Source organism: Natrialba aegyptia DSM 13077, assembly GCF_000337535.1.
GTDB classification, from domain to species: Archaea; Halobacteriota; Halobacteria; order Halobacteriales; family Natrialbaceae; genus Natrialba; species Natrialba aegyptia.
In genome coordinates, this window is the sequence record NZ_AOIP01000014.1 from 170,121 (window position 1) to 225,938 (window position 55,818).

The following is a 55,818-nucleotide window of genomic DNA, read 5'->3' on the forward strand; positions in this document are numbered from 1 at the left end:
GAGCGCAACATGCGGCAGATCGCTCGCTCGTCTCGACGATCCGTCGCATGCTCCGTCGCAACTAAGGATACGGATACCACACGACGGTCGCACGTCCTGTTAGGAAATCGAGAGACAATCAGGGGACCAGTAAACACTTATCAACTGATCGTTGATTGTGATACCATGAAACGTCGAACGCTTCTGAGCGGCCTCGGTGTCGCCGGCCTCACCAGCCTCTCGGGCTGTCTGGGGCTCGTCGGCCTGGCACGCCACGAAGCCTCGCCTGCCGGTGTCGATGCGTCCGTTCGCAACGATACCGGGTACGAGCAGACTGCAATCGACGAGTTCACCGTCGAGCGAGAGGTTGGCGTCAGCATCGCAACCGAAACGGTCGTGATTACGAATTACATGACCGAACACGAGAAGGCGGTCGACATGGGCCCGCTGGGCGAGCAACGCGGGGCCGTCTTCATCGTCCTGACGACGCCGCAGGTCAACGCGTTCGGCTCGCAGTTCAATCCCGTCGAGGACAGGTCTACCGACGAACTCGTCGAGTTGGTCGCGAGCAATTACGACGATATCGGATCCGTGTCCTTCGTCGAGGAAACGTCGGTGACGGTGTTCGACCAGTCGACGACCCAGTCCAGATACACCGCCGAGGCGTCGTTCCAGGGACAGCCGGTCGATGTCGCGTTGCACGTGAGCGAAGCCGTCGAGACCGACGACGATCTGCTCGTAACGGTCGGCGTCTATCCGAACGAATTCGATTGGAGCGAGGAAGAACAGATATTCTCGCTGATGGACGGTGTCGTTCCGGATATCGACGAGGAGGACGCCGGCGATACCGAGAACGGAACCAGCGAGTCGGACAGTGACGGCAACGATACGGATACCAAGACTGGTTCCGAGAGCAACGATACCGACACCGGTAGCGAGACGGACGAAAACGGTGACGAGGATAGCGGCATTCTTTCGGACATCAACTGACGAGTGTCGAACCCCCGCTAGCTGATTGTGGCCGCACCCCTGTTTTCGACGAGTTCAGCGAGGGACTGCCTTACCAGCCGCGGTCAGCGTCGTCGTCGCGGTCGTCGTAGTCGTCGCTGGGAGTAGCGTCGTCATTGCGGTCATCGGTGGCGTCGGTTCCGGTTCGATCATCATCATCACCGAACCCGGACTCGTCGAGCCACCCGTAGTCGTCGGTTTCGTCGCGGGGTTCGGTGTCGAACTCGTCGTGTGTGTCGTCGAAGCGATCGGTCCGCTCGTCGGCTCGAACCGTCTCGCCGGCACCGGTGTGATTGGCCCGGGCAGCACCTCGTTGCTTCGGAACGAGGTCGAGCTCGGAATTGGTGTCGCCGAGCAGGAGCAGTGCGTAGTACTGGAAGTAGGTTCGGACCGGCATCTGGACGAGAGCGACGAGTGCGATGAACGCGAGCAGACCGACGACGCCGATGGCACCGGCGAGGTAGACCCCGCCACCGCCGAGCGCATACGCCAGTACGCCGACGATCACGAACGGAATCGCGAGGACAACCGCGCCGAAGAGGATGACGAATCCGACGGCGATACTCGTCACGAGTTGTAGCACCCAGACCAAAAGCAAGTAGACGACATACTCGCCGACGTTCCCCCGAAGCGTCGCCCAGAATCGTCGCCACCCACCGAGCACGCCCCGGTCCTCGAGCAGCATGATCGGCGCGACGAACTCGGACGTAAAGCGCATCACGATGGCGTAGACGATATAGAGCGGAATCGCCACGAGCGCGATCAGCGCGAGTTCGCCGATGAACTCGTCCGTGGTAGCCGTGCTGGTGAGGAGGTAACCGATTGGAACGGCGACGATTGCAAGCAGGGCGAGCGAGACGAGCGCCCGAAACGCAAAGAGCCGGATGCCGCGACCGAGATTTGCCCTGCTGTATCGTCGGACGTGAATCTCCGTCGACCGGAGCGTTTCGATGAAGACGAATTCCATGACGGCACCGAGGAGCGCGAACAGGGCCCAGAGTAGGATGGCAACAACGGCGAGAACAACGGCTGCTGCGAGCACGTCGTCCGGGATCTCGCCGAGTCCGTCCTGCGGCATCGGCTCGTCGCCGACCATCTGCGGGTCGGTGGTTGCGAGGTTCCCCGGCGAACCCAGACCCCCACCGACGAAGAGCACGACGACGGATAGCTTGAGCCACAACCACGCGCGCACCGGGAGTAACAGCGCTCGCGTGGTTTCGATCGCATCCCCGAGATCGTCGACAGCATCCATAGTTACGGTAAACGTCTCAGAGCAACGATAAAAATGGTGCTGTCTCTCGTGTCGCGTCTGAACTCGAGTGCGTGCCGAGAGTGATGGCTCGCCCGTGACCGTCGATGCTAACAGCGTTCAGGTGACCGGACACATCTCGTTTGAAACACTTCGAGACGCATTTAACCGCGAGTCCACTCACGGTCTAGTAATGGATCTCCGCCAGCTCGCTCGCGGGACCGTCGAGTGGGGACGCATCGAGCGCGTCATTCGAACGCTGGCGGAACGCCACGACCGCGAGTTCGTCCGCGTCGAGTTCCTCGAAGCCGATAACTGGCTGTCGACGCCCTGCGTCATCGACGAGCGATGGTTCGTCAAAATCGTCAGCCGTCAGAACGCGCTCGTCCACGCGCTCTTGACGACGGGGCGAAACGTCGGCGCGGTATCCTCGGGTACCGAGGGCTTTTTCGGCCGCTTCGATACGCCCCGCGAGATGGTCGAACACGAGTACGAGGCAACACAACGGATGCGCGAAGTCGGTCTCAACGCCCCTCGGCCGATCGAAGCCTTCGAAGTCAACGGCCTGGGCGTGCTCGTCCTCGAGTACCTTCCCGAGTTCGAGTCGCTCGGAGCGGTCTCGGACGCCGTCGTCGCCGAGCGCGCGCCGGACCTCTTCGAAATGCTCTCGCTCCTGCACGACCACGGCCTGGCCCACGGCGACCTGCGCGACGAAAACATCCTGCTTTGCGACGGCGAACTCTACTTCATCGACGCGACCAGCGTCCACGAGAACCGCGTCGCGGAGACGACCGCCTACGACCTCGCCTGCGCGCTCGCCGTTCTGGAACCGCGTATCGGCGCTCGCGAGGCCGTCCTCGCCGCCTCCTCAGTCTACGACACCGACGAACTCCTCTCGGCGCGACGCTTCCTCGACTTCGTCCGCCTGCGCCCCGATCACGAGTTCGACTCGACGCTCCTCCGGAGTGAACTCGAGAAGGCGGCGGATCTGAGCCAGCACTGACGTTCGAAGCGGATTTCAAAATTCGAGTTCCACCGAGTCCCGAGTTCGATAGTACAGTACTACCGAAGAGCGATCAGGCGCGAGACGGCGACGGCGACGACAGCGAACTCGTGAGGTAACTGACGAGGACGATGAGCACGCCGGCGACCGGTGCCGCGATGATCACCGCATCCAGTCCGTAGGGACTCCCGAGAACCGTGTCCCAAGAGACCGCGAGCACGGCACCGACGATCATTCCGGCGAGGCCGCCGATCTTGGTCAGGCGCTCTCGCATCAGGAAGATCGCGAGCAGCGGCGGCGTGATCGCGGCCCCGTAGGCCGTATAGGAGTACATCTGAACCTCGAGAATCGTCGGGAAGTACTGCCCGAGGACGAACGCGAAAATACCGAGGACGACCACGAACGCCCGGGTCAGCCAGAACACCTGTTGGTCGGATGCATCGGGATTAATAAGCCCTTTGTAGAGGTCCTGGGAGAGGTTGGTACAGGCGGACAGCAGGTAGGAGCTCCCCGTCGTGACGATGAACGCCGTGGCGGCGGCCAGCAAAACACCGCCGATCCAGGTCGGAATCTCCGTCGTCGTCGCGATCAGGGCCATGCCCGGATCGAGTTCGGGGAACATCGCTCGCGAGGCGAACGCGATGAGGGGGACCAGCGTCATGGTTGCGATCGCGCCGCCGAACCAGGCGATGAGTCCGGTGTTCGTCCCTTCGTCGGTTTCGCCGGCGATGATGCGCTGGTACATGTTCTGGTCGGCGAGGATCAACAGCAGCGGCGGGGCCCACAGCGCGAAGAACTCGAAGAACGAGAGGTTTCCGAGCGTGTCGAAGTGGGTCGCGGGGACGTTCGCGGAGATTCCGCTCCAGCCGCCGGCTTCGATGAAGACGAACGGGACTGCGACGACGAGCCCGACGAGCATCAGGAAGGCGCTGATCGCGTCCGTGTACGCGACGGACATGAGGCCGCCCATCGCGGCGAGTGCGATGATGAGGGCGGTTCCGATGAGCGTCCCCTGGGCAACTGGGATGCCGGTCGTGACGTTCAACACGAACCCGAGCCCGGTGAACTGGTAGGAAACGATTCCGACGTATGCGAACGCGATGACGAGCAGGCTGATGATGCGCCCTTCCTTGCCCAGTTCTTCCTCGATCATTTCGGGGACCGTCAGTTTGTCGAAGGCCCTGATACGCGGTGCGAGCGCCTTCAGAATGCCGATACCGAGGAGCGATCCCGTACCGAGGATGATCGCGGGCCACAGCCCGTTGTCGTACGCGATCGAGTTCGCGCCGCCGGTCACCGTGCCGGAGCCCATCCACGTCGCCAGCAGCGTTCCGGCGATGATGACCGCGCCGAGGCTTCGGCCGGCGACCATGAAGTCCTCCGCGGTGTTCGTTTTTCCGTACGCCCAGACACCGACGCCGAGCATCACGACTAGATATGCGGCGACGATGTACAGTAACGTCATGTCGCTCTCGACTGCCATGGCGTGAGAATATGAGACACGGGTGTTAAATACCTCACCGACCAATCGTTCCTGATCGATACATACAGATATCAAATATAAACGCGGCAAGACCGACCTGGTCGGGTCCGGTTTTAATATCGCGAGCCGTCTGATGGCGTGTGATGGCAGACCTCACTATCCCCGAATCGGAACACCGCGAGCGAAAGCGAACGGTGCTGGAGCGCGCCGACGCGGACGGGTACGACGGGCTCGTTCTCTTCGGATCACTAAACATTCATTACGTCACCGGCATGTATCACCTGCCGACCGAGCGGCCGGTCGCGCTCGGGATCACCGACGAGCGCGTCGAGGCCGTCGTTCCGCGACTCGAACAGGAACACGCCTCCCGGGACGAGTTCATAATCGACGACGTCACGACGTACTTCGACTATCCCCAGGGCGAGCCGATGGAGGCGGTCGCCGATATGTGTGCCCGCCTCGGACTCGCCGACGGGAATATTGCGGTCGATGCTGACGGGAGCCCGGCCCGAAACGGATACACCGGCCCCGCGCTCTCGTCGCTCGTCGCCGCGGATGTCGGCGTCGAGGAGTACATCACCGAGATGCGCGAAACGAAAAGCGACCACGAAATCGAACTTATCCGCGAGGCGAGCGTCTGGGCCAACCTCGGCCACCGACTCCTGCAGGAGCGCATCGAGCCGGGCCGACGCCCCATCGAAGTCCGGGCGGAAGTCGAGGCCGAGGCGGTCAAGGCGATGCTCGATACGCTCGGCGAGCGCTACGAGATGCGCTCGTGGGCGAACCCGATGCAGTGTCTGTTCACGACCGGCGAGGTGACGGCGCGGCCCCACAGCATGGACCAGACGACGCGAATCGAGCGCGGCGACAACATCGTCACGATCGTCAAACCGAACGTCGGCGGCTACACGACCGAACTCGAGCGGACGATGTTCGTCGGGGAGGTCTCCGACGAGCAACAGACGTACTTCGAGATCATGAAGGAATCTCAGGAGATCGCGATCGACGCGATCGGCCCGGGCGTCGAGTACGCGGCGGTTGAGGAGGCCGTCGTCGATTACTACGAAGAGCAAGGCGTGGCCGAGTTCACCCAGCATCACGCCGGCCACAACATCGGTATGCAGGGCCACGAACGGCCGTTTCTCGATGTCGACAGTGACGGTGAAATCCGCCCGGGTGAACTGTTCACCGTCGAACCCGGATTCTACGTCCCCGGTCTGGGCGGCTTTCGCCACTCCGATACGGTGCTCGTGACCGACGAGGGAACGGAGACGCTGACGTACTATCCCCGCGATCTCGAGAGCCTGATCGTTTGAGAAAGCGCCGACACAGCTCCGGGGAGGCTCAAAAATCCGTTAGATAGCTGCCCATACTCTTCTCAATCGACACGATTAACGGACAAAGCGCAACATAGAAGCCCTCGCCACAGACACACAAAGACATGAGCCTGGAGCACGAGCTATCGAGCGTTCGATTAACCCTCGACCTCTGGCATCCGGACTGCTGGGCCATCGAAGCGACGGACCGAACGGGCGGCGGCGTCCTCGCACACGCGATCTATAACTCCCCGAAGATCAAGAGCGATGAGCCCAGTCCGAATACGGTCGAGGGCCTGTTCACCGCGTTCGGCGATACCGCCGCAGAGGTCCGCGACCTCCTCGATGCGATCCGCGCGTCGAACCATGCCGGAGAACTGTTCGAGCTTCAAAAGCGGTTCGGACGTGCACGCAACGCCCCCGGCAACGTCGTCCGCGAGTTCTTCCTCGAGTACGATCCCGACGAGATGGTCTGTCCGACGCTCCTGGAGAACGGCTTCGTTCACAGCGCGCCGGTCCGGATCCAGAACGGGAGCGAGGAGTGGAACCTCTGTTTCGCGGGTGATCGATCCCGGATCGAAGAGTCCCTAGACGACGTGCGCGATCAGGCTGGCGCGGAGGTAACGATCACGTCGATTACGACCGCCGATTCGCCCGAGCGTTCGACGCGCGACCAGCGTCTCGATACGCTCACGACGGCCCAGCGCGAAGTGTTCGAACACGCCCGCGAGGCCGGCTACTACGAGTGGCCCCGCGAAATAACGACCCGCGAACTGGCGGCTGAACTCGACATCGCAAAGTCGACACTGCTCGAACATCTGCGGACGGCTGAATCGAAGCTTCTGGATCCGTAGTCGCGCTCCCGTAATCTCGCTCCAAACGGCCGATCAACGCAGGAGCGCTTCTCGGATACAGACGACGAACACGGGCGAAATTCTCCGTCCGCTCTCGAACTCGTCGGTACGCCGGAGAGTCATTTGGTGCGGACGATACTGGTAGACGTCGAATCCGTCAGCGGCCAGTTCGTACTGCAATTCGCCCGGACGCCCATTACAGCTAGATCCTGACGACCATCCCTTCCTCGGCGCGCCGGCGAGTCGTTCGGGTTCCTTTCGAATTCGCTCGAGATTCGACCGGAGGCAGGCGTCATATCTCGTTCCTGGGAAATTTAATCGGTAGAACATAATGAAATAAGCTGCCGACACGTGACCATGATCGGTGGGGATTACATGGGATTAGCGCGTAATCACGAACTATGTCGCACCAATCCGGAACGCAACTGAACCAACATTACATCGACGGCGAGTGGACCGACGGCGACGGCTCGGACACGTTCGCAAGCGAGAGCCCCGCGACGGGAGAGACGCTGGCGGAGTTCACACGCGGCACCGAGGCCGATGTCGATGCTGCACTGGCCGCAGCGGACGAGGCCACCGAGGAGTGGCGTGAACTCTCGTATATCGACCGTGCGGAGTATCTCTGGGAGATCTACCACGAACTGCGCGACCGGCATCAGGAATTAGGCGAGGTCGTCTCCAAGGAGTGTGGCAAGGAGATTTCGGAAGGGAAAGCCGACGTGACCGAAGCCTGGCACATGGTCGAGTGGGCGGCGGGCAACGCCCGCCACCCCCACGGTGACGTGGTTCCGTCGGAAGTCGGTGACAAGGACGCCTACATGCGCCGGAAGCCACGGGGCGTCGTCGGCTGTATCACACCTTGGAACTTCCCGGTCGCGATCCCGTTCTGGCACATGGCTATCGCTCTCGTGGAAGGGAATACGGTCGTCTGGAAGCCGGCCGAACAGACGCCGTGGTGTGGCCAGATTATCGCCGAGATGTTCGACGACGCCGGCATTCCCGACGGCGTGTTCAACATGGTCCAGGGCTTCGGCGACGCCGGCGCGGCGATCACGGACGACGAACGCGTCGACACCGTTCTCTTTACGGGCTCGGCAGAGGTTGGCCAGGAAATCGCCAGCAAGGTCGGCGGCGAACCCGGCAAGCTCGCAGCCTGTGAGATGGGCGGCAAGAACGGCATCATCATCACCGAGGAAGCCGATCTGGACATCGCCGTTCACTCGGCGATCATGTCCTCGTTCAAGACCACGGGTCAGCGTTGCGTCTCTTCCGAGCGCCTGATCGTCCACACGGACGTTTACGACGAGTTCAAGGAGCGCTACGTCGAGATCGCCGAGGACGTCGCGGTGGGCGATCCGCTCGAAGAATCGACGTTCATGGGGCCGGCGATCGAGCCCGAACACGTCGAGAAGATCCGCAAGCACAACGAACTCGCCGAGCAGGAGGGAGCGAACGTCCTCGTCGACCGTTTCGAACTCGGCGAAGACGAGATTCCGGACGGCCACGAAGACGGCAACTGGGTCGGCCCGTTCGTCTACGAGATCGAGTACGACACGGACCTGCGCTGTCTCAAAGAGGAGTGCTTCGGGCCCCACGTCGCCCTGCTCGAATACGAGGGCGACATCGAGGATGCCGTCGAGATCCACAACGACACGCCCTACGGTCTTGCCGGCGCTGTGATCTCCGAGGATTACCGCCAGATCAACTACTTCCGCGATCACGCCGAGATCGGTCTCGCGTACGCGAATCTGCCGTGTATCGGTGCCGAAGTGCACCTGCCGTTCGGCGGAGTCAAAAAGTCCGGAAACGGCTACCCCTCGGCTCGCGAGGCCATCGAGGCCGTCACCGAGCGTACCGCCTGGACGATGAACAACTCCAAAGACATTCAGATGGCTCAGGGCCTCTCGGCGGATATTACCATGCAGGACGACTGACCGTCGCTGCCGACACTCTGTCCCGATTTTCTTTTTTCTCGTGAGTCAGTCTCAACCGGCCCGGCGGAACGACGAGTTCAGTTAGTAGGTACTGGTTGTGTCATTGACTATCGGTAACTGGTAACGAGAGGTAGTGGGGACTGAGCAGTGAGTAATGGCGGGTGACTAACAGTCGAAAGGAAGATGCGGACGAGGTGACGAGGAGACGGGAGTGCTCGTTCCCGGGAACGAGCAGTGCCGGGCCGGAGACGCGCTTGCCGGGTACGACGTGAAAAGCGTCTGTACCGGCATTCGTATTTCGATTCGCTGGACCAAAAAGTCAGCGGTCAGCGAACGTCAAATGTGGACTAGTGACATAGTTTCTCGTTGCCGGGTCCGCGTTTCCAGGTTGTCACGGTGTCGGATTCCCAGTTATGAGGGACCTATAACCGTCGGTCACGTAGTGCGGGGAACTCTCCGCGTACAGCGGACACCGCTTCTCGGTCGAGTTCGGCCATCACGAGGTCGGGATCGTCCCCGGTCGAGGCAAGCGTGACGCCCCAGGGATCGGTGACGGTCGAGCGGCCGAGCAGCGTCGTCGTGTCGCCGGTGTCCCCGTCGGTGAACTGACCGGAACCGTTGATCGTCGCCACGTAACACTGGTTTTCGATGGCTCGCGCCCGTGAGAGCGTCTGCCAGTGTTCGAGTCGCGGGTAGGGCCACGCGCTCGGGACGAGCACGAGTTCAGCGCCCACATCCACCAATCGGCGGTAGAGTGCGGGAAAGCGCAGGTCGTAGCAGGTCGTCACGCCGACGGTCAGTCCGTCGATGGTCGCGGTTTCGATCCGCTCGCCGGGAACGAGCAGGTCGGATTCGGCGGAGTCGTAGCCGAAGAGGTGGTGTTTGCGGTAGACCAGTTGCAGGTCGCCGTCGGCGTCGAACAGCGCGGCGGTGTTGGCGAGTCCGCCGTCGGCGGGCGTGTCGACGGCGGTGGTCGCGCCGAGATCCTCGACGATACTGCCGGCGAGAACGGCGATGTCGTGTTCGTCGGCCGCCGCTCGGAGGCGCGCGTTCGTCGTGCCGAGCAGGGGTTGTGCATCACGTTCGTACCGGTCGAACGCGAAATAGCCCACGTTGAACAGTTCGGGGAGGGCGACCAGATCGGCACCGCGGGCGGCCGCGCGGTCGATCGCGTCGAGCGCCCGGTCGACGTTTTCCTCGAGTGCACCGGCTTCGACGCGGAGTTGGGCCAGAGCCAGCGTGAGCGGTGGCGTTGCCTGGAATGTGGTTTCGGCAGTCATCGTGTCGCCTGAAGGTGGCGCTCGAGTTCGTCGCGGAGGTTCTCGAGTTCGTCGTCGAGGTTGCGTTTGAAGAACTGCTCGACGCCCGGGAGTTTGCCGTCGACGACGAAGTGGTTCTCGAGGCGCGCCCCGGTTTCGGTCGCGACGATTTCGTGTTCGCCGGTGACGTCCAGGACGCTCGAGTTGCCGACGAACTTGACGTATTCCGGCGGTCTTCGCGTCACGTCTTCGGTGTCGACGGTGACGGTCCGCCGAACGAACGGAATCGGCAGGGCGACCTGCCAGGTAACCTTGTGGCTCGCCGGGTCGGTGACGGTGAACTCGTCGACGACGCTAATCGCGCGGGCGCGATTCTCGGGATCGGCAATAAACGACCAGACGCGTTCGGGTGGTGCCGATAGCTCGAACGACCGGTCGACCCGTACAGTCATGCCACTAACTGTGCGCGTAGTGGATAAAAAGACCGTGGGACCGGCATGAATCGAACGGAGAGTCGAAGACCAGTCTGGTGGCGCAATTCGAACTGGAAGTCATCAGGCGGTTGAGGAGCTCAGGGTTACCTTCCACGTTGTCGAACGCGCACGGCCCCACTTTTCGATGTCCACGTCGTCGGATTTCTCCGCGAGGTGTGGGAGGCGCGCGCCAACCTGTTTCGACGAAAGTCCGATCGCATCGGCGATGTTTTTCGACCGGAAGTAACGTTCTCCACGGGTAGCGCTCTCGCGCAGATACGAGATAATCCGCTGTTCTTCGTCGGAGTAGTCGGTCATCGTCCGTACGAAACATAGGAGGCCGCCGCTCTTAACTCTTGACGGCCGTTATGGCATGTGTTGGCGCGTCAGTCCCAGTAGAGATGAATGCCAACAACTGCGAGTGAACTGAAGAGGACGGCACCGGCGAACCCGAAGGCAGCATCGATTTCCGGCGCGCCCGTCACCATCACGAGTGCGCCGATCGTGGCGAGCGCCCCGAGTGCAAGCGCCAGCCCGACGCCCTTGTCCGTCGTCGACTCCGATTGCGTAGCCATGCTCGTGAGTTTGTCGATGGGGTCTCTTAATTGCACTTATTCCGGCCAGCGAGAGGGTGTGTCACACCGGCCGGTCGTCGTCACCGCCCGGCACCGCAACCGTTTCAGTTAATCGTCGTGTGCTCCGATTCCTCGTTGAGCGCGAGGTTCGCCGCGATTTCCGCGTTTCGCATCGCGTACTGGGCGGTCTGCTGGAGGCTCACGAGGACTTCCCGAACGCGAAGGAGTTCTTCGTTCGACATCTCCGGCAACTCCACGAGGATTTCGTCCTCACGGTCGGCGATTTCGTGGAAGAGTTCACGAACCTTGTTCGATTTGTCGTAGTCGCGTTCGACGGCGGATTCGACCGCGAGCGAGGTGATCTCGTCGACCAGATCGTTCAGTTCGCGGATGTCGCGCATGACGGAGCCCTCGACGTCGAGCGTGTGGCCGTTCGTCTCGATGACGATCTCCGCGATGTCCTCGCCGTTGTCGGCCGTGAGTTCGAGGTTCTTCGCGATCGAGCGGTAGCCGATGAGCGGAAAGCCGCTGTTGAGGCCGACCGCACGCGCGAGGTTCGGGTTCTGGTAGGCCGTAAAGATGAGTCGCAAGAGGAGGACGAAGATCTTGTTCGCCTGTCGCTCGCGGTTGAGCGCCCGCTGTGCGAGGTCGGTATTCCCGTGAGCGAGCGCCTTGATCCCCTCGCCTCGCATCGTCTGCCCGGTTCGTTCGAGTCGCTCGAGCAGGTTATCGAGCGTAAAGTCCTCCGGGTCGACCGAACAGCGAATCGCGATACTCTCGGGCGTCTCCTCGATGACGCCCAGGCCCATCAGTTGCGTCTCGGCCTGGTAGACCGCGTTGATGTGCGCCGATTCGAGCGCCCCCTCTTCGCGCTCGATTCGGATGACACGCCGACCGAGGACGTACTGGGCGACGATCGCCCGTTCGACGGCCCCTGCGTCCAGGTCGTCCGCGTGGATAATCGCCTCCGTCTCTTCTGAACTCGCAGACTCGGGCATCACCGTTAGCGTCCCCTTGCCGCTCGTTCGGAGAGAGACCTCGTCTCCCTTCTCAACGTCCTGTTCGGACGCCCACTCGGCGGGCAGGGTCATCGCCAGCGTGGATGGCCCGAGTCGCTGGACTTTCCGCGTTTCCATGCTCTCCCCGTAGTAGCGACACGACCTTAATATTGACTATACACCCATTATGTGAAACGCCGAGGGTTATATGGTTCTGGTTCTCACCCGTTTATCTCCGCCCCCTTAAACAACGTTGACGAGCCGCGTCGTGAACCGTCCCGTCCGAACCTGCTGCCAGCCGCGGAGTTCGTCGTTGATCGTCTCATTGTCCGTGTCGACGCGCAGCGCCTCGATCCCGTCGAGTTTGTCCTCGTCGGCGACGACGACGAGTTCGTCGGCGAACTCGATGACGGGCGGGGAAATCTGGTGGTTGCCGCGGCCGAAGATGACGCCCTGGCCGCCGATGGGTGAGACGACGATCGTCGCGGGTTCGTCGAGCGCGGCCAGAATCTCGGATTCCGACGCATCGCGAGCGAGAAGCGTTCCGTTTCGTGTTTCGCTCGCCTCGTCTCTGTCGCGTGCCGACTCGGTGTTCGAACCGGGGTCGGCGCGCCAGACGTCCACCCCGAGCGGAGCGGAATCGATCCCGAGTTCGGATTCGATCGCGCCGACGGTGCCGCCGGGGCCGAAGACGTAGGTTCGGCCGGGCTCGATGTCGCGGGCGAAACCGGCCGCCAGCGCGTCGACGGTGCCGCTCGAGAGCTGTTTGCTCGACTGGACGTTCGGGGCGACCGGGACGGGAACGACGGATTTGAGTTCGGAGCGGACCTCGCCCTGGCGGTAGGCCGCCTCGTCGATGTCGTTGACCTCGCGGGATTCGACGCGGTCGAACTCGGCGGCGATCCGACCGGCATCGGTCGGGGTGACGGCGAAGACGGAGGAGTAGATTTTGACGCCGGCGGGGACGCCGAGCATCGGCGTCAGTGGCGACTGTTCATTGCCCGTGCCCGTGCTATGTCCGGCTCCGTCGGCGTTCTCGAGAGCCGCTGCCACATCAACAGCTGTTCCGTCGCCGCCGACGAACAGGACGAGGGAAACGTCGTGGTCGAGCAGCGCGCGAACGGTCCGGCGGGTGTCCGCGGCGGTCGTTTCGGCGGTGGAGGGGTCGACGGTCGAGTCGGCGGTCGGATCGTAGACGGTGACCGGTTCGTAGCCGGCATCGCGCGCGGCGAACTCGCCCATGATGCCGGTCGCGGTGTAGATGGTTACGTCCGGGGCGTGGCGGGAGAGTGCGGTCAGCGCCTCGCGCGCTCGCGTCGGGGCACGCGGTTCGGCACCGCGCTCGCGAGCCTCGGCGAGTGTCTCGTCGGTTCCTTTCAGTCCAACTCGGCCGCCCATGCCGGCGATCGGGTTGACGACGACGCCCAGCGCGTCCATAGCCGGGCTACGAGAGGCGATTCAAAAAGCCGTGCGATTGCAGCCCTGTCGCGGCGACCGGTTGCAGAGTCCGTCGTTATTGGGCCGTTTCTCAAAAACTAAGAGGGATCGGGCTAGAGCACCGTTCATGAACGAACTACTATACGTTCTCGCGGCGGAGTCGGAGCTTCCGATGCCGATGGAGTACGTCGGGTGGAGCGCCCTGGCCCTGAGTCTTCTCGTCACGATCGCCTGGATCGCCTACTTCTACCGGTAGCTCGACGCCTGTCCCGACCGGACGGTCCGACGGATTACGCCGTTTCGACCCGCTCGCGCAGCCACGCGGCGGCTTCCGCGACCGTCCGCTCGTCCCTTCCTTCGATCGAAATCCGAACGCCGTCGCCGGGATAGCTGCCAACCGACACGTCGAACTGCCGGCGAAGTTCGGCGATCCGATCGAGTAGCGCGCTCTCGGGTTCGTCCGCGACGACGACGAGCCGATGTGTCGGTTCGCCGTTGAACTCCGAGGCCACCGCCTCGAACATCGCTTTCATCTCCTCGGGGACCCCTGGAAGCACGTAGACGTCCTCGAGGACCGCACCCGGAGCCACCCCGACATCGTTGTGTAGCGCCCGCGCACCTGCCGGCAACTCCGCCGTTCCGTCTGCGAGTTCAGCGTGAGAGTAGCCGTTTTCTTCGAGCCAGGAGCGGGCGGCGTCGTGTTCCGTCAGCGACCGGCCGAGTGCGGCGGCGACGCCGTCCATCGTGACGTCGTCGTGCGTCGGTCCCAGGCCGCCCGTGACGATCACGGCGTCGTAGGCCGCTCGATACTCGTTGACCACGCGTGCGATGTCCGAAACGCGGTCCGGAATCGTCGTCACTCGCTCGATGTCGACGCCGCGCTCGGTGAGTCGCTCGCAAAGCCACGTGGCGTTCGTGTTTGCCGTCCGCCCGGCGAGGAGTTCATCACCGACCGTAACGACCGCAGCGTTCATACCCGCTCGTTCGCGGTCCCCCCTCAAATGTGTCTCGTCCGCATCATTCGATTCAAAATGATGTCTTACTGACCACTCAGAATCCCTGTTACTCACCATAACCACAAGATTCAATTCTGATAATTAGTAACGGTGTGACAATGCCTCGTCGGACGCAACGAACTGACACCAATTCGACTACGGTTCTTTCGGCACTCGGCAGCAAGTACAGTGCCGAAATCCTCTGTGCTGCGGGAACTCCGAAGTCGGCACAGACGCTGAGCGAAGACATCGAAATACCCATCGCAACCTGCTATCGACGCATCGAAGAACTCGTCAACGCGGGTTTACTTACCTGCGAAGGACGACAACTCTCCGAAGAGGGGCGACGAACGAACATTTATCGCCGCACGGTCGACGAACTCGAGATCGACTTCTCCGACGAGCAACCGACGTTCTCCCAGAAGCGCCGCACCGAGGCCAAAAACCGGCTGCAGGACCAACTCGAGAACTGATCGATCGACCGGTAGTGTCGTCGGCGCGATAGCAACCGAACTCGTAGTCGCAACTCCACTGTCGTCACCGTCACGGGTTCCGTCACCACCGCCATTGCCGTCACCACCACTCTCACCGTCGCGGTTACCCCTCGCTCGAGTTCATCCCGGAGCGGGGCGTTCGACCAGATTTAAGTATTCTCGAGAGAATACTCGCGTGTGACTGAATACGCCTCGGACGACGACCACGGCGAGGCCGACGGGTCGACGACGGCCGACGAGCGCCTGGTCGGTCGTTCTCGAACCCTCCACATCGGCCGCGACCGCCCGATCAGAATCAGCACTGGCCACCGAATCCTCCACCACGACGGTAAGTGCGCCAGACCGCACGGCCACAACTACGAAGTCGCGGTTACCATCGAGGGAACGCTCACCGAGGAGGGCTGGATCGCCGACAAGGGAGATATTACTGCAGTAATAGACGAGTGGGACCACCGGTTCCTCCTCCAGCGCGGGGATCCGCTCGTCGAGGCCTTCGAAGCGGCCGGCGACGCGGACGGAATCGTCGTCCTCGACCAGCCGCCAACGGCCGAGGTGATGAGCGTCCTTCTCGAAGACAAACTCCGCGCCGAACTCGGAGCGAACGTCACCGATGTCGCCGTCCAGGTCAACGAAACGAACGAACTCTGCGGCGGAAGCCAGTTCTGATCACAATGCCGGTCTCTCACTCGGTCGACCGGGAACCGTCCGAGGCGACGAACAGCACGGAGAACGAGCACCAAAACCAAACTGACAACGACGACCGACCCGACGACGGACTCCCGATCAACGAACTCTTCTACTCGCTGCAAGGCGAGGGTACCCTCGCCGGCGTCCCCTCCGTCTTCGTCCGCACGAGCGGCTGTAACCTCCGCTGTTGGTTCTGTGACTCCTATCACACCTCCTGGGAACCGACCCACGCCTGGATGAGCCTCGAGGAAATCCTCGCCGAGATCGAATCCTACGACGCGGACCACGTCGTCCTCACCGGCGGCGAACCGCTGTTGCACGACGCGAGCGCGGACCTGCTCTCCGAACTCGACGACCGCGGCTACCACACCACCGTCGAGACGAACGGGACGATCCACCGCGACGCCCCCATCGACCTCGCCTCGATCAGCCCGAAACTCGAAAGCAGCACCCCGACTCCCGAGCGCGACCCGAGAAGCGAGATTCCAGAAGAATCTCGAAACGGTGAGCGGCGATCACGAGGAGCCGCGAACCGAGGCGACGGCGAATGGGAACAGCGCCACGAGAGCGCCCGACTCGACCTCGACGCACTCACCGAACTCGTCGAGACCCACCCGTTCCAGTTGAAGTTCGTCGTCACCGACGCGGACGACATGCCGGAGATCCTCGACCTGCTCGCCGAACTTCGGGACGCAGCGACCGTTCCCATCCGCGACGAGAACGTCCTGCTGATGCCCGAGGGTGCGACCCGCGAGCGCCTCGCCGAAACGCGAACGCGCACCGCCGAACTCGCGATGGAGCACGGCTTCCGGTACACGCCGCGGCTGCACGTGGATCTGTGGAACGACGCACCCGAGACATAACCCAGTACCATCCCGATACGAAGAGATACGATGACATCCGATTCACCCACCACCGACACCGGTACCGACCCGACGACCGACTCGAAGCGCGCCGTCGTCCTCCTTTCGGGCGGCATGGACAGCGCCACCGCCGCCTACGAGGCCCGCGAACGCGGTTACGACCTCTACGCCCTCCACACCTCCTACGGCCAGCGCACCGAAACCCGTGAACTCGACTGTGCAAAACGCCTCGCCGACGACCTCGAGATGAACGACTTCCTGCAGGTCGAAACCGGACACCTCTCGGCGATCGGCGACTCGAGTCTCACCGACGACGAACTCGCCGTCGCGGACGCGGACATGGACGGCGACGAAATCCCCACCTCCTACGTCCCCTTCCGGAACGCGAACCTGCTCGCGATGGCCGTCTCCTACGCCGAAGCCAACGACTGCGAAGCCGTCTTCATCGGTGCCCACAGCGAGGACTTCTCGGGCTATCCGGACTGTCGCCCCGAGTTCTTCGAGGCGTTCGAAACCGTGGTTGACGTGGGGACCAAACCCGAGACTGACATCTCGATCGAAGCCCCCTTCGTCGAGTGGTCAAAGACCGACATCGCAGCCCGCGGTACTGAACTCGGGGTTCCCTACGAACACACGTGGAGCTGCTACCGCGACGACCAGCCGGCCTGTGGCACCTGCGACGCCTGTGCCTACCGCCTCCAGGCGTTCCAGCGCAACGATCGCCGCGATCCGATCGAGTACGCCGAGCGGCCGTCCTACATCGAGGAGTGAGCGACGACCGCGTGGTGCGTTCGAAAAGGCAAACGTTCTTTGGCCAACCCATCGTTCTCCCGCTATGTCCCTCCCGATCGTCTCGTGGGTTCGCGACGCGGACGGCGGTTGGACGCTCCCCGACGGCCGTCGCCGCGAGTTCATCGGCCTCGCGCTCGGTCTCCCGGTGTTCGCCTGGTTTGTCGCGGACGATGTGGGGCCGCTCGCGCCGAGCCAGCACTGGCCGGTCGTGGTACTCGGCGTCTGCTGTGGCGTTTACTATGCGGCATCCGTTCGACCCACGGTGTTCGAGTTGCTTCCCGACGGTCTCAGCGACATGACTGTGCTGTCACTGCTCAGTGGCGGAGCCGGTCTCTCGCTGCTCGAAATCGTTCACCTCGCAACACCGACCGTCGTGTTCCTGGTGACTGCCGGTGTGACGATTCTCGGAATCTACGTGATTCGACTCGTTTCTCCCCTCCACGACGGATTACAGCCCTCGCGTCGCGGGGCCGAGCCGCCGCCCGCGATAGAGTGAACGCCGCTCTGCTTACCACGCCGCTTCGAGCACGGCGACGAGTTCGTCGACCGACGGGTCGAGCCCCGGCGGCGCGTTCGCCATCATGCGATCCGCGAGCGTCGCCTCTGCGACGGCACTGAACTCGTCGGGTTCGGGGCCGTCCACGTCCCGAAGCCGGGTCGGGAGCGAGAGCGCGTCGCGGACCGCGGTCACGCGGTCGACGACCGCGGCGGCCGGCTCCGCGTTTGCGCCGACGCCGAGCGCGTCCGCGAGCAAGTCGACGCGGGCGTCCACGCCCTCGCGGGCGAAGACGAACTCGAGGACGTGCGGGGCGACGACCGCGTGAGCCGCCCCCTGTTGGACATCGTTCGTGCGCGTCAGCCCGTGGCCGAAGGCGTGGATGATCGACAGCGTCGTCTCGCCGGGGCGGGAGATGCCGTACTGGACGAGGACGATCCCTTCGAGAATCGTCTCGAACGTCTCGGGGTCGCGCTCGCCGCGGCCGTACGCGCGCAGTCCGGACTCCAGTGCGGCCAGTCCGCGCGACGCCGTCGCGTCGGTGATCGGCGTCGCGTTGGCGGCGTAGATCGTCTCGAGACCCTTGTCGAAGCCGTTCATCGCGGACCCCGCGAGGACGGATTCGGGCGTCGTCGCGACCAAATCGGGGTCGTAGAAAGCGGCCGCAGGCATCAGCTCCCGGCCACCGATACCACCCCCGAGTTCCTCGTCGATCCGACCCGATCCGTCCGACGCCGGTGCGGCCGTGACGCCGGCAGCCTGCGAGAGATCCGCCCCCGCGAGCGTCGTCGGCACCGCGAGGATCGGCACCAGCCCCGACTCGGGAACGGTGATCGTTCCCGTCTCGCTGAACTCGGCGACGATATCACCGCGCGAGCGATCGTCGGCCGCGAGCGCGCTGATCACCTTCGCCACGTCGAGGCTGCTGCCGCCGCCGACCGCGACGATCGCGTCAGCGTCGGTGTCTCGAAGGCGATCGAGTCCGTCGAACGCCGTCCCGAGCCGTTTCTTCGTCGTCGTCTCGTCGAAGACGCCCGCGAGTTCAGCGCCGAGTCCCGTCCGGACCGGGTCGATTACCGCCGGCGTGCTCCCGACGGTCGACCCGCAGACGACCAGCGCGCGCTCGCGGTCCAGCCGCTCGAGTTCGGCGTCGAGGTCGGCGACGCAGCCCCGGCCGAAGCGGATGGTCGGCGACGTGAACTCGAAGCGAAACGGGGTTCGATCTCGCGCCTTCTGAGCGAAGCCGTTCGAATCGGGTGCGGTCATGGGGTCGTCTACGGACGGGGGACTGTTAACAGTGGAGTCCCCGGCGGGCCACGTCCGAGGGTCCGTCTCGATCCGTCACTCCAAAACACTGTTGCCGTTTCCGGAACGATACTGCTACGTGGCGCTCACACCGAACTGGCGACTCCGGGTTCGAATCGCTGCCGCGCTCGCGCTGGTCGTGGGAGTGAACGGACTCCTGCTCGCGGCGTTCGCCTGGAGCGCTCTCCGTCTGCTTTCCGCGAGCGGCCGATCGGTGCCGGTCGAACTCGGCCTGCCGCTCACCGTCGGGACGCTCCTCCTCGCCGCCGTCGGCCTCGTCGCCGTGCAGGCGCGATACGGCTCGCGGACGATCGTCTCCGGCCTCGATCTCGACGAACTCCACGAACGTGACGACTCCGGCGAACTCGAGGGAACCAACCCGCAAACCCTCGACGGCCGGGTTCGGCGACTCGCAGCGCAGGCGGACGTCCCGCTTCCGTCGGTGGCCGTCGCCGACCGACCTGAGCCCGCCTGTCTGACCGTCGGGACGCAACGCTCGCCGACGATCGTGGTCACGACGGGACTGCTCGAGCGACTCGACGACGACGAACTCGATGCGGCTCTCGCACACGAGGTCGCCCACGTCGCCAACCGCGACCTGCCGGTCGTGACCGCAGTCGCCGCAACCGTCGCGATCGGCGATCGGTTACTCGAGCGCGAGCGGAAACTCCGCGGCGTTCTCGCCGGCATGGCGATGGTCGCTCTCTTCACCGGGATCGGCCTCCTCATCTTCGCAGTCCCGATTCTCGTGGTCGGCGCGCTCTACCTCGCCGTGAGTATCGTTGCGCGGGCGCTGCTCGGACTGAACTCGATCGCGCTCGGACTGTTTTCGAAGACCCGCGAGTTCGCCGCCGATCGCGGCGCGAGTCGACTGACCGGTGAGCCGGCGGCGGTGGCGAGCGCGCTCGAGACGCTCGAGGACGAGCGATCGAAACCGGATCAGGATGCGCGACTGCACGCGAGCGCGACGCTCGGGATCGTTCCGCAGCCGCTGGCGTTCGAGCGCACGGCTGAGAACGGTGAGGGTGAGGGTGAGGGTGAGGAACACTGGTTCGACCGGTGGTTCGTCGGTCAGTTCTCCATAGAGAGAGTCGACAAGCAAGAATCCGATGGTCCCCCGGGACCCATCGCCCGGCGCAAGGAGCGGGTCAAAACGTGGCTTCGTACGAGAACCATCGAGCCGGTGCGGACACGTATTCGACGAGTGCTCGCGTGGCGGCCCCCGACGCATCCGGCGACTGAGGAACGGATCGAACAGCTACGAACGCTCGAACGGCGTCGGCGCGGGTAAGTCGTCTCTTCCAGTATGCGACGGCGACGAACTACCGATCAGACGATGGCTCGGAATCGACCGCCGGGCCGTCGAACGGCGGCAACTGCGCCTCGATCCGTTCGCGCTCGTCCTCGAGCCACTCGGGCAGCGCCAGGCTGGACCCCAGTTCGTCGCGGTCCTCGTCGGCCGTGAACCCGGGCTCCGTCGTCGCCATTTCGAAGAGGACGCCGCCGGGCTCGCGGGTGTAGACCGACTGAAAGTACTTCCGATCGATGACCTCGCTCGGGGAGAGTCCCTGCTCGGCGTAGGCCTCCCGCCAGCGCTCTTGTTCCTCGAGATCGGCCGCCTCGAAGGCGACGTGGTGGACCGTCCCGACGCCCATCCGTCCGCGACCGGCATCGGTCTCGACCAGGTCGACGATCGAGCCGGGACCGCCGGCCGCGCTCCGGTACCGGCGGCGACCGTCGGCCTCGGCCTCGAGTTCGTAGCCGAGCACGTCGGTCAGGATCGCCTCCGTCGGCCCGAACTCGCTGACGGCGAGCGTGACGCTGTGAAAGCCGCGCAGTTGGTGGTCGGTCGGGACGGGTCCGTCTTCCCACGGCGTCGCGTCGCTCTCGGCGGCCGCGTCGTCGGCCGGCGCGACGAGTTCGAGTTCGATCCCGTCGGGGTCGGCAAATCGGAGGACGGTTTCGTCGAAGCGCTGCATCCGCTCGACGTCGATACCCTCGCTCTCGAGTCGGTCGAGCCAGTAGTCGATCGAGTCGGGGCGGATCAGGTAGGCGGTCGCCCGCGTCTGGCCGGCACCGAACTCGCCTCGGCGGCCGCGGTCGGTCCAGGGAAAGAACGTAATATTCGTGCCGGGCGTCCCGCCTTCGTCGCCGAAGTAGAAGTGGTAGGAACCGGGGTCGTCGTGGTTGACGGTCTGCTTGACGAACCGGAGGCCGAGCGCGCCGACGTAGAACTCGGCGTTTCGATCGGGATCGCCGGCGATCGCCGTGACGTGGTGTAATCCGGGCGTGGTCGGTGACATACAGCGTGTAGGCGCTCGGCCCTTGTGAGGGTTGTCCACGGTCGTGTCACCAGGGGACGCGGCCGTTACCGGGCGTCCGTCCCGCGGTTTCTTTATGTACTTCCACAATAGATTAGAAATATGAACCGACGACAGTGCGTGGTCGGTATCGCCGCCCTCTCCTCGAGCGCCGTCGCAGGGTGTTTCTCGCGGGAATCGGGTGGCGCACAGCAGTTGAACCTCACCCCGATCGACGACCGAGACGTCGAGGCGGTCTCCTCGACGACGTTCGACGAGGACGTGACGCCGATCTGTGCCGAGGGCGAGTCGCTGACAGCGACCGTCGACGGGCCGAACGCGGACGCCGTAGTCGCCCACGAGTTCGTCCGCGATCCCGAGAGCGGGCGGTACGGCGTTCGCGGTCGGATCGAGCCCGGAGAGTGGGGGAATATACCGAGTATTCGCGCGGCGTTCGACGACGGGTCGAGTGAGTCGACTCGGGTGTACGGACTCGACGCGGACGAAACGTATCTATTTACGATCACGACCGCAGATGGAGCGGCCGACGAAATCGGCGAGTACACGCTCACCGTTCGCGACGGGGAAACCGCGGATATCGGTCGCGTTTCGGAGCAGTACGCCACCGTCGACGGCGACTGGGGGCAGATCGGAACGTACGATGGGTCGCCGGTCTACGGCTACAGCGCGACGGTTGCGAACGACCACAGCGAAGCCGTCGAACTGTATCCGCGGCTGAAAGCGTACCTGGATGAGTCAACCGTGGCGTACAGCGGGACGGCTACCGAGTCGACCATCGACGTCGCACCCGGCGAGACGAGAGCGGTCTCTTTCCCGTATCCCCGGTGCGATCCGGGGAGCATCGTCACGGTTGAGGCGTGGCTCGACTGGTCGACGATGCTGTATCCCTGACCGAACGGTTTTTCGGTTCGTGATTCGCGGTTTTCCACAGTATCAACCGCTCGGCGTATGGCGGACGGCAAGCGGCGAGTAGCGAACGGCGACCTCAAAGGGCGGACGACGAACCCGGACGGCGAACAGCTAACACGATCGGCCCGGAACGATGCCTATGTCCTGTCCGTTCCTGGACTACCGACTCGAGGCGAACGAGCGGCAATTCGACGAACCGCGGGCATACTGCGAGGCGGCGGCGCGGTTCGTCCAGCCGATGCGCGCTGATATCTGCAACGACCGCTACGACCTGGCACACGACAGCGACTGCGAAATCTACCTCGAGCACGCCGGGGCTGCCGACGAGAACGAGGGTAAGAACGAGCGGGAGCCGAAAAACGGGACCGGGAACCGAAGCGGTGACGGCGACGAAAATCGGGCCGGGTCCGGTGAAGACGCGTGAGTTACGCCGAGTTCCTCGCCGGCGAGCCGGTCATCGTCACCGCCGCCCTGACCGGCGGCGTACACGGCAAGGAGACCACGCCGCACCTCCCTGAAACGCCCGAAGAGATCGGGAAAGCGGCGGCGGAAGCCGAAGCCGCCGGCGCGGCCGTCGTCCACGTTCACGCGCGCCAGCCGAACGGCGAGCGCACGTTCGCGACCGAGCGCTTTCAGGAGATCGACGACGCCATCCGCCGCCGCGCTGAGGACGTGATCATCCAGCACTCCACCGGCGGAACGGGTGCGCCGGATGCGGCGCGACATCTTCCCCTGCGGACTGACCCCGCCCCGGAGATGGCCTCGCTCGACATGGGGCCGCTGAACCGGTACGATCACCTCACCAGCGAGAACACCCGCGGCCTCGTCGACTCGCTCCACGCGGAGATGGTCGAACGCGGCGTGAAACCCGAACTCGAACTCTTCAACGACGGCCACCTGAACGAGGCGCTCGGGCTCCTCGATCGGCGCGACCTCGCCGACCCCGTCTACGGAACCCTGATCTTCGGCCCCGGCACGCTCACCCCGCCGACGCCGCGGAACTTCCTGACCGCGATCGACAACCTGCCCGCGGGCGCGCAGTTCAACACCCTCGGCTTCGGCCGCCATCAGCTTCCGTTCGCAACGATGGGCCTCCTCTTCGGCGGCCACGTCCGCGTCGGTCTGGAGGACAACGTCTACTACCGACAGGGTGAACTCGCAACGAGTAACGCGCAACTGGTCGAACGAGTTGTCCGCATCGCCGACGAACTCGGCCGCCCGGTCGCGACGCCGTCGCAGGCGCGCGAAATTCTGGGTCTCTGAGTCGCGTCTGCCCCCGACCTCTGACGAATCCGACGAATCCGACGAAATCGACGAAATCGACCCAAACCATTAGCCCCCTTCCATCGTACCGGGCCTATGGTCGCGGACGACTCGCCTCTCACAGTGGCACTCCAGATCGACTCCGGCGTCGTCGCCGTCGTCGGCGCCGGCGGCAAGAAAACGACGCTCTACACGCTGGCGGAACGCGCCACCCGACTGCCGCCGTCGAAAACCGTCCTCACCGCGACCGTCCGTATCCCTATCTTCGACCAACACGTTGGGGCCGTCTCCATCTCGGACGATCCGGTCGCAACTACAGCCAACGCGGATCGGTGGCCTCTCGGCGTCGTTCCGGAGCGAGAGGGCGACCGCTACGTCGGCTACGATCCCGCTACTATCGATGAACTCGCGGCCGCGGACACCGCCGACCTCGTTCTCGTCAAAGCCGACGGCGCGCGAACGCGCGAGTTCAAAGCGCCGGGCGATCACGAGCCGCAACTGCCGCGGGGCACGGACACCGTCGTCCCGATCGCGAGCGTGCAGGCCGTCGGCAAGCCGCTCTCGGCCGAGTTCGTCCACCAGCCCGAGAGAGTCGCGGCGATCACCGATCGTGAACTCGGCGAGGAGATCCGGCCCGACGACGTTGCGCGGGTGCTCGCGAGCGAGCGCGGCGGGTTGAAGGGCGTTCCGGACGGGGCGGCGGTCGTGCCGGTACTCAACAAGGTCGATGACGCGTCGCTGCGAGCGACCGGCGAGGAAATCGCAGCGGCCCTGCTCGATCGCGCGCCGGCCGTCTCTCGCGTCGTGCTCACGCGTTTGATCGACGCCGAGCCGGTGGTGGAGGTCATCGAGTCCTGACTCGGTTGCTCTGTACCCGGTACCGAGAGCGCGCGAGTTCCGATACGCCGCCCGCTAGGCCGAGTCGGCGAGTCGGTCGCGTGCCGCCTCGAACTCCTCGGTCGTGTTGATGTTCTCGAACGTCTCCAGATCAGTGTGGTCGCGTATCTCGTCCGTCTCGACGACGACGTAGTCGAGATCGAACAGGGGTTCGACGACCCGTCGGTCGCCGCGGTCGACGGCGCGTTCGCAGGCCTCTCCCATCGGCTCGGTTCGGTAGACCGCCTGCGTCGTCTGGAACCACTCGTCTTCGAGTCGCGGGACCGCAGCGTCCGCGTCCGCGCTTGCCGCCCGATCGAAAAGGGCCGAGACGAGTTCGGGATCGACGAAGGGCATATCGCAGGCGACGACGGCACTGAATTCGGTCCGCGCCGCGCGAAGTCCGGTCATGATGCCCGCCATCGGGCCGCGGTCGGGGACCGGATCGACGGCGAAGGAGACCGGTGGCTCACCAGCGCCGTCGGAGTCGCCCGCATCGGCCGTGAGTGCATCGTCGATAACGGGCACCTGGTCGTCCCGACAGTTGATGATGAACTCGTCGACGACGGGGCGGAGTCGATCGACGACGCGGCGGATCATGGGCGTTCCCGCGAGTTCGGCGACGGCCTTGTCCTCGTCGCCGAAGCGGGTCGAGTGGCCGCCCGCGAGGATGACGGCCGTCCGCTCGTTCGGCGTGGCGTCCGGTTGCGCTGTACCGCCCGATCCGGTTGCGGGGGACATACACGCGTGTTCGGCGACCGGCAACAAAAGTCCGCGGCCGACCGTCTGAATCGAGCGTTACTGGTCGGTAGTGGCGGCCGAGAGACGCCAGAGCGCCCGGTGAACCATCCACAACTCGCAGTCGGTCGTCGTCGCAATCGATCGACAGCGGTCGAGATACGTCTCGTAGTCGCTCGCCGTTGGTGCGGGCGGGTACGGCTTCGCGAGTTCACCCGCGTCGTAAAGGACGGTCCACTCGCGAGGGCCGAGGACGACGAACTCCTGCGGGGCGAAAAACATGAGAAAGCCGGTGGCGACCGGAACGTCGACACCGTCCAGTGCGGTGAGGGTATCGATCGCAGCCGTCGCGTCTCGCTCCGGGCCGGCGGTCGCATCGACCGCGTCCGCGATAGCAGCCCGGACCGCGTCGAACTCGTTCTCTTGAAAGCGCTCTTCTGCGGCTCGTCGCTCGGCGTCGGGATAGGTGCCGAGAAATCGCCGGTAGTACCACCTGACGACCCAGGCGGCGTCGCGCCACCCGAATGCGTCCGTCTCGAACGCTCGTGGAAGGGTTTCGAGTTGCTCCTGTTCGACGGGATAGAAGGGGTTCTCCGCCCGGTAGTCGGCCGCTTCCGAACGCACCAGGTCACGCGTGAACTCCATCGTGCGACTGTATGGCGCGGGGCGCTGTTAGCGTTCGCCCGAGGTGGTCGCGTTCCACCCCTCGTCTGGCCGCTCGTCTCCAGTGTGGTAGAAAAACTCATGCACACTCGCGTTGTGAATGCACGTACCGCGATTCACCACCGAGCGGAGCATCCAATGTCCAGTGATCAACACCAGACCGACGAACCGGTCACGACGATTTGTCCGTACTGCGGCGTCGGCTGTGGTATCCAGGTTCAACAGGGCGATGACCCGGGTGACGTGCAGTTCATGCCCTGGGGCGACGCGCCGGTCAACGAGGGCCGCATCTGTATCAAAGGCGGCGCGGCGACGGAGGTCGTCGACCACGAGGACCGACTGACCGACCCGCTCATCAAAGACGACAGCGGCGAGTTCCGCGAGGCGACCTGGGACGAGTGCTACGAGTTCATCGTCGATGAACTCGAGCGGATTCGAGCGGCGTACGGTCCGGACGCGGTGGGCTTTTTCGGTTCCTCGAAGACGATGAACGAGGAGAACTACCTCCTGCAGAAGATCGCCCGCCGCTACGGGACGAACAACGTCGACAACTGCACGCGGATGTGTCACGCCTCGACGGTCTGGGCGCTGCGGACGAGTCTAGGCGCGGGCGCGATGACGAACAGTATGGCCGACTTGCGGGCCGAAACCGACGTGTTCTGGATTCAAGGGGCCAATCCGGGCGAGCAACATCCCATTGCGAACAGCCAGTACTTCCGGCAGGCCGTCCTCGACGGCGCGACCGTCATCCAGGTCGATCCGCACGCGAACAAGACGACTCGTTCGTTCCAGATCGACGAGACGGATCGACACATGCACCTCCAGTTGAATCCGGGGACCGACGTTCCCCTGTTGAACATCGTCCTCAAAACGGTGCTCGAGAACGACTGGATCGACGACGAGTTCATCGCGGAGCGAACCGAGGGCTTCGAGCACCTGCGGGAGACGCTCGCCGAGTTCGACAAAGCAGCCGCCGCCGAGGAGTGTGGGGTCCCGCTCGCGGACATCGAACTCGCTGCGGAGAAGTACGCAACGGCCGAGAACGCGGCCATCTTCACCGGCATGGGGATGAGTCAGCACCGTTGCGGCGTCGACAACGTCCAGAACGAGATCAACCTGGCGCTGATCACGGGGAATCTCGGTCGCCCCGGGACCGGCGTCAATCCGCTGCGCGGCCAGAACAACGTTCAGGGCACCTGCGACGTGGGTGCGATGCCGAACGTCCTGCCGGGCTACCAGCTCGTCGACGACGACGAAGCCCGTGAACGCGTCGAGGAAGAATGGGGATTCGACATCCCCGACGAGCCCGGTCTCACGAACGTCGAGATTTCCCACGAGTTCGGCGACGGGATTCGCGGCCTGTACGTCATGGGTGAGAACCCGATCATGAGCGAACCCGATGCGAACCGGGTCGCAGAGCGGATGGAAGAACTCGAGTTCATGGTAGTGCAGGACATTTTCCCGACGGAGACGGCCGAGTACGCCGACGTGATTCTGCCGGCGACGACCTGGGCGGAGCGCGGCGGGACGGTCACCAATACGGATCGTCGCGTCCAGCGCATGCGCGGCGTCGAGAGAGTCCACGAGAACACGAAACACGATCTCGAGATCCTTTCGGAAGTCGGCACGCGACTCTTCGGCGCGGCTGGGTTCGACTTCGATACCCCCGAAGCTGTTTTCGAAGAACTCCGGCAGGTCTGCCCGAGTTATCACGGGATGACCTACGACCTGCTCGGCGAGGAGGGGCTCCACTGGCCCTGTTACGAACTGGGCGACGAAGGTGATCCCTACCTCTACGAGGAGGACTTCGACACCGAGAGCGGACTCGGGCACATCGAGGGTGTGAGCCACACCCCGCCGGCCGAAACGCCGGACGAGGACTATCCGCTGATCCTCACGACGGGCCGCCTCGAGGAGCACTACAACACCGGCACGATGAGCCGTCGGTCGTCTACGCTCAACCGACAGACGCCGGAAAACTTCGTCGACGTGCATCCGGCGGACGCCGAGCGATACGGCATCGAGGACGGCCAGGCGGTCACCCTCACGTCGAGGCGCGGCGAGATCACCGTCGAGGCGAAGGTCACCGACGACACCAAGGAGGGCGTCGTCTGGACGACGCCGCACTTCGCGGCCGCCTCGGCGAACAAACTGACGAACGACGTGCTCGACGACCGGGCGAAGATTCCCGAATACAAAGCCGCGGCGGCTGAGATCGAAGTTGCACTCGAGTCTGACGACGACTAATCCTTGGCGACCGACGACCGACGATCAACGACCGACGACAGAGGCCCACCGATCAGTTTCGGTGTGCGGTCGGCACTTATGCCCACCGGGACCCAAGAGCGACCAACGGAGAGAACCAATGAAACTACAGATTCTCGACGGCGAAATCGCTATCGACGAGTCGAGTATCGCCGAATCGGTCGCCGAAATCCGTACGCAGGTACGCGAGTACGAGCGGGGCGACCGGCGGCGCTTCGACCTCGACGTGGACGTTCCCGACGGGCTAACCGGCGACGTAATGGCCGCGATGATGGCAATCCCCTACGGCGAGACGCGCACGTACGGCGACCTCGCCGCTGACCTTGGAACGAGTCCAGTCGCCGTGGGTCAGGCCTGCGGCCGCAATCCCGTGCCGATCGTCGTTCCCTGCCACCGCGTCGTCGGCAGCGACGGCGCGCTCACCGGCTACTCGGCGGCCGACGGCGTCGCGACGAAGCGCCGGCTACTTGAACTCGAGGCACGCGAGAGCGACGGCCCGGTACAGACGCGATTGCCGACGACGTGACGCTATCGGAGAACTGCTCTCACCTCCCAAGTGATTACAATAATCGGTAAGTACGGACGAAGAACCGACTGGTGTTCATCGCTTCCAGAGTTGTCTGCAAAACACGTTCCGCAGCTTGCTCCATAGCTCAGGTATGTCCACGACCATCACAACACCCGATGCAGACGAGGAATGTGCGTACTGTGGATCGCGTGTCTCTCGACATATATCGACGAGAACAGCCGTATGTCGGGGAATGCGTGTGAATGGCCGCCTGGTGAACGCAATTGTTGAGTGAGGCACATCGTTAGATCAACATGTGGGCTTACCGTCACGTTTCTCCGAATACGGACATGATCTGCGAGGCCTATTGAACAGATTTGGTCAGAACAGGAATCTACTCGTTCTCCAGAGCCGCGTAGATTTCGGCGTGACGGCGTCCGTCGAGTTTTCCCATCTCGAGTGCGATCTCGTGGCGTTCCTCGTCGCTCTCAGCCGACTGATATCGCTCGTACAGCCGGCGGACCTCTTCATCGACCGCTGCCGAGGAGTCAGTACTGGACGCCATCGCTGTATCCTGAATACGCATTGAATCCCTTTATCAGTTGCGACGAGCACACGCTCGGAAGTAGATGACTGCCGTCTCGGTGTCGACCCCGGCTTCGTCCGTTGCAAATCGGTGCAGTAAGGCGCGAATTTCGTTGCCGTATTCGAACGTATACCCGTTCAGCATATAGAAGACAACCACTGTTCGGAGTGCAGTTCGTTTGTTCCCATCGACAAACGGATGATTTGCAACGAGGAGTCGCATCAAATGCACTGCTTTTTCGTGACGTGTTTGTGGGACCTCCCCGAAGAACCCCTCTGACACGTACTGAAGTGCGGATTCAATCGCGTCCTCCGACCGAACGCCTGGTTCCGTATTGTCGCCTTCCGCAACGATCTGCTCGTGGAGATCGAGAATTAGTTGCTCGGAGGGATACCCGATATCGTCAGTCACGCTCCCAACTCTCTCGGGCCACCCGATAGTAGTTTCTGATGAGTGATCTTCCCTGTCAGTACTGTCTAGTTACGCGATTCAGGCATGCGTGGGCGTTCTGTGCAAACTGTTCTATGACACCCTCGGCGAAGTGAGAAACCACCTTACCCAACATCGTCGTGCGTCAGCAGCGGCCGCTCGCGCTCGCCCGCCGGCGACTCGTAGGTGATCACCTCGAGCAGGTTCCCGTCCGGATCGAGGAAGTAGAACCCCTCGAACTCGTCCCAGTCGTACGGCCCCTGCTTCGGAAACTGGCCGCCGAGTTCAGCCGTCAGTCGCTCGTACTCCCGTCGATCGGTCTCGAAAGCGACGTGGGCCTTGTCGAGCGGGTGATCCAGGCCGCGCTCGTCCCAGCCGTCGGCGCGACCGGTTTCGGCCAGCGTGACGACCGTCTCGCCGACCTGGAACATGGCGTGTTCGCCTTTGAAATCGGACGGCTCGCGGCGGACGTCGAGCCCGAGTTCATCGCGGTAGAACTCGTAGCAGGCGGTGAGGTCGTCGACGTCGATGTTGATGTGGTCGACTGCGTGCATGGGTATCCTCAGAGCCGCGGTTCCGTTTCCGACTCGGCGACGCGCTCCGCGTAGTTCCCGATCACCTCGTCGTCCGCGTCGATGAACTCGTTCGTCCAGACCGCGTCGGGATCGATCTCGCCCTCGAGCAGGTCCGTCTCGGCGAGCGTCCGGCCGAGCGTCCGCCAGCGCTCGCCCTCGTGCAAGCCCCACCCTTCCGCCCGCGTCCGGTCGGTGAACTGGAGGTCGGTCGCCGCCGTCTCGAACTTGCGCCGCTCGACGGGTCGATTCCGCTCGAGCGTCGCGTTGCGTTCGACGAGCACGTCGATCGCCGCGTCGGGATCGTTCGTCGCGGCCGCCCAGCCGCGGGCCGTCGCCCGGAGGAAGGAGCGGACCGTCTCCGGCTCTGCGCGGGCGAACTCGGGGTCGGTCACGATGGTCATCCCGTAGATGCCGAGGTGGTCCCCGATTGCGAGTTCGTCCGCCCGCCGGTCGTGTTCGCGCTCGAGTTCGTAGCCGTTCGTGACGACGCCGACGGCGGCGTCGACGCGCCCATCCAGGAGCTTGTGCTGCACGCGGTGGTGGGTGTGATCGTCGACGCCGAGGAGGTCGACCTCGTCGCGGATACCCGCGTCTTCGAGCAACTGGGCCGTCAGGATGCGCGTTTTGGTCGCCGACGGCGCGACAGTCCGGCCCGCGAGTTGCGAAGGTTCGGTCAGCGCCTCGCCGAACTCGTCCCGGAGGGTGTAGATCGCGGCGGGCGTCTTGCCGGTGACGGCGGCGACGGCGAGCGGGTCGAGCCCACGGCTCTGGATCGAGAGGACGGCGCTCGCGCCCGCCAGCGCGAACTCGGCTCGGCCTCGGGCGGCCTGCTCGGCGGCGAAGGGCGAGCCGTGGCCCTCGACGAACCGCACGTCCAGCCCCTCGTCGTCGTAGAAGCCGCGATCGCGCGCGAGGAAGTAGGGGGCCTGAAAGCCGTTCGGCTCCCAGTTGAGTTGGAAGTCGACGGTCGTCGTGTCCGGCGTCATTGCGACGGCACCTCCAGTCGGAACAGGTCGTCCGGAATGTGGTCGACGCCGAGCGCCTCCGGGCCGGCGACTGCGAGCAGGTGGTCGAACAACTGTTCCATCGCGTCGACCGTCTCCGCGTTCCACTCGGTGACGACCATCTCCCGCCAGTGATCGCGAACGCCGCGAACGACGGCGGGGTCGTTCTCGTGCATGAGTCGGTCGCCCAACTCCGCCCAGAGTTCATCGTCGGTCTGCAGGCGTTCGACGGCGTCGGCGTACGCGCGCTTGAACCCCCGGATGGCTTCGGGCTGGTTTGCCAGGTAGTCCTCGCTCGTGAGGAACGTCGAGATGGGCAGCGTCCGCTCGACGCCCGAAAGCCGCTGGACGAGTTCGGCCATCGGGATCGCTTCGCGGTAGGGACCGGGTTCGACGAGTTCGGGGATGAGTTGCCAGAACTGGAGGGCGGCGTCGACCTCCCCCTCGCGCAGCAGTCGGGTGAGTTCGACCTTCGAGCCCGCCTCGACCGACGTGGCTTCGGTTTCGGGATCGAACTCGTTGAACTCGCGGCAGGCGGCCCGTGTGAAAATCCAGTTCTTGTCGAGCCGGCGGACGACGCCGATGCGGTGGCCGGGGAGGTCGGCCAGACCGTCGATCGGCGAACTCTCGGGGACGACGAGGCCGCCGACGGTTCGGCCGTAGGGATGGAAGGCGACGATGGGTGCGCCGCCGGCCCGCTCGCGCGCCGTCGAGATGTAGTCGATGTCGATCAGATCCGCGTCGCCCTGGTGCAGTTTGGCCTCGACCGTTTCGAGGCCGTCCTCGAGTTCGTCCGAGACGAGTTCGACGTCGAGGTGGAAGCCGTGGTCGTGGTCGAAGCCGTACCGCTTGATGGTGTACAGCATGTAGCGGGGGCTGCCGTTGTGTTCGAATCGGGCGCGCAGTTCCGGAAGCTTAATCCTGGTCGCGTCGTCGCTCTCTGTCCGAGCGGGAGCGTCGTGGAGTTCGTCCAGTGCCGCTTGCTGGGTTTCGATGTCGCTAGTCATTGGCTCGAGGGGGAAACGATCGTCCTGATGTCGGCCCGGTCGTCGATCAGTTCTCGGTCCTTCATCCACTCGAGGTGGCCGTCGAGTTGGTCGGGATCGGCGAGTTCGGGGACCTCGTACCGGGGAACGGTCACCGATTCGCGAACGGTTTCGAGGTTAACGCCATCGAAGAGGTCCGGTGCGATCTCGGCGTCCGACTCGAGCATCGCGAGGTACTGCTCGCGGAAGGCTTGCGGGTCGTCGTTGATCGCCTCGACGGCGCGGCCGTAGGCTCGCATGAAGGCGTCGAGTTCGTCGCCGTCGAGTGTCTCGGTGCCGACGATACCGATGTGGTTCTCGAAGGCGAGGACCCGCTCGAAGCCGAGGTGATCGGCGAGGGTGCTGTGTGGATCGAGGAGCGTGATGGCATCGATGTCGCCGTCGCGGAGCGCCCGCAGCCGCTCGGTCGGCATGCCGAAGTGTTCGAGTTCGATTTCGTCGGGGTCGACGTACTCTTCGAGCGCTTTGATGGCGGTGTACTCTTGGCCGGTTCGGCGATTGACGCCGACGGGGGTACCGGCGAGGTCGGCGGGAATGTCGATCGACGTTTCCGGCCGCGTATAGAGGCTATACGGGAGGTCTGCGAACGTTCCGTGGGCGACGATTTTGCCGTCATCGAGCGACCAAGTGCGTCGGAGACTCTCCCACTTGCAGACCGGGTAGAGGTCGACGTTGTCGTCGCCCGTCAGCGTCCAGTCTCCCGGGACGTACTTCCAGTCGACCTGTTGCCGGTCGCGTTCGACCAGTTCGATGTCGAGTCCCTCGTCCTCGAAGTAGCCACGCTCGGCTGCGACCCGTTGTGGCAGCATGAACGAGAACGGGAGGTGAAAGATGCGCAGTGCACTCTGCATGTCACTCGATGCCATACAATATGTGACGGCAACGGGCGGCATAAAACGTTTCTAGGGATGGTTTATATGCCTGTTAGCGGCGAATACAGTCATCGCTGGCTGAAGTAAGATTCACGTATCGCACTCGCTGAGCATACAGGTAACGGCAACTGATATCATGGACCACATACAGACGGCCGATGTCACCGCCGAGGAGGTTGCGGACGGCGTCTATCTCGGCGATCTCTCGATGGGCGACCGGGCGAGCATGAAATACTGGCGGATCGAACCGGGCGCGACGTTACCCGCCCACGAGCACGACAACGAGCAGATCGGCTACGTGCTGTCGGGAACGCTGATAGCGATCGTCGAGGGGGACGAGGTCGTTCTCGAAGAAGGTGACGCCTACCGGTTTCCGAGCAACGAGTATCACGGGGCTGAAAACCGACGCGACGAGCCGGCGATCGGACTCGGCGTCCTCGCACCGCCGCGACAGCAGCCGGACTGGCGGACGAACGTCGACTGACGAACGGATAGCATAGAACGCCGCTCACTCCTCAGTGGTCGGTCCATCCTGCTCACGACCGCAATCTGACGCCGCGAACGGGTGAGACAGCAGGCGCTCACTCGACTATCGCCAGTAACACGACGACCCCACCGATGGCCGAGAGACACCCGCTGAGTAGTTTCGTCAATGTGACTTCCACTCGGCCGGTTCGACGGTCCCGGCCGACCGCGTACTCCCGATGGCGTCGAGTTGCTCGTGAAACCGAGTGATCCCGTAGGCGTGTCGTACGCCGAGAAGTCCGAGTCCCACTAGAACAGTGCCAACCACGATTCCGCCGATCGCGACCATAGCCCTACGCTTATGCTGCTAGTTTAAAAGCTCTCGTTCTCCAACCACTCTCTCCGCAGTTCCGAACCGAGGTCTCAGCCGCCCAAACGCCGCGGGTATCGCGCCAAGGGACATCAACGATTCCCGCTCCCCGGACCCGGAATCCACGCGAGAACTGAACTCGTCTCGGAAACCGCCGTAGAGACGAGCACCCGATCGCAGTCCCGGCAAACCCGTTCGATACCGACTTGCGGCCGACGACAGCAGTGTTCGTCCCGCTCGACGCGCCGGGAGAGCGGCCCGCCACAGACGGGACACCGGTCCCGAAGTATCCGCAGGCCGGTGAGAGTCGCTCGCCGATCCGCGGTGTCGACTGCGTCCCAGCCGTCGAGTCGCGATTCGAGTTCACGAGCGGCGGCGACGTCGGCGGCGAGGGCCGCGTCCGACGGCCACCGGACCAGTTTTTCGCCGTCGAGTTCGACGGTGCCGACGCCGCGCCGGGTTGCGGTCTCGGCATCGAACGCCGCCGCCACGGCCGCCGCGTCGACGGTGACGGATCCGTCGTGGTCCGTCCCGGAGCTACCAGCGATGGTCGACAATCGGTCGTCCCACTGCGTCGCAAATCCCGTCGTGAGTCGCGGTCCGTCCGCCCTTTCCTCGATAACGCCGGCAGCCGAAAGCGCGCGAACCGCGCTCTCGAACTCGGCGGTGTCGATCGAGGGCTGCCGATCGGCCGCCGTTCCGACCGCCGCATGAACTCGATCGGGGAGGTATCGCCGCGTAAGGGTCGGCGTACCGGGGAGTAGGTAACCCCGAAGCGCGATGATCCCGAGGAACGCGACTAACGCGACCGCGCCGACCGCTTCGGAGATGGCGACGCCGAATCCGACCGCGCCACCGAGTGCGATGGCGACGTTTCCGATCGTACACGGGAGACAGCGATTCGCGCCCGTATACTCGGGCCGCCTGAGCCGCGAAAACGCATCGGGTAGTCCGGCCATTACCGATCACTCGGGTACCGCTTCGTGCCGAACGGGGAATATACTTGTAGTACGTTCGACATACTGTCGGGATATGATGGCATTATTTCGAACCTATCCGACTGAGACTTAGATAGCACGCCACCTGTTCGAAGTCTTTGATAATGATTATTCGTTGGTATGTGGGAGAAAACCATGTGTGGTGAGAACATGACGCATGCAAATGCGAAGCGGGAGATCTCAGGCGCGGACCAAACGAAACTGGCGATGCAACTCGGTGCGACCGAGGTATCCGATCGACCGGTAACGTGGAGCGACCTGGCGGGACGAATCGAACCGGACCGATCGCCGACGCTCGAGGCCGCCGGCGCGACGATCCGAACTGAACTCGCGGAGCGACTCGACGGCGAAGTACTCGAACGCGAGCGAGACAGGCTTGCGGCCCGGATCGAGCGGCTTCCCGAGGTTCGGGAGACCGGCGTTCCGAACGAGCCCCACGGTTGTTACGAGGCGGTGGCCGATCCCGGCTGGCGGCTTTACGAGCACCTGGCGGAGGGCGAGTTCTTCGAGCGTCTCGACGAGACGCTGCCGCGATTTACGCCCGGACACATCGAGCGCACCGCGCGGGAACTGGTACTGACGACGCCGCTTTCGGCGGCGCTCGACGATGTCGGGTTCGACGAGTCCGAGAAGACGGCGTTGCTGATCGCCGTCGCGAACGACGCCGATCGGCTCGCCCGGTGGGTGCCGTCGAACCAGATTCCGGACGGCGTCGAGTTCGATACCGAAACCGTGCCCCCTCTCCACCGGCGCGCGATGGGCGGGGCGCTGCTGTGGATTCGCGGACTCGACCGGCACCTCTGGCAAAACGAGGTGCTCGTCACCGAGGAAGTCCTCGACGCCGCTGTCGCGCACACGAAGACGATGCTGGGCGGCCTGTTCCTGTCGGCGACGGCCGCTTGCGATATCGCCACGACGGGGCGGCTCACGGACGAACAGGTGACCGCCGCGTTCGCGGCGGGGACGGCGGTACAGATCGTCGGGCAGGAGGAGCTGTTACACGAGGTGTTCTACGTTACCGACGAGACGCGCGCGCCGAGCAAACTGAGGTGAGTACGCATGGCACTTCGCAACGACAGGGCCGTTCAGGCCGCACGCGACATCGAACTGACCGAGATCGAAGACGGCTACACGCTCGTCGGCGGTCCCGACGACTCCGTCACCGAACAACACGACACCGACCGGATTCCGGAGGTCGACGTCGACCAGGAGATGCTGAGCGGGACCGGGGAGGACCCCGAGTCGTGGCTCATGTACGGCGGGAACTACGAACAGCACCGAGCGACGACCGCCGACGTCATTACGCCCGACAACGTCTCCGATCTCGAACTCGAGTACGAGCTGTCGGTCGGGACCGGTTCGAGCATGGAAGGGACACCGATCGTCGTCCCGGGCGATCCGCCGATCATGTACCAGACCAACGGACCGAATCACATGAAGGCGATCGATCCCCGCGAGGGGGAGGTCCTCTGGAGTTACACCTACGCGCCGCCGATCGGCGTCGAACTCTGCTGTGACGACAACAATCGCGGGGCGGCCGTCCTCGGCGACACGGTGTACATGACGACGCTCGATTCGGGGATCGTCGCGCTGAACCGGTACACCGGCGAAGAGGAGTGGCACACGCAGACGGCGGACCACGAGGTCGGCTACTCTGCGACGTGGGCCCCGGTGATCTACGACGGCACACTGTACACGGGCAGCGCCGGCGGCGAGTACGGCGTCCTCGGATTCATCGCCGGCCTCGACGCCGAAAGCGGTGACATGCAGTGGAAGTGCGACACGCTGCTCGAGGACGAGTGGGTCGGCGCGAGCCGCGAGCACGGCTGCGGGACGAGCTGGATGACGCCGACGATCGACGAGGACCGCGGCGTCCTCTACTCGCCCGTCGCGAATCCGGGACCGGACTTCGACGGGACGGTCCGTCCGGGGCCGAACTTCCCGACCTGCGGTACGCTCTCGCTCGACCTCGAGTCCGGCGAGTTCAACTGGGGCTTCCAGAGCAGTCCGCACGACGTCTGGGACTACGACGCGGCGGCTCCGCGGGTGCTGGTTCCGGACGTGTCGGTGGAGGGCGAGTCGATGGATCTCGTCGTCGGCTCGGACAAGTCCGGCTGGGTGTACATGATGGACGCCGACTCGGGCAAGCTTCACGAACGCAGCGAGGAGATCTGCCAGCACATCAATATGTGGGAGATGATCCCGCACATCAGCGAGGACGAGCGGGTTCCGTTCGTTCCCGGCGCGCCGGGCGGCAACGACTGGCAGCCCCCGTCGTACAATCCGGCGACGGGGCTGGTGTACGTTATCCACCAGAACTATCCGCAAGACCTCTACTGGCGGTACGAAGAGTACGAGGCCGGCCACCCCTACTGGGGCGGGAACCTCGACGATCCGGCATCGGAGTTCCCCGACGAATGGAACGGTGCGATCACCGCCTTCGCCGCGGTCGATCCGGCGACGGGCGAGCGCGTCTGGCGCGACTGGATCGAAAGCGAGGACGACCACTACATGTGGGGCGGTTCGCTATCGACCGCGACGGGACTCGTATTCAACGGCACTCAGAACGGTAATTTCGTCGCCTACGACGGCGAGAGCGGCGACCGACTCTGGGAGTACGAGTTCGACGTGCCGATCAGCGCGTCGCCGATGAGCTGGTACGATCCGGGCGAGGAGAAACAGTACGTCGCCGTGCAAGTCGGCGGCAGCGGCTGGCTCCGCCAGGGGCCGCGCGGCGACACGCTCGCCGTGTTCTCGATGGACGGCTGATCACGATTACGAGTACGAGTACGAATACGAATACGATTCAACAGACTCCAACCATGACGAACGACCAACGCTCACGCGACGACGTGTCCCGTCGTGGCGTACTGAGGGGAACAGCGGCGATCGCCGGAACCGCGGCGACGGCCGGGACCGCGGGCGCGTATCGCGACGAGATCGACTTCCGACTGCCGGCCACGCAGAACGACGGCGAGGGGCGAACGCTCTCGCTGCTCGGCATCGTCGGCGGCTGGGTCGGCGTCGCCCCGGCCGAACTCGACGGGAAGTCGAACCCGACGCTACGGCTAATCGAGGGCGAAGAACACGAGATCGTCTGGACGAACGGCGACGGCTCGAACCACAACTTCACCGTCGCCGACGAGGACGGTGAGGTGATCGAAGCGACGGACTTCGTGGACGAACAGGGCGAATCGCTCTCGTTTACGATCACCGCCGACGAGGAGATGGCCGAGTACTACTGCATGCCGCACCCGGTTCAGATGCGCGGTCCGATCGAACTGGTCGACGCGGCCGAGGTCCACGAGCTACGGGTACGAGTCGAGGACGAGAACGGCGAACCGCTCGGCGCGGAGGTGTTCGTCGGCGATCACCACTCCTTCTCCGACGTCGCCGCGCGGCCGGGACAGGAGGCGGAAGAGAGCCCGCCGTCGGTCGCCCGCTTCGACATGCTCGAAGACGGCGAGTACGAACTCGAGGTCTGGACCTACGGTCACGAGCGGGTGACCGACACGGTAGCGATCGACGGCGACGATCAGGAAGTCACCGTCACGCTGCCCGCGACCGAACCCGGCGACCCGACCGAAACCTACGCGCTCCGACTCGAGGAGGGACAGTGGGTCGGCGTCGGACCCGACGAGATCGCTGACGAATCGAATCCGACACTCGAGTTCGAGGCGGGTGAGACCTACGCGATCGAGTGGGAGAACGCGATCGGTCGCCACCAGCCCGAGGCGGAGAACAGGTCGATGGAACCGCTGCCAGGACACAACCTCGTGCTTGCATCCGGCGGCGAAACCAACCAGTGGAATACCCTCGTCAGATCGGACTTCCTCGATGAGAGCGGCGAGACCCAGACCGTCGAGTTCGTCGCCCGGGAGGAGATGGGAGTCTACCTCGACCAGTCACAACTCGATGCGATCGGCGAGGTTGCCGTCGAGTAGTTCGGAGCCGCGATCGTCACACGGCGGGTGCCCAGACCCGCTCCCGCTTTGATGGGTTATCCCGGCGTCGGCTCGCGTCGTCGCTCGCGCTCGATCGTCGTCACGTAGATGCCGGCGAGAACGACGAGGCCGCCGAGTACCGTGATCAGATCCGGGACCTCGGTCAGCAAGGCGAGCGCGAGCACCGTCGCCCCGACGGGTTCGCCGAGCCAGGCTACGCTGACGACGACCGATTCGAGGTACTCTAACACCCAGTTGACCACCGTGTGTCCGAACACGCCGGGGCCGATCGCCATGCCGAGAAAGAGCAGCCACTCGCGGGCCGAATACGCGACGAAGTCGTGGCCCTGGACACCGACCAACGCGACCAGCGTCGCCGCACAGGCCGTATAGACGACGGTCACGTAGGGAAACAGCGAGACGCGCTGGCGGATCGATCGCCCGGCGAGCACGTAGCCCGCGACGGTGACCGCACCGAGGACTGCAAGCGCGTTCCCGTACATCGTCGCGTCCGAGAGCGGTGCTTCGCCGGCGTCGCCGAGCGACATCGCCGCTGCCCCGACGATCGCAATCGCGAGACCGACCACTGTTTCCCGGGAGACGCGCTCGCCGAGGACCAGCCCCGCGCCGAGCGCCACGAACAGCGGTTGGGTCTGGACGAGCGTCACGCTCGCGGCCACGCTCGTGTGATTCAAACTCTCGAACCAGGCCGCAAAATGTACCGCGAGCGCGACGCCAGCAACGACCGCAAATCCGACGTCGCGCCGAGCGAGACGACCGAACTCGTCCCGGTGCCGATACAGGGCGATCGGCGCGACCAGCGCCGTCGTAAACACCACGCGATAGAGGGCCGCGACTGAACTCGGGGCGTGACTCCAGCGAACCAGGATTGCACTGGTGCTCGCGGCGAAAATCGCGAACGCGAGCGCGGCGTAGGGCGTCACTTCGAGTTCGGACGAGCGCACGTCGTGTCGACGGTTTCGAACATCCAAACGTGTTCCGGATACGGTGCGGCGAGAGGTGGGTGGTGGGGGCGGGAGTGGGGCGGGAGGTGAGAGCGGTGGGCGGGAGGCGGTATGGTGGGTCGGTCAGGGCTCGTCGGGGACGCGTCTGCCGCGATAGATGCGGGCGATCTCGCGGTCGACGGCGGAGAGTTCGATGATATCCTCCTCGGTTAGCGCTTCGGCGTCCCACTCGTCGAGGTAGGCGACGGCGTCTTCGCGGGCGGCGAACGGGCGAGGGTTGAGTCCCATCGGCTCGTTGTCCACGCCGTCCTCGTCGGTGACGAGCACGAAGTGGGCGTCGGTGGCGTCGATCAACTCGGTCGTTCCGAAGTTGGTCGTCCAGGCGTCGCTGACCGGCGATTCGACGGGCGGAGCGGCGTAGTAGGCGAACAGGCAACCCGGCGTATCGAAGACTGCGCCCTCGCCGTTCTCGTGTGCGAGTTGGCTCTGCCACCGCGCGTAACTCGTCGGTTTCATGTTACATACGGCACAGTGCTGGTCGTCGGTGAACGGAATCGACTCCCCGCCCGGATGGTCGATCACCCTGTCTGCAAACGGATGCTCGTCATCGTCTTCCCCCTCCGCCCCGTTGTCACCGAATTCGCCGAGACAGCCGGCGACGCTGGTGGTAATGCCGATCCCCAGCGCACCGAGAAATCGGCGTCTCGAGGGGTCTATTGCCGAAGGCCCAGTCATAGAAGCGTATATTCATCGCGCCCTCAAAACGGACGTGGTTCACCTTTCGAAACCACCCCTGCGGCGTAGCCGACCCCGTTCGAGTCGGGTGTGCCCACTGAGCGACGTGATGGTCGACAACCCAAGTGTTGACGCGCTGTCGACGGGATATCGCGACGAACGTTCATCGTAGCGACCGGTTCTCTGTGAGCCGTTGTTCGACTACTGGACCGAGGAGGTCATCGGCGACTTTCGAACCATTCGCGAGGACTTCGGCACGGAGAAAGACGACCCGACCGACTCGACAGCACCCATCCACCTGCTCCTGAACTCGTCGACGGCTCGACCGGACTCGCCACACCACCACTCATTACCGGTGGCCTCGCCGTTTGCTCGCTCGTTGTCTCCCTACTCGGGATAAACACAGTGATCCTTCTGCGGGATCGGTTCGAACGCCGATAACTGAGTCTCGGCCCGAGCAGTATCGCATACTGCTCACCACGATCGATCAATACGACGACCGTTCAGCAGGAAGACACCGGATAGACTCACCAGAAACGATTCCGCTCGTGTCCACCCCACGACGCCACCCGGCCACCCCCACCGCCGAACGCAGGCTGCGGTCCCGAGGCCGAGACACAGCGATGCAATCAGTGCAGTCCGATCGTCCTACTTGAGTCGCTCCTGCAGAAACGAGGGATGGGCCGCGGTAACGCCCTCGATCTCGAGCAGCGTCGACGAGATGAACTCGCCGAGCGCGTCGCCGTCTTCGGCGCGGACCTCGGCCATCAGCATGTGGTCGCCACTCGAACTGTACAGCGCCTCGATCTCGGAGAGGCTCTTGAGTTCTTTCGTCACCTCGACGTAGCGCTCGCTCGCAACGTCGAGTCCGACCAGTGCAATCGTCTTGCTCGAGAGCTTCTTCGGATCGATCTCGGCGGAGTAGCCGACGATCACGCCCTCGTCTTCGAGTTGGTTAATATACTTTCGAACCGTCGGCTTCGAGACGTCCGCCCGTTTGGCGATTTCGGCGTACGACGCCTGGGCGTCCTCCTCAAGGGCCTCGAGAATACGGTCTTCCGTCGCCTGCGTACTCATAGTAGACACTTTTGCTCCGATGGGAAAATATCTTTTGTATACGAAAACGTCGGATTGCCTAGCGGAACGTCCCGGCTCGCGGCCCGATGCGGCGTTTCATCGGCGCAGACGCACTCGATCGATTTAGAGACAACTCATCGGTGAAATAATAGGGGAGGCCGATTAATTCCCGCTATGTCCCCTCGTGACGACGATCGTGCGCACGTCAGCCCACGACTCGTACTCGCGCTCGGATTCATCCCTCTCTTGCTCCTTACAGCGGGCTGTACCAGCCCCTTTGCCGACGACCTCTCCGCCGACACCATCGAAACTGAACTCGACGAGGCGACGCCGCCCGACGAGTTCAGTGCGACGGTCGAGGTTCGCGAGGTGATCGACGGTGAGACGAGTACGGAGACGGAGACCGTCTGGTTGCGCGCGGACGGAGCGAGTCGCGTCGAAACGGACCCGGAGGCGGGGTCGGCGGCAAATGAGACTGGTGTCCTTGTCGTTACCGACGGTGACACGCGCTGGCATTACGACCGCGAGACCGAGACGGTGACGCAACTGGAACGAGATCCCAATGCGTCGTCCTGGCTCAAGGGTCTCTACGCCCAGCAAGATCGCTACATCGAGGCCTACGATATCGCCGACGTGACGGAAGCCAGCGTCGACGGCCGCGACAGCTATCGTGTCACGTTTGAACCGCCGGCAAACGAGACGGTCGAACAATCGCTCGACATCCTCGTCGGGCAGACGGAGTACGCCGTTCCGCTGTCGACCAGTGAACAGCCGACAGAACGCGGTGTCGACCGCGTCGAGGTCTGGTTCGACCAGGAGACGATGTTTCCCCTGAAACACCTCGTCGAGGGCGAAGAGGGTGAACTCGTCCTCGAGACGACGTATCGCAATGTCTCCGTCGATCCAGAGCCCCCGCTCGACGACGACTTGTTCGAATTCGACCCGCCGGCGAATGCGAGTTCTGACACCGATACCGACGCCGAAAACCCGGATTCCGATTCGGGGCCGTCCGTTGAGACCATCCCCGACAACACAACAGAAGACAGTTCGAACGGTGACGGGGGAGAAGAAACCCCGAACGACAGCGACGACAATACCGACGGCGCAGCAATCGCTCTCCCGTCGATCGATCACTACGACTCCATCGCGGCTGCCGACGAAACGGTCTCGTTCCCCGTCGTTGAACCACCGTCGGACTCTCTTCCAGCAGCAGTCGACCGCGAGCGCATCAGCAGATACGAGTTCCCGGACGAGGACCGCCGGCAGGTGACACTGCTATACGCCGACGACGATACCGGCGGCACGATCTCGGTAACGACCAGCGACGGGCCTCGGACGTTCGCAATGGACGGCTCCGAACTCCCGATCGGCGATGTGACGGGATCGATCGCCCACACCGACGAGGGAACCGAACTCCAGTGGGCCTGCGGCGAGCACTACCGCTCCGTGTTCGTCAGCCACGAGTTCGAGAACGGGACGGCGATCGAACTCGCGCGGGCGATCGGCTGTCAGTAGGAGGACAGCGATTGCCGGCGCTTTTGTCTGGCATCTGGTGGCTGGTATCGAAGTGAACTCGGCTCTCGGCTCTCGGCTCTCGGCTGGACGAGCCCGCAACTGAGCAGCTGTGAGTCGCGCGCAAAAATCGGAATGCGTCGAATCGCGATCCTCGCGTTACGTGTGACGCTCGAGGAGGTCGTAGCTGCGCTCCCACTCGGCGTCGTCGTCGAAGTAGCGCTCCGCGAGGGGCTGGTCGGGCATCTCGCCGACCGCCTTCTTCTCCTGGGAGTACGACGGTCGGTCCTCGTCGACGTAGTACCGGCCCGTCAGAACCGTCCCCTCGTTGAGGACGTTCTCCGTTTCGCGCATCATCTCGGCGGCTTCCGCCCGGTCAGTGGTGTCGAACTCGTAGTCCTCGGACTCCTGGACGTCGATGTAGGGGACGTACTGGCGCGCGTCCTTGTTCCAGGTCGGACACTGCGTGAGGAAGTCGATGTGGGCGAACCCGTCGTGCTCGATGGCTTCCTTGATGATCTCTTTGGCCTGGTTCGGGTTGACCGCGGCGGTGCGGGCGACATAGCTCGCACCGGCGTTCAGCGACATCGACAGCGGGCGAAGCGGCGTCTTCGCGCTGCCGGACGGCTGGGTCTTTGACTTGTGGCCCTTGGGGCTGGTCGGGGAGGTCTGGCCCTTCGTCAGCCCGAAGATCTCGTTGTTGAACACGATGTAGGTCATATCGTGGTTCTCTCGGGCCGAGTGGATGAAGTGGTTGCCGCCGATCCCGTAGCCGTCGCCGTCGCCGCCGGCGGCGATGACTTCGAGTTCGGGATTGGCGAGTTTGGCGGCCCGGGCGACGGGCAGCGCACGGCCGTGGATCGTGTGGAAACCGTACGTGTCGAGGTAGCTGTTCAGTTTGCCGGAACAGCCGATCCCGGTGACGGTTAGCACTTCCTCGGGCGTCTTGCCGGCTTCCGGGAGGGCCTGCTTCAGCGCTTTGAGGACGCCGAAGTCGCCACAGCCCGGACACCAGGTCGGCTGCGGTTCGATACCGGGCGTGTACTCGTCCCGGTCGATCTCTCGTTCGTCTCCGATTGCGTTGAAAGCACTCATTGGTTAGTCACCTGCAGCGGGTTCGATTCGTACCTGTGCAGTCGGTTCGCGGTCCTCGTCGGCGAGGTTGACCTCGTATCCCTCGACGATCTCCGCTGGTTCGAACGGATTGCCGTTGTACTTGAGCAGGCTCGTGAGTTTCTCGCCGAAGCGGCCGAGTTCCTTCTGGAGCAGGCCGCGGAACTGGGCGGTGGCGTTCATCTCGACGACCATCGCCTCGTCGACGCTCTCGACGAACTCGGTCACTTCCCGCTCCGGGAACGGCACCATGTCGGAGACGCTGAGCCCTTTGACGGAGTGGCCGTTCTCGTTCAGCCGCTCGATGGCTTCCTCGACGGCTCCCTGGCTCGAGCCCCACGTGATGATGCCGTACTCGGCGTCGTCCTCACCGAAGTAGGTCTGGGTGGACTCGCGTTCCTCGTCGAGTTCCTCGCGAATGGACTCGAGTTTCTCGAGGCGGCGGTCCATCTGGTGGACGCGGTTGTCGGGGTCCTCGCTGATGTGTCCGACCGGGTTGTGCTCGTTCCCGGTCGCGAGGTAACGCCCGTCCTTCTGTCCGGGCAGCGAGCGCGGCGCGACGCCGTTCTCGGCGTCCTCGTGGTTGAACCGCTTGAACTTCCCGGAGTTGTCGTGTGCGGCCTCCCGGAGTTCTTCCTCGGTCAGCGTCGAGCCCAGATCCGGCGACGGTTCGCGGTCGAAGAACTCGACGTCGACGTTGGTGTTCTCGCCGGAGAGCTTCTGGTCGTAGATGATGATCGTCGGGATCTGGTAGTCCCAGGCGATGTCGAAGGCCAGTCGCGTCTGCTCGTAGGCCTCCTCGATGCTCCCTGGTGCGAAGACGACGCGCTGTGAGTCGCCCTGACTGGTGTAGAGGACGTGCTCTAAGTCGCCCTGTTCGGGCTTGGTCGGCATCCCGGTCGACGGACCGGCGCGCATGGCCTCGATCAGGACGAGCGGCGTCTCGGTCATCTCGGCGAGACCGAGCGGTTCGCTCATCAGCGCGAAGCCGCCGCCGGAGGAGCCGGACATGGCCTTCACGCCGGCGTGGCTCGCGCCGACCGCGAGGGCCGCGGCGGCGATTTCGTCTTCGACCTGCTCGGAGATCCCGCCCATGTCGGGGAAGTTCTGACTGAGGATGGTGAACACGTCCGTCCACGGCGTCATCGGATAACCGCTGATGAACCGACAGCCGGCGTCGATGGCACCGTAGGCGATCGCGTTCGAACCCGAGAGCAGCGCCTGCTCGGCGTCGTGTTCGCCCGTGGGCGCTCGGAGGTCGTGGTCGAACTCGTACTCCTCGTTGACGCTGTCGTAGGCCTCGTGGAGGATCTCGATGTTCGCTTCGAGCACGTCGCCGCCCATGGCGTCTTCCATGAGGTCCTCGATGTGCTCGAGTTCCATGTCGAGCAGTGCGGCGGTCGCGCCGACGCCCGCGGTGTTGCGCATGACCTCGCGGCCGTGTTCCTTGGCGAGTCCGCGCAGGTCGAGCGGGTAGACGTGCCAGTCGTTCTCTTCGGCGCGCGCTTCGAGGTCGAGGGCCTCGATGTCGTCCTCGCCGATGAGCCCCTCGTCGTAGATGATGACCCCGCCTTCGCGGAGGTCATCCAGGTTCTCCGAGAGCGGCTTGATCTCCTCGTTGCCGTAGTAGGCTTCTTCCTGCGGGTTACGGGCGAACGAGTCCCCCAGTGCGAGCAGGAAGTTGTAGCCGTCCCCGCGTGACTGTACCTCGTGTGCTGCGGCCCGGATCTCGACGTAGGTGTGGCCGCCACGGATTCGCGATGGGTAGTGGCGGTGTGTGAATACGTTGAGCCCCGAACGCATCAGCGCTTTCGCGAAGTTCTGGCTCGTCGAGTCGATCCCGTCGCCGGAACCTCCCGCGATTCGCCAGATAAGTTCGTCGTCGCTCATAGCTAAATCAGTGGCCGGTGGGCCAACCGTAGCGGAGATTTGCCCCACTTACCCTAAAGCCTTTGCTATAGATTAACAAGGATCTATCGTTAAGAATGTGTGCTCGCCGGCCGATCTCTTACTAACAATAATTACTGTAGTGGCAAAAACGTACAGAAATGTCCATCTTTTCGACTACACTGACCACCCAAGCGTGTGTGAAAAACGATAGTCACTCGTACTGAAACGAACACGTTTGGGTCTATCTACTCGGGTGTTTTTTGCGTCTCAAGTAACGGATATCGAGTTCCTTTGTCGGCGTTTTCACTCCGGTCATGCTGACTCATCTCGACCGACCTATTCTCATTCAGATAGTTCGACGCGAGCATCAACCTCCCATTTCATCACTCTCGAAGGGCGACCGGTTCGACGAGTTCGAGTTCAGACTCCGCGAGGAACTCCTCGAGAAACGCGGCCCGATCACCGATCTCGGCCGGGCGGTGCGAATCCGTTCCGACCGTGATCGGAACGTCGAACTCACGCAGCGTTCGGCTGAACTCGGGTTCGGGATGAACGATTTCCGCGTCGGTCAGCGCGCGGCCGGCGTTCAGTTCCGGGACGGTTCGCGAGTTCGCAAACGCCCGTGCGACCCGCCGGTAGTGGTCCGTCGTCGCGCGGCCGCGCAATGGCGGCGTGCGTTCGACCAGGTCGACGTGGGCGGCGATGTCGAACAGTTCCGACTCGATCAGCGAAACGAGCGTCTCGAAGTACTCGTCGACGACGGCGTTCAGTTCCTCGGCGGACAGTTCGTCGAACAGCGATGGCACCTGGACGTTCTTGCCGGCGACGGCGTGGACGCTTCCGAGGCTGTAATCGAAGTCGGCCTCGGCGAGAAACGCCTCGATTGCGGCCTCGTCGCGCGGATCGTAGTCCATCTCGACCGCATCGTAGACCGGGATCGATGTCGTTTCGCGAACGCGTTCGATCGCCTGCCGTCGACGCTCGTAGGTCAGATCGAGGTTGAACCCGTGGAGGTTTCGCATCGCCGCCGCGGATTCCCGCTCGGCGACGTTGCAGTGGTCGGCGATGCCGATGCCCTCGAGCGGAGTTTCGTCGGCGGCGCGGACCATTCGCCTGAGAAAGCTTCCGTCCGAGTAATTCGAGTGGACGTGAAGGTCCTTCATACGTGGTCCACGCAGGACGACGAGTTAGGTGTTGTGCCCGGGTATCAACGAACGGTTTACACGCCAAACCAGTTACTACCCGATAAGCGGTAAGTACAGGTGGGCGACGTATCGTAATACGATATGACTTATACGTCAACTGGCAAAAGCAGCGTGCAACAGTCAGAGGACACACGACAGTTCCGTTTGTTTCACCAGAGCTACTTCGGACCGGCATCCCGACTCCGGTCAGGCAGCCACCGACCGAAGCTGCTCGAGGCGCACCTCAAGCGGGGGATGCATCGCACGAAAACCACCCGGATCACCGTCTTCGTCGAGTGTCGGCAGGACGTTGACTGCGCTTCGCGACCGAGTGTGACGGAGGTCCATCGCTGGTCGTCGCGAGCGACGCTCAGCGAGGCGCTCGAGAGCTGACGCGAGTGTGCCCGGATTGCCGGTTGCCTCGACTGCAGCTCGATCCGCAGCGAGTTCACGGCCGCGAGAGAACACCCCCAGACCGACGAGCGCGACGGCCATGAGCGTCCAGCCGAATGGATCGAATTGCCACTTCTCGTCCTCGTCGTTCTCGTAGACGAACTCGGCGGCGAACAGCGGGACGAGTAGCCACGAGGTCAACTGCAGATCGTCGTTCCCCACATGTGCGAACTCGTGGGCGAGCACGGCCTCGATTTCCGTCTTCGAGAGCGTTCTGACGAGTCCTCTTGAAACCACCACGAACGGCGTCCCCTGCCGTCGAATGGCGACGACGGGATCAGTCGGTCCGTACGTCGTGTACGCAAGTGGTTCATCCGACGGATGTAGTCGGACCTCGGGCGTAACGACACCAAACTGTATGCCAAGTCGCGTCGCCGTAGCCTCGAGCTTCCGGGCCGTTTCGGCGTCGACTGCGTCGGCGCTAACAGTTTCCTCGAGCAGATGCTGTCGCTCTCGCCTGATTGTGTGGCCGATGACGAGTGCAAAGCAGGGGAGGGAAAGGACGGAGCCGGCGGCGAGCGCCCACAGGAATCGCGTCTCAGTGAACTCTAGCAGCCCGAGTTGCATCGGGAGGACTATGAGGAACGCTGCAACGAAGACCGTGACCGTATATGCGCTCACGAGCAACGCCCCGACAGTGATAACGGCCGCGAGAATGGCACGGACGGCCAGACCGATTGGTCCTGTCAGTCGCATATCAGGCCATCACCCGGCGAAGCAAAAAACAGTTCGACTCCTAATCATTCTCGTCGGTGGAAGTACTACTGCTCTCAGTCTGTGCCGCATATGCGCCCTGTCTTCATCACGACTTCTCGAAGAGATCCACTGATTGACAGGATTCTCGGCGGTCAATAAGCACACCTACTTATCGGACGATTCACTTCTAGTGTGGGCATGATTCCCACAGTGGGAAGAGTTCTATAATGCCGTCGATGTGTCCGGTATCCGATCCCGATCAGCGGCCGACGCGCGGGCATCTCGCCCGCTGCGCTTCGCTCGCTTCGCTCGTCGCCGTGTCGGACGGGACAGTTATGTTTCTCTTGGCCGAACGACCGACGGATGGTATCTCGTCACTGGCTGTACTTCGGCGGCTTCGCGATCACCGGGCTGCTATTGGTTGGCACCGGTTTGCTGGGACTTCTGGACGCCCTGTCGGTGATGGCCGACGGCGCGTCCTACAGCGAGGAGTTCGTGGTGCTTGCGATGCTCGCGGAAGCCCGCGAGTGGGTCGTCGTGACGCTCGTCCTCGGCCTGCTCGCGACGGCGTTTCTCGGGGCGACCGTCGCCTCCATCCTGCGACACGCGTCACTTCCTCGCAGCGACCGACTGGTCGCTCTCGTCGAGCGACTCGAGTACCGGTATCCGATACTGCGGCAGTTCGACGCCTCGCAGCGAGTCGAACCGACGACCGAAGACCGCAAACAACGGCTCAAAGAGCAGTACGTCGCAGGCGAAATCAGCGACGGCGCGTTCGAACGCGAGATGGCGCAACTGATGGACGATCCTTCGGATGCGAACGCGAACATGAACACGAATGCGAACGCAAATGTGAACGCGAACGCCGACGCCAAGACGAACTCGCGGTCGAAATCCGCGACGGAAATCGATCTCGAGGAGTGAGCACGAGAGACGAAACACCGCCCGACGCGTGCGAGTGACGACTATTCGTTTCGCGGATTGCTCGGGTGGTAGTCCGTGTCGTACGTTCCGGGCTGGTCGTCGACGCGGTCGGGATTGAGCCGACCCGACAGCAGCATGAAATCGACGAGCGTCAGCGCGAGCATCGCCTCGACGACCGGCACGCCCCGCGGCGGGAGGACGGGATCGTGGCGGCCGATCACCTTCTCCTCTTTCAGTTCGCCCGTCTCCCAGTCCGCGGTCTGCTGGGACTTCGGAATCGAGGTCGGCGCGTGCAGCGTCACCTCGCCGTAGATCGGCTCTCCCGAACTGATGCCGCCCTGGATACCGCCGTGGTCGTTCTCCACGGGCGTCGGGTTGCCGTCCTCGTCGAACTCCCAGTCGTCGTTTCGCTCCTTGCCGGTCCACTCCCGAGCCTCGCGGCCCAGCCCGAACTCGAATGCCGTCGTCGCCGGCACCGCCATCATCGCCTGGCCGAGTCGAGCGGAGAGGGAGTCGAACCGGGGCGCGCCGAGCCCGACGGGGACGCCCTGGGCCTCGAAGTAGATGCTCCCGCCGATGGAGTCGCCTTCTTCCTGGTAGTCCGCGATCAGCTCCTGCATCTCGTCGGCCGTTTCGGGGTGGGCACAGCGCACGTCGTTCTCCTCGCTGTGCGCTTTGATCTCCTCGAAGCTCACCTCGGGTGCCTCGATGTCCCCGATCTGGTTGACGTGGGCCTTGAGTTCGATACCCTCTCTGGCGAGCAGCTTCTTCGCGACCGCGCCCGCAGCGACCCAGTTGACGGTTTCGCGAGCCGAGGAACGGCCGCCGCCGCCCCAGTTTCGCGTGCCGAACTTGGCCGAGTAGGTAAAGTCGCCGTGCGAGGGACGCGGCGCGGTGATGAAGGGCTCGTACTTCCCCGAGCGGGCGTCCTTGTTCTGGATGACCAGACCGATCGGCGTGCCGGTCGTGTAGCCGTCCTGGATCCCGGACTTGATCGATACGTCGTCCGGTTCGCCGCGACTGGTCGTGATCATCGACTGGCCCGGCTTTCGCCGATCGAGATCTGCCTGAATATCCTCCGCTGTGAGTTCCAGTCCGGCGGGACAGCCGGAGATGGTACAGCCCATCGCCTCGCCGTGGCTCTCGCCGAACGTGGTCACCTGAAAGAGCCGACCGAAACGGTTGCCGTTCATTGTCGGCCCCTCGGAGACGCGGATACTTAGCCCTGCAGGATCCCTGCGAATTTTCGCCGGCTATCGTCCGCCCGCTCGCCGTTCCCGCCCCCGATGCAGAGTGAATAGGGCGGGCGCAATCGGCGTTCGGGACACTCCCGACGAGTTCGCACGCGACTCGCGGAGGGAATCGAGTCGTGCGGCCGCGAGCGGAACCGGCATCTCCTAACGTGGAAGCGAGCGTCGCGGCTACCGTTCTCGATCGATCGCAGCGCCCAGGTCCGACAGCATCTCGAAGAAGCCGGGGAAGGAGACGTCGACGTGGTCAGCGCCGACGACGGTCGTCTCGCCCTCGGCGACGAGTCCCGCCAGCGCGAGCGCCATGATGACGCGGTGGTCGTTCCGGCCGTCGACGGTCCCACCGGTGAGTTCGGAGTCGCCGCCGTGGATCGTCAGCGAGTCCTGCGTTTCGGTCGTTTCGACGCCGAGCGTGGCGAGTTCGTCGGCCATCGCGCTGACGCGGTCGGTCTCCTTGTACCGGACGTGTTCGGCGTTCGTAATCCGCGTTTCACCGTCGGCGACGGCTCCGAGCGTGGCGATCGTCGGCAGGAGGTCCGGCGTGTCCTCGACGGAGACCTCGACGCCCTCGAGTTCGCCGGCGGTGACGTCGATGGTGCCCGCGTCGCGATCCCAATCGACAGCCGCGCCCATGCGGTCGACGATGTCGACGATGGCGGTGTCGCCCTGCGCGCTCGGGTGTGCGCCGTCGATTCGGACGCCGTCTTCGCTCGTGATCGCGCCCGCGGCGAGCGGGTACGAGATCGACGAGAAGTCGCCGGGGACGGCGTACTCGCCGCCGGTCGCACTGTAGGTTTGGCCGCCGTCGACCGCGAACCCGAGTTCAGTCTTGCGGGCGTCGACGCCGAACGCTGCGAGCACCTCGAGCGTGATGTCGACGTACGGGGCGGATTTGAGTTCGGTTTCGAGTTCGATTTCGAGGCCGTCCTCGGTGACCGCACCGGCGAGCAGCAAGGCCGTGATGTACTGGGAGGACACGTCGCCGGGGATCGACACGCGGCCGCCGGAGATGGGGCCGGTGACGACGAGCGGTGCCTGACCGTTTCCGCGGGTGCTCGTCGCCTCGCCGCCGAGGTCGGTGATGGCTTCCAGTAGCGGTCCCTGGGGTCGTGAGCGGAGCGATTCGTCGCCGGTGAGCACAGACGTGCCATCGGCGAGCGCGGCCGTTGCGGTGACGAGGCGCATCGTGGTCCCACTATTCCCACAGTCGATGACGTCCGCGGGAACACCGGGCCGGTCGTGGAATCCCTCTATTTCGAGCGTCTCTCCGCGTCGGTTGACCGTCCCGCCGAAGCGTTCGACGGCACGCGCCGTCGCCTGGGTGTCGGCACTCCAGAGGGCGTCTCGAACGGTCGTCTGATCGGCGTAGCCCGCAACGAGGATCGCCCGGTGCGTGTAGCTCTTCGAGGGCGGTGCCCGCGCGAGGCCCTGAACGCGCGAGGGCGTGATCGTGACGTTCATGCTCGGGGTGTCGGCCGGCCACCCTATACCGGTATCGGTCGCGCCAGTATCTGTCCCGCCGTCGACTCGATCCCTCGTTGTCTCTCGGTCACGAACAGCCGATGGACGCGGCGACGTCGACGAGCGGCTCCTCGACGGTCACGCTCGAGACCTCGTAGCTCAGGTCCGAACAGGTCCAGAAGTAGCTATCGATCCGTCCACGCCGACGATAGGCTGTGTGGCCGTCGATCTCCGTCTCTTCGAGCAAATTCGGCTTGAACTGCTGATCCGTCAGCACGGCGACGGAAATCTCCTGATCGGGCCGATCCGAATCGACGTACCACAGCGTCGTCACCGGACCGGACTGGCGCACGTTATCGACGACGGTCACGCGATCGAGTTCGTACGCGTCCGGCACGTCGGGATCGGGAATCTCGTACGGGACGGTCGTCGCAGCTGCCTCTCGTGACTCGTAGATCCCCTCCGGTTCGTCGCCGAGCGTGCCGACCTCCGCGTCTTCGGGCGGCTCGTAGACGAACGTGTCCGGATCGAGTCCGTCGTTGATCGCGAGGTCCTCGTAGGTCACCGTCAGTCGGTGGAGCAACGTGCCGTCCCCGTCGCGAACGACGTCCCGTTCTTTGATCGGATAGCTGAACTCGTCGTCGATCCAGACGGTTCGTGAGACGGCCAGTTCCTCGCCGTCGAGTTCGTCGTCGGTCGTCTCGGTTTCGTTTTCGGTTCCGTTCTCGGTTCCGTTTTCGCTTTCAGCACTGGCATCGGTATCGGACGAGCCACCCAGCGGAATTCGATAGACCGTCTCGCCGACGAGGAGTTCGATCGCGCGGCCGTCGGCGTCGTCGGATAGCCCGGTCCCCGTTGGTACCGCGTCGATGCGATGTGTTTCGCGGCCGTCGACGGTGTCGGTCCCGTCGTACGTGAGTTCGTAGTCCTCGAGCAAGTCCCTGAGAACGAGTCGCGGGCCGTCGGCGACGACTTTGTTCGGATGGTAGCGTTTCCAGACGAAGTTTTCCTCGGGGTAGTAGTCCCAGGAAATTTCGCGATTCGTGACCGAAACCGTCCCCGTCGGCGGGTCGCCGTCGTCGGAGCGCAGGACGGTTCGGCGTTTTTCGGCCGGGGGTCGTCGGGAGATGGATTCGGTCTGTGTCGTCGTTTCCGCCGGTGTTTCGGCCGTTAGGTGCCGCCGAGCCTGGAGGTCGGTCAGCTCGAGACGGGTCTCGATCGCGGCTTCGACGAGTTCCGAACCGGTTCGGTCCTCGGTCGACTCCGCTGGCGTCAGACAGCCAGCAAGCGCGGCGAGCGTTCCCGTGGCAAGGAGTCGGCGGCGGCGCATACACGTGGCTTGGAATCGTCAGTGATAAGTCTATGGTTTCAACTGATCGCGTAATGAATAGATCGCAATAATTGCCGCTCCGAGCGCGATGACATCGTCCGCTGCGGGCGGTTTCGATCCGGTCGGTTCGGCCGTCGAACACCGGACACCGACGCCGCGACCCTCGCCATTATGTGACCGCCGGTCACACGTCGGGGCATGGACGACCCCGTCGATCTCACACCGCTTCGTGCGATGCTCGAACAGCGCGACCTGGACGGCTATCTCATCGACGCCGACGGATCGAACTCGGACCAGCGGTACGTCTCCGGGTTCACCGCGCCGGACCCCTATCAGACGCTCGTCACCCGGGATGGAGTTCACCTGCTCGTCTCCGGGCTCGAGTTCGGTCGCGCGCAGTCGGATTCGGCGGCTGACTCGGTTTCCCGGCTGTCGGCGTACGATTACCACGAGCGCCGAGCCGAACACGGCCGGTACGAGGGGATGATCCGAACCCTCGCGGCCTTCCTGGCGGACCACAACGTCGACACCATCGCCGTTCCACAGGAGTTCCCGACGGGAACCGCCGACGGACTCCGCGAGCAGGGCGTGACCGTGACCGCCGAAACGGAGGGTATCGTACAGAAGATTCGGGCGACGAAGACGCCGTGGGAGGTAAACCAGATCCGAGCCACCCAGCGAGCGAACGAGGCGGCCATGGCGGCCGCCGAGACCCTCATCGCGAGCGCGGACGTGGAGGACGGGGTTCTCGTCCACGACGGCACGCCCCTCACCAGCGAGCGCGTCACAGAGGAGATCGAGATCACGCTGCTTCGCCACGGCTGTGGGCTGGACGAGACGATCGTCGCCTGCGGGGCGGACGCGGCGGACCCGCACAACCGCGGCAGCGGTGAACTCGCGGCCGGCGAGTGCATCGTGATCGATATCTTCCCGCAGGACAAGGAGACGGGCTATGCCGGCGATATGACGCGCACCTTCTCGCGCGGCGACCCGGGCGAAGAGGCGAGACGGCGATACGACGTCACCAAGGAAGCCTACGAGGCCGGCCTCGAGGCCGTCGAGGCAGGCGTTACCGGTGCCGCCGTCCACGACGCCGTCTGCGACGTGATCGAAGACGCCGGCTACGAAACCCTCCGCAGCGATCCCGACACCGACACCGGATTCATCCACAGCACCGGCCACGGCGTCGGCCTCGACGTCCACGAGGAGCCCCGCGTCTCGCCAAGCGGCGGTGAACTCGAACCGGGCCACGTCATCTCGATCGAACCGGGTATCTACGACCCCGCGGTCGGCGGCGTCCGCATCGAAGACCTCATCGTCGTCACCGAGGACGGCTACGAGAACCTCACCGACTACCGCGTCGGGCTCGACCCGACTACCGAGTAGCGCCGCCGGGCCGAGTTCAGCGGCGGCCGATCGGTTCGAAACGGTGACCGTCTGGCGTGCTAATCGATCGAACGTCTTTTGCAACGGCGGCAGGTAGAGCCCACCGATGGACGTACTGATCGTCGGCGCGGGTGCGATGGGGACCTGGTTCGGCAGCGCCATCGACGCCGACGTGACCTTCGCCGACCTCGATCACGACGCCGCAGTCACGGCAGCGGCGGAAACCGGCGGCAGCGCGACCGTCCTCGAAGACGGCGCGGACGCCGGTGTTGATGGCACCCCCGAGACAGACGAGGCCACCGATGCCACCGACGCCTACGACGCCGTCTGCCTCGCCGTTCCGATGACACACGTCACCGAGGCGATCGCCGCCCACGCCTCGCGGGCCGAGCGAGCCGTCGTCGACGTCTCGGGTGTGATGGCCGCCCCGATCGAGGCCATGCAGCGCCACGCGCCCGACTGCGAACGCGTCAGCCTCCACCCGCTGTTCGCGCCGGCTCGCGCCCCCGGCTCGATCGCCGTCGTGCGCGACGCCGACGGCCCGGCGACGACCGCGCTCCTCGACGCGCTCGCGGCCCGCGGCAACGAACTCGTCGAGACGACCGCGAGAGAGCACGACGACGCGATGGAGACCGTGCAAGCGATGACCCACGCGACCGTCCTCTCTTTCGCCCTCGCGGCCGAATCCGTCCCGGACGGCTTCGAGACGCCGATCTACGAGCAGTTACGAACGCTCGCCGAGCACGTGACCGCCGGCACGCCCCGCGTCTACGCCGATATTCAGGCCACGTTCGAGGGAGCCGAGCA

Annotated in this window: 59 protein-coding genes (2 of these 59 running past the window's edge); 28 read left to right on the plus strand and 31 right to left on the minus strand. The window is 64.1% G+C overall.

Annotated elements, in window-relative coordinates; genetic code table 11:
• A protein-coding gene (locus C480_RS03690; RefSeq protein ID WP_006664278.1) for a DUF2062 domain-containing protein crosses the window boundary here: on the plus strand, positions 1-65 show its 3' end. It extends 439 nt beyond the left edge of the window; the window shows 65 of its 504 coding nt (coding positions 440-504); the start codon falls outside the window, past its left edge; it ends in the stop codon at positions 63-65.
• Between the two features lie 100 nt (positions 66-165).
• Positions 166-969: a DUF6517 family protein gene (locus tag C480_RS03695; RefSeq protein WP_006664279.1), complete on the plus strand. Its 804-nt coding sequence runs from the start codon at positions 166-168 to the stop codon at positions 967-969.
• 70 nt (positions 970-1,039) lie between these two features.
• Here C480_RS03695 and C480_RS03700 read toward each other — a convergent pair whose 3' ends face one another.
• Positions 1,040-2,239, minus strand: coding sequence for a DUF7544 domain-containing protein (locus C480_RS03700; RefSeq protein ID WP_006664280.1), 1,200 nt, complete (start codon positions 2,237-2,239; stop codon positions 1,040-1,042).
• A gap of 190 nt (positions 2,240-2,429) precedes the next feature.
• Between C480_RS03700 and C480_RS03705 the strand changes: the two genes are divergently transcribed.
• Positions 2,430-3,239: an RIO1 family regulatory kinase/ATPase domain-containing protein gene (locus tag C480_RS03705; RefSeq protein ID WP_006664281.1), complete on the plus strand. Its 810-nt coding sequence runs from the start codon at positions 2,430-2,432 to the stop codon at positions 3,237-3,239.
• Positions 3,240-3,312: 73 nt separating this feature from the next.
• Here the strand turns inward: C480_RS03705 and C480_RS03710 are convergent, their stop codons facing one another.
• Positions 3,313-4,722, minus strand: a complete 1,410-nt coding sequence (locus C480_RS03710) for a sodium:solute symporter family protein (protein WP_006664282.1) — start codon at positions 4,720-4,722, stop codon at positions 3,313-3,315.
• Between the two features lie 143 nt (positions 4,723-4,865).
• On the opposite strand from C480_RS03710, the gene C480_RS03715 reads away from it, so the two are divergent.
• The 3 genes from C480_RS03715 (at position 4,866) to C480_RS03725 (ending at position 8,829) form a co-directional block, all read left to right on the plus strand.
• A complete protein-coding gene (locus tag C480_RS03715) occupies positions 4,866-6,038 on the plus strand; it encodes a M24 family metallopeptidase (protein WP_006664283.1) in 1,173 nt (390 codons plus the stop codon).
• A 125-nt stretch (positions 6,039-6,163) separates the two neighbouring features.
• The gene (locus tag C480_RS03720; RefSeq protein ID WP_006664284.1) at positions 6,164-6,892 is read left to right on the plus strand and encodes a helix-turn-helix domain-containing protein; all 729 of its coding nucleotides are present in this window, start codon (positions 6,164-6,166) and stop codon (positions 6,890-6,892) included.
• Between the two features lie 401 nt (positions 6,893-7,293).
• A complete protein-coding gene (locus tag C480_RS03725) occupies positions 7,294-8,829 on the plus strand; it encodes an aldehyde dehydrogenase family protein (RefSeq protein ID WP_006664285.1) in 1,536 nt (511 codons plus the stop codon).
• 422 nt (positions 8,830-9,251) lie between these two features.
• Here C480_RS03725 and C480_RS03730 read toward each other — a convergent pair whose 3' ends face one another.
• The 6 genes from C480_RS03730 to C480_RS03755 form a co-directional block, all read right to left on the minus strand.
• The gene (locus tag C480_RS03730; protein WP_006664286.1) at positions 9,252-10,109 is read right to left on the minus strand and encodes a nitrilase-related carbon-nitrogen hydrolase; all 858 of its coding nucleotides are present in this window, start codon (positions 10,107-10,109) and stop codon (positions 9,252-9,254) included.
• Positions 10,106-10,540: a CoxG family protein gene (locus C480_RS03735; RefSeq protein ID WP_006664287.1), complete on the minus strand. Its 435-nt coding sequence runs from the start codon at positions 10,538-10,540 to the stop codon at positions 10,106-10,108. Before C480_RS03735 ends, C480_RS03730 begins: the two co-directional genes overlap by 4 nt.
• Positions 10,541-10,642: 102 nt before the next feature.
• Positions 10,643-10,879 (minus strand): DUF7123 family protein, encoded by a 237-nt coding sequence (locus C480_RS03740; protein ID WP_006109764.1) that lies wholly within the window; start codon positions 10,877-10,879, stop codon positions 10,643-10,645.
• Between the two features lie 68 nt (positions 10,880-10,947).
• Positions 10,948-11,136 (minus strand): DUF7525 family protein, encoded by a 189-nt coding sequence (locus C480_RS03745; RefSeq protein ID WP_006109765.1) that lies wholly within the window; start codon positions 11,134-11,136, stop codon positions 10,948-10,950.
• 104 nt (positions 11,137-11,240) lie between these two features.
• Positions 11,241-12,272 carry a phosphate signaling complex PhoU family protein gene (locus C480_RS03750; protein WP_006664288.1) on the minus strand — a complete coding sequence of 344 codons (1,032 nt, stop codon included), beginning with the start codon at positions 12,270-12,272 and terminating at the stop codon, positions 11,241-11,243.
• Between the two features lie 105 nt (positions 12,273-12,377).
• Positions 12,378-13,571, minus strand: coding sequence for an ATP-NAD kinase family protein (locus C480_RS03755; protein WP_006664289.1), 1,194 nt, complete (start codon positions 13,569-13,571; stop codon positions 12,378-12,380).
• A 127-nt stretch (positions 13,572-13,698) separates the two neighbouring features.
• On the opposite strand from C480_RS03755, the gene C480_RS24475 reads away from it, so the two are divergent.
• Positions 13,699-13,827, plus strand: a complete 129-nt coding sequence (locus C480_RS24475) for a hypothetical protein (RefSeq protein ID WP_006664290.1) — start codon at positions 13,699-13,701, stop codon at positions 13,825-13,827.
• Positions 13,828-13,861: 34 nt separating this feature from the next.
• On the opposite strand, the gene C480_RS03760 is transcribed toward C480_RS24475, so the two are convergent.
• Complete coding sequence (locus C480_RS03760; protein ID WP_006664291.1) at positions 13,862-14,545, minus strand: competence/damage-inducible protein A; 684 nt, start codon at positions 14,543-14,545, stop codon at positions 13,862-13,864.
• Between the two features lie 140 nt (positions 14,546-14,685).
• On the opposite strand from C480_RS03760, the gene C480_RS03765 reads away from it, so the two are divergent.
• The 5 genes from C480_RS03765 to C480_RS03785 all read left to right on the plus strand — a co-directional run bounded on the left by C480_RS03765 (position 14,686) and on the right by C480_RS03785 (position 17,898).
• Positions 14,686-15,039, plus strand: coding sequence for a winged helix-turn-helix domain-containing protein (locus tag C480_RS03765; RefSeq protein ID WP_006664292.1), 354 nt, complete (start codon positions 14,686-14,688; stop codon positions 15,037-15,039).
• A 198-nt stretch (positions 15,040-15,237) separates the two neighbouring features.
• A complete protein-coding gene (locus C480_RS03770) occupies positions 15,238-15,726 on the plus strand; it encodes a 6-pyruvoyl trahydropterin synthase family protein (RefSeq protein ID WP_006664293.1) in 489 nt (162 codons plus the stop codon).
• Positions 15,727-15,731: 5 nt separating this feature from the next.
• Positions 15,732-16,610, plus strand: a complete 879-nt coding sequence (locus C480_RS03775) for a 7-carboxy-7-deazaguanine synthase QueE (RefSeq protein ID WP_006664294.1) — start codon at positions 15,732-15,734, stop codon at positions 16,608-16,610.
• A gap of 30 nt (positions 16,611-16,640) precedes the next feature.
• On the plus strand, positions 16,641-17,381 hold the full coding sequence (queC, locus tag C480_RS03780) for a 7-cyano-7-deazaguanine synthase QueC (RefSeq protein WP_006664295.1): 741 nt from the start codon (positions 16,641-16,643) through the stop codon (positions 17,379-17,381).
• A 64-nt stretch (positions 17,382-17,445) separates the two neighbouring features.
• On the plus strand, positions 17,446-17,898 hold the full coding sequence (locus C480_RS03785; protein ID WP_006664296.1) for a hypothetical protein: 453 nt from the start codon (positions 17,446-17,448) through the stop codon (positions 17,896-17,898).
• A gap of 12 nt (positions 17,899-17,910) precedes the next feature.
• Here C480_RS03785 and C480_RS03790 read toward each other — a convergent pair whose 3' ends face one another.
• The gene (locus C480_RS03790; RefSeq protein WP_006664297.1) at positions 17,911-19,164 is read right to left on the minus strand and encodes an iron-containing alcohol dehydrogenase family protein; all 1,254 of its coding nucleotides are present in this window, start codon (positions 19,162-19,164) and stop codon (positions 17,911-17,913) included.
• 118 nt (positions 19,165-19,282) lie between these two features.
• Between C480_RS03790 and C480_RS03795 the strand changes: the two genes are divergently transcribed.
• Positions 19,283-20,494 carry a M48 family metallopeptidase gene (locus C480_RS03795; RefSeq protein WP_049903163.1) on the plus strand — a complete coding sequence of 404 codons (1,212 nt, stop codon included), beginning with the start codon at positions 19,283-19,285 and terminating at the stop codon, positions 20,492-20,494.
• Between the two features lie 31 nt (positions 20,495-20,525).
• On the opposite strand, the gene C480_RS03800 is transcribed toward C480_RS03795, so the two are convergent.
• The gene (locus tag C480_RS03800; RefSeq protein ID WP_006664299.1) at positions 20,526-21,506 is read right to left on the minus strand and encodes a ring-cleaving dioxygenase; all 981 of its coding nucleotides are present in this window, start codon (positions 21,504-21,506) and stop codon (positions 20,526-20,528) included.
• A gap of 120 nt (positions 21,507-21,626) precedes the next feature.
• Here C480_RS03800 and C480_RS03805 point away from each other — a divergent pair, with 120 nt between their 5' ends.
• The 4 genes from C480_RS03805 (at position 21,627) to yqeC (ending at position 24,554) form a co-directional block, all read left to right on the plus strand.
• Positions 21,627-22,415 carry a hypothetical protein gene (locus C480_RS03805; protein ID WP_006664300.1) on the plus strand — a complete coding sequence of 263 codons (789 nt, stop codon included), beginning with the start codon at positions 21,627-21,629 and terminating at the stop codon, positions 22,413-22,415.
• 157 nt (positions 22,416-22,572) lie between these two features.
• Positions 22,573-22,857 carry a hypothetical protein gene (locus C480_RS03810; protein ID WP_006664301.1) on the plus strand — a complete coding sequence of 95 codons (285 nt, stop codon included), beginning with the start codon at positions 22,573-22,575 and terminating at the stop codon, positions 22,855-22,857.
• The gene (locus C480_RS03815) at positions 22,854-23,696 is read left to right on the plus strand and encodes a BKACE family enzyme (protein ID WP_006664302.1); all 843 of its coding nucleotides are present in this window, start codon (positions 22,854-22,856) and stop codon (positions 23,694-23,696) included. The genes C480_RS03810 and C480_RS03815 overlap by 4 nt, the downstream gene beginning before the upstream one ends.
• 96 nt (positions 23,697-23,792) lie before the next feature.
• A complete protein-coding gene (gene yqeC / locus C480_RS03820; RefSeq protein ID WP_006664303.1) occupies positions 23,793-24,554 on the plus strand; it encodes a selenium cofactor biosynthesis protein YqeC in 762 nt (253 codons plus the stop codon).
• A gap of 54 nt (positions 24,555-24,608) precedes the next feature.
• On the opposite strand, the gene C480_RS03825 is transcribed toward yqeC, so the two are convergent.
• The gene (locus tag C480_RS03825; protein WP_006664304.1) at positions 24,609-25,313 is read right to left on the minus strand and encodes a molybdenum cofactor guanylyltransferase; all 705 of its coding nucleotides are present in this window, start codon (positions 25,311-25,313) and stop codon (positions 24,609-24,611) included.
• A gap of 57 nt (positions 25,314-25,370) precedes the next feature.
• Complete coding sequence (locus tag C480_RS03830; RefSeq protein WP_006664305.1) at positions 25,371-25,955, minus strand: hypothetical protein; 585 nt, start codon at positions 25,953-25,955, stop codon at positions 25,371-25,373.
• Between the two features lie 156 nt (positions 25,956-26,111).
• On the opposite strand from C480_RS03830, the gene fdhF reads away from it, so the two are divergent.
• Together fdhF and C480_RS03840 are read left to right on the plus strand one after the other, a co-directional pair.
• Complete coding sequence (fdhF, locus tag C480_RS03835) at positions 26,112-28,220, plus strand: formate dehydrogenase subunit alpha (RefSeq protein ID WP_006664306.1); 2,109 nt, start codon at positions 26,112-26,114, stop codon at positions 28,218-28,220.
• A 118-nt stretch (positions 28,221-28,338) separates the two neighbouring features.
• Entirely contained in the window at positions 28,339-28,764 is a 426-nt protein-coding gene (locus C480_RS03840) for a methylated-DNA--[protein]-cysteine S-methyltransferase (protein WP_006664307.1), read from the plus strand.
• A 376-nt stretch (positions 28,765-29,140) separates the two neighbouring features.
• Here C480_RS03840 and C480_RS23725 read toward each other — a convergent pair whose 3' ends face one another.
• The 6 genes from C480_RS23725 to C480_RS03870 all read right to left on the minus strand — a co-directional run bounded on the left by C480_RS23725 (position 29,141) and on the right by C480_RS03870 (position 33,252).
• Positions 29,141-29,311 carry a hypothetical protein gene (locus C480_RS23725; RefSeq protein ID WP_006664308.1) on the minus strand — a complete coding sequence of 57 codons (171 nt, stop codon included), beginning with the start codon at positions 29,309-29,311 and terminating at the stop codon, positions 29,141-29,143.
• Positions 29,312-29,344: 33 nt separating this feature from the next.
• On the minus strand, positions 29,345-29,743 hold the full coding sequence (locus C480_RS03850) for a type II toxin-antitoxin system death-on-curing family toxin (protein ID WP_006664309.1): 399 nt from the start codon (positions 29,741-29,743) through the stop codon (positions 29,345-29,347).
• A gap of 143 nt (positions 29,744-29,886) precedes the next feature.
• Positions 29,887-30,315 carry a VOC family protein gene (locus C480_RS03855; RefSeq protein ID WP_006664310.1) on the minus strand — a complete coding sequence of 143 codons (429 nt, stop codon included), beginning with the start codon at positions 30,313-30,315 and terminating at the stop codon, positions 29,887-29,889.
• 8 nt (positions 30,316-30,323) lie between these two features.
• Positions 30,324-31,322 carry an ABC transporter substrate-binding protein gene (locus tag C480_RS03860; protein ID WP_006664311.1) on the minus strand — a complete coding sequence of 333 codons (999 nt, stop codon included), beginning with the start codon at positions 31,320-31,322 and terminating at the stop codon, positions 30,324-30,326.
• The gene (locus C480_RS03865; RefSeq protein ID WP_006664312.1) at positions 31,319-32,347 is read right to left on the minus strand and encodes an ABC transporter substrate-binding protein; all 1,029 of its coding nucleotides are present in this window, start codon (positions 32,345-32,347) and stop codon (positions 31,319-31,321) included. Before C480_RS03865 ends, C480_RS03860 begins: the two co-directional genes overlap by 4 nt.
• The gene (locus C480_RS03870; protein WP_049903169.1) at positions 32,344-33,252 is read right to left on the minus strand and encodes an ABC transporter substrate-binding protein; all 909 of its coding nucleotides are present in this window, start codon (positions 33,250-33,252) and stop codon (positions 32,344-32,346) included. The genes C480_RS03865 and C480_RS03870 overlap by 4 nt, the downstream gene beginning before the upstream one ends.
• A gap of 142 nt (positions 33,253-33,394) precedes the next feature.
• Between C480_RS03870 and C480_RS03875 the strand changes: the two genes are divergently transcribed.
• Positions 33,395-33,742, plus strand: coding sequence for a cupin domain-containing protein (locus C480_RS03875; RefSeq protein ID WP_006664314.1), 348 nt, complete (start codon positions 33,395-33,397; stop codon positions 33,740-33,742).
• Positions 33,743-33,907: 165 nt separating this feature from the next.
• Here C480_RS03875 and C480_RS03880 read toward each other — a convergent pair whose 3' ends face one another.
• Positions 33,908-34,072, minus strand: a complete 165-nt coding sequence (locus C480_RS03880; protein ID WP_006664315.1) for a hypothetical protein — start codon at positions 34,070-34,072, stop codon at positions 33,908-33,910.
• A gap of 113 nt (positions 34,073-34,185) precedes the next feature.
• On the minus strand, positions 34,186-35,052 hold the full coding sequence (locus C480_RS03885; protein WP_006664316.1) for a hypothetical protein: 867 nt from the start codon (positions 35,050-35,052) through the stop codon (positions 34,186-34,188).
• Positions 35,053-35,226: 174 nt separating this feature from the next.
• Here C480_RS03885 and C480_RS03890 point away from each other — a divergent pair, with 174 nt between their 5' ends.
• Genes C480_RS03890 through C480_RS03900 form a run of 3 tightly spaced genes read left to right on the plus strand, consistent with a single transcriptional unit; the run spans position 35,227 to position 39,035 of the window.
• Positions 35,227-36,144, plus strand: a complete 918-nt coding sequence (locus tag C480_RS03890) for a hypothetical protein (RefSeq protein ID WP_193787804.1) — start codon at positions 35,227-35,229, stop codon at positions 36,142-36,144.
• Positions 36,145-36,150: 6 nt separating this feature from the next.
• Positions 36,151-37,860, plus strand: a complete 1,710-nt coding sequence (locus C480_RS03895) for a pyrroloquinoline quinone-dependent dehydrogenase (RefSeq protein ID WP_006664318.1) — start codon at positions 36,151-36,153, stop codon at positions 37,858-37,860.
• Positions 37,861-37,913: 53 nt separating this feature from the next.
• Positions 37,914-39,035 (plus strand): cupredoxin domain-containing protein, encoded by a 1,122-nt coding sequence (locus tag C480_RS03900; RefSeq protein WP_006664319.1) that lies wholly within the window; start codon positions 37,914-37,916, stop codon positions 39,033-39,035.
• A 56-nt stretch (positions 39,036-39,091) separates the two neighbouring features.
• Here the strand turns inward: C480_RS03900 and C480_RS03905 are convergent, their stop codons facing one another.
• Positions 39,092-40,000, minus strand: a complete 909-nt coding sequence (locus C480_RS03905; RefSeq protein ID WP_006664320.1) for a DMT family transporter — start codon at positions 39,998-40,000, stop codon at positions 39,092-39,094.
• Positions 40,001-40,123: 123 nt separating this feature from the next.
• On the minus strand, positions 40,124-40,735 hold the full coding sequence (locus tag C480_RS03910; RefSeq protein ID WP_006664321.1) for a nitrous oxide reductase accessory protein NosL: 612 nt from the start codon (positions 40,733-40,735) through the stop codon (positions 40,124-40,126).
• Positions 40,736-40,928: 193 nt separating this feature from the next.
• Here C480_RS03910 and C480_RS23625 point away from each other — a divergent pair, with 193 nt between their 5' ends.
• Positions 40,929-41,135, plus strand: a complete 207-nt coding sequence (locus C480_RS23625; RefSeq protein ID WP_006664322.1) for a hypothetical protein — start codon at positions 40,929-40,931, stop codon at positions 41,133-41,135.
• Positions 41,136-41,383: 248 nt separating this feature from the next.
• Here C480_RS23625 and lrpA1 read toward each other — a convergent pair whose 3' ends face one another.
• Positions 41,384-41,812, minus strand: a complete 429-nt coding sequence (gene lrpA1 / locus C480_RS03920; protein WP_006109801.1) for an HTH-type transcriptional regulator LrpA1 — start codon at positions 41,810-41,812, stop codon at positions 41,384-41,386.
• A gap of 174 nt (positions 41,813-41,986) precedes the next feature.
• Here lrpA1 and C480_RS03925 point away from each other — a divergent pair, with 174 nt between their 5' ends.
• A complete protein-coding gene (locus C480_RS03925) occupies positions 41,987-43,327 on the plus strand; it encodes a LolA family protein (protein ID WP_006664323.1) in 1,341 nt (446 codons plus the stop codon).
• 156 nt (positions 43,328-43,483) lie between these two features.
• Here C480_RS03925 and C480_RS03930 read toward each other — a convergent pair whose 3' ends face one another.
• The 4 genes from C480_RS03930 to C480_RS03945 form a co-directional block, all read right to left on the minus strand.
• Entirely contained in the window at positions 43,484-44,419 is a 936-nt protein-coding gene (locus tag C480_RS03930) for a thiamine pyrophosphate-dependent enzyme (RefSeq protein ID WP_006664324.1), read from the minus strand.
• A 3-nt stretch (positions 44,420-44,422) separates the two neighbouring features.
• Positions 44,423-46,327 carry a 2-oxoacid:acceptor oxidoreductase subunit alpha gene (locus tag C480_RS03935; protein ID WP_006664325.1) on the minus strand — a complete coding sequence of 635 codons (1,905 nt, stop codon included), beginning with the start codon at positions 46,325-46,327 and terminating at the stop codon, positions 44,423-44,425.
• Between the two features lie 383 nt (positions 46,328-46,710).
• On the minus strand, positions 46,711-47,490 hold the full coding sequence (locus C480_RS03940) for a PHP domain-containing protein (protein ID WP_049903182.1): 780 nt from the start codon (positions 47,488-47,490) through the stop codon (positions 46,711-46,713).
• Between the two features lie 228 nt (positions 47,491-47,718).
• Positions 47,719-48,660 carry a M48 family metallopeptidase gene (locus C480_RS03945; RefSeq protein WP_006664327.1) on the minus strand — a complete coding sequence of 314 codons (942 nt, stop codon included), beginning with the start codon at positions 48,658-48,660 and terminating at the stop codon, positions 47,719-47,721.
• A gap of 363 nt (positions 48,661-49,023) precedes the next feature.
• Between C480_RS03945 and C480_RS03950 the strand changes: the two genes are divergently transcribed.
• Entirely contained in the window at positions 49,024-49,584 is a 561-nt protein-coding gene (locus tag C480_RS03950) for a hypothetical protein (RefSeq protein ID WP_006664328.1), read from the plus strand.
• 41 nt (positions 49,585-49,625) lie between these two features.
• Here C480_RS03950 and aroC read toward each other — a convergent pair whose 3' ends face one another.
• From aroC to C480_RS03965, 3 genes are all read right to left on the minus strand, one after another.
• On the minus strand, positions 49,626-50,777 hold the full coding sequence (gene aroC / locus C480_RS03955) for a chorismate synthase (RefSeq protein ID WP_006664329.1): 1,152 nt from the start codon (positions 50,775-50,777) through the stop codon (positions 49,626-49,628).
• A 228-nt stretch (positions 50,778-51,005) separates the two neighbouring features.
• Positions 51,006-52,295, minus strand: a complete 1,290-nt coding sequence (gene aroA / locus C480_RS03960) for a 3-phosphoshikimate 1-carboxyvinyltransferase (RefSeq protein WP_006664330.1) — start codon at positions 52,293-52,295, stop codon at positions 51,006-51,008.
• A gap of 88 nt (positions 52,296-52,383) precedes the next feature.
• A complete protein-coding gene (locus C480_RS03965; protein ID WP_006664331.1) occupies positions 52,384-53,625 on the minus strand; it encodes a LolA family protein in 1,242 nt (413 codons plus the stop codon).
• A 198-nt stretch (positions 53,626-53,823) separates the two neighbouring features.
• Here C480_RS03965 and C480_RS03970 point away from each other — a divergent pair, with 198 nt between their 5' ends.
• Both C480_RS03970 and C480_RS03975 read left to right on the plus strand, forming a co-directional pair.
• Positions 53,824-55,011: a M24 family metallopeptidase gene (locus C480_RS03970; protein WP_006664332.1), complete on the plus strand. Its 1,188-nt coding sequence runs from the start codon at positions 53,824-53,826 to the stop codon at positions 55,009-55,011.
• 106 nt (positions 55,012-55,117) lie between these two features.
• Positions 55,118-55,818: the 5' portion of a prephenate dehydrogenase/arogenate dehydrogenase family protein gene (locus tag C480_RS03975; protein WP_006664333.1), read on the plus strand. It continues 154 nt past the right edge of the window; the window shows 701 of its 855 coding nt (coding positions 1-701); it begins with the start codon at positions 55,118-55,120; its stop codon lies off the right edge, out of view.

Coding starts and splice junctions, on each gene's coding strand:
- C480_RS23725 (WP_006664308.1), bottom strand. CDS start 29,311: ATGGCGTCCAGTACTGACTCCTCGGCAGCGGTCGATGAAGAGGTCCGC.
- C480_RS03965 (WP_006664331.1), bottom strand. CDS start 53,625: ATGCGCCGCCGCCGACTCCTTGCCACGGGAACGCTCGCCGCGCTTGCT.
- queC (WP_006664295.1), top strand. CDS start 16,641: ATGACATCCGATTCACCCACCACCGACACCGGTACCGACCCGACGACC.
- C480_RS03775 (WP_006664294.1), top strand. CDS start 15,732: ATGCCGGTCTCTCACTCGGTCGACCGGGAACCGTCCGAGGCGACGAAC.
- C480_RS03900 (WP_006664319.1), top strand. CDS start 37,914: ATGACGAACGACCAACGCTCACGCGACGACGTGTCCCGTCGTGGCGTA.
- C480_RS03805 (WP_006664300.1), top strand. CDS start 21,627: ATGAACCGACGACAGTGCGTGGTCGGTATCGCCGCCCTCTCCTCGAGC.
- C480_RS03925 (WP_006664323.1), top strand. CDS start 41,987: ATGTCCCCTCGTGACGACGATCGTGCGCACGTCAGCCCACGACTCGTA.
- C480_RS03895 (WP_006664318.1), top strand. CDS start 36,151: ATGGCACTTCGCAACGACAGGGCCGTTCAGGCCGCACGCGACATCGAA.
- C480_RS03945 (WP_006664327.1), bottom strand. CDS start 48,660: ATGCGACTGACAGGACCAATCGGTCTGGCCGTCCGTGCCATTCTCGCG.
- yqeC (WP_006664303.1), top strand. CDS start 23,793: ATGGTCGCGGACGACTCGCCTCTCACAGTGGCACTCCAGATCGACTCC.
- aroA (WP_006664330.1), bottom strand. CDS start 52,295: ATGAACGTCACGATCACGCCCTCGCGCGTTCAGGGCCTCGCGCGGGCA.
- C480_RS24475 (WP_006664290.1), top strand. CDS start 13,699: ATGAACGAACTACTATACGTTCTCGCGGCGGAGTCGGAGCTTCCGATG.
- C480_RS03935 (WP_006664325.1), bottom strand. CDS start 46,327: ATGAGCGACGACGAACTTATCTGGCGAATCGCGGGAGGTTCCGGCGAC.
- C480_RS03855 (WP_006664310.1), bottom strand. CDS start 30,315: ATGCACGCAGTCGACCACATCAACATCGACGTCGACGACCTCACCGCC.
- C480_RS03710 (WP_006664282.1), bottom strand. CDS start 4,722: ATGGCAGTCGAGAGCGACATGACGTTACTGTACATCGTCGCCGCATAT.
- C480_RS03940 (WP_049903182.1), bottom strand. CDS start 47,490: ATGAAGGACCTTCACGTCCACTCGAATTACTCGGACGGAAGCTTTCTC.
- C480_RS03830 (WP_006664305.1), bottom strand. CDS start 25,955: ATGGAGTTCACGCGTGACCTGGTGCGTTCGGAAGCGGCCGACTACCGG.
- C480_RS03875 (WP_006664314.1), top strand. CDS start 33,395: ATGGACCACATACAGACGGCCGATGTCACCGCCGAGGAGGTTGCGGAC.
- C480_RS03930 (WP_006664324.1), bottom strand. CDS start 44,419: ATGAGTGCTTTCAACGCAATCGGAGACGAACGAGAGATCGACCGGGAC.
- C480_RS03740 (WP_006109764.1), bottom strand. CDS start 10,879: ATGACCGACTACTCCGACGAAGAACAGCGGATTATCTCGTATCTGCGC.
- C480_RS03865 (WP_006664312.1), bottom strand. CDS start 32,347: ATGACTAGCGACATCGAAACCCAGCAAGCGGCACTGGACGAACTCCAC.
- lrpA1 (WP_006109801.1), bottom strand. CDS start 41,812: ATGAGTACGCAGGCGACGGAAGACCGTATTCTCGAGGCCCTTGAGGAG.
- C480_RS03890 (WP_193787804.1), top strand. CDS start 35,227: ATGTGTGGTGAGAACATGACGCATGCAAATGCGAAGCGGGAGATCTCA.
- C480_RS03705 (WP_006664281.1), top strand. CDS start 2,430: ATGGATCTCCGCCAGCTCGCTCGCGGGACCGTCGAGTGGGGACGCATC.
- C480_RS03810 (WP_006664301.1), top strand. CDS start 22,573: ATGTCCTGTCCGTTCCTGGACTACCGACTCGAGGCGAACGAGCGGCAA.
- C480_RS03715 (WP_006664283.1), top strand. CDS start 4,866: ATGGCAGACCTCACTATCCCCGAATCGGAACACCGCGAGCGAAAGCGA.
- C480_RS03745 (WP_006109765.1), bottom strand. CDS start 11,136: ATGGCTACGCAATCGGAGTCGACGACGGACAAGGGCGTCGGGCTGGCG.
- C480_RS03750 (WP_006664288.1), bottom strand. CDS start 12,272: ATGGAAACGCGGAAAGTCCAGCGACTCGGGCCATCCACGCTGGCGATG.
- C480_RS03860 (WP_006664311.1), bottom strand. CDS start 31,322: ATGACGCCGGACACGACGACCGTCGACTTCCAACTCAACTGGGAGCCG.
- C480_RS03840 (WP_006664307.1), top strand. CDS start 28,339: ATGAAACTACAGATTCTCGACGGCGAAATCGCTATCGACGAGTCGAGT.
- fdhF (WP_006664306.1), top strand. CDS start 26,112: ATGTCCAGTGATCAACACCAGACCGACGAACCGGTCACGACGATTTGT.
- C480_RS03695 (WP_006664279.1), top strand. CDS start 166: ATGAAACGTCGAACGCTTCTGAGCGGCCTCGGTGTCGCCGGCCTCACC.
- C480_RS03885 (WP_006664316.1), bottom strand. CDS start 35,052: ATGGCCGGACTACCCGATGCGTTTTCGCGGCTCAGGCGGCCCGAGTAT.
- C480_RS03950 (WP_006664328.1), top strand. CDS start 49,024: ATGGTATCTCGTCACTGGCTGTACTTCGGCGGCTTCGCGATCACCGGG.
- C480_RS03765 (WP_006664292.1), top strand. CDS start 14,686: ATGCCTCGTCGGACGCAACGAACTGACACCAATTCGACTACGGTTCTT.
- C480_RS03755 (WP_006664289.1), bottom strand. CDS start 13,571: ATGGACGCGCTGGGCGTCGTCGTCAACCCGATCGCCGGCATGGGCGGC.
- C480_RS03720 (WP_006664284.1), top strand. CDS start 6,164: ATGAGCCTGGAGCACGAGCTATCGAGCGTTCGATTAACCCTCGACCTC.
- C480_RS03700 (WP_006664280.1), bottom strand. CDS start 2,239: ATGGATGCTGTCGACGATCTCGGGGATGCGATCGAAACCACGCGAGCG.
- C480_RS03880 (WP_006664315.1), bottom strand. CDS start 34,072: ATGGTCGCGATCGGCGGAATCGTGGTTGGCACTGTTCTAGTGGGACTC.
- C480_RS03970 (WP_006664332.1), top strand. CDS start 53,824: ATGGACGACCCCGTCGATCTCACACCGCTTCGTGCGATGCTCGAACAG.
- C480_RS03910 (WP_006664321.1), bottom strand. CDS start 40,735: ATGACTGGGCCTTCGGCAATAGACCCCTCGAGACGCCGATTTCTCGGT.
- C480_RS03870 (WP_049903169.1), bottom strand. CDS start 33,252: ATGGCATCGAGTGACATGCAGAGTGCACTGCGCATCTTTCACCTCCCG.
- C480_RS03785 (WP_006664296.1), top strand. CDS start 17,446: ATGTCCCTCCCGATCGTCTCGTGGGTTCGCGACGCGGACGGCGGTTGG.
- C480_RS03730 (WP_006664286.1), bottom strand. CDS start 10,109: ATGACTGCCGAAACCACATTCCAGGCAACGCCACCGCTCACGCTGGCT.
- C480_RS03800 (WP_006664299.1), bottom strand. CDS start 21,506: ATGTCACCGACCACGCCCGGATTACACCACGTCACGGCGATCGCCGGC.
- C480_RS03790 (WP_006664297.1), bottom strand. CDS start 19,164: ATGACCGCACCCGATTCGAACGGCTTCGCTCAGAAGGCGCGAGATCGA.
- C480_RS03825 (WP_006664304.1), bottom strand. CDS start 25,313: ATGTCCCCCGCAACCGGATCGGGCGGTACAGCGCAACCGGACGCCACG.
- C480_RS03760 (WP_006664291.1), bottom strand. CDS start 14,545: ATGAACGCTGCGGTCGTTACGGTCGGTGATGAACTCCTCGCCGGGCGG.
- C480_RS03735 (WP_006664287.1), bottom strand. CDS start 10,540: ATGACTGTACGGGTCGACCGGTCGTTCGAGCTATCGGCACCACCCGAA.
- C480_RS03725 (WP_006664285.1), top strand. CDS start 7,294: ATGTCGCACCAATCCGGAACGCAACTGAACCAACATTACATCGACGGC.
- aroC (WP_006664329.1), bottom strand. CDS start 50,777: ATGAACGGCAACCGTTTCGGTCGGCTCTTTCAGGTGACCACGTTCGGC.